This window comes from Xanthomonas sp. WHRI 1810A (assembly GCF_040202885.1).
Classification (GTDB): Bacteria; Pseudomonadota; Gammaproteobacteria; order Pseudomonadales; family Pseudomonadaceae; genus Aquipseudomonas.
The window spans coordinates 1-57671 of record NZ_JBEGED010000012.1 but is presented as its reverse complement, the minus strand read 5'-3'; the positions used below and the strand labels follow the sequence as shown (position 1 = coordinate 57671).

49 protein-coding genes (1 of these 49 running past the window's edge) are annotated in these 57671 nt (G+C 60.6%); 22 read left to right on the top strand and 27 right to left on the bottom strand.

The features are described 5' to 3' along the window. Both ABQX22_RS17885 and ABQX22_RS17880 read right to left on the bottom strand, forming a co-directional pair. Positions 1-1046: the 5' portion of a TIGR03862 family flavoprotein gene (locus ABQX22_RS17885; RefSeq protein ID WP_349801351.1), read on the bottom strand. 193 nt of this gene lie to the left of the window's left edge; 1046 of the gene's 1239 nt are visible here — the first part of the coding sequence; the start codon lies at positions 1044-1046; the stop codon falls past the left edge of the window. Between the two features lie 278 nt (positions 1047-1324). Further along, positions 1325-2269: a histone deacetylase family protein gene (locus ABQX22_RS17880; protein ID WP_349801201.1), complete on the bottom strand. Its 945-nt coding sequence runs from the start codon at positions 2267-2269 to the stop codon at positions 1325-1327. A gap of 95 nt (positions 2270-2364) precedes the next feature. Here ABQX22_RS17880 and ABQX22_RS17875 point away from each other — a divergent pair, with 95 nt between their 5' ends. From ABQX22_RS17875 to ABQX22_RS17865, 3 genes are all read left to right on the top strand, one after another. Further along, the gene (locus ABQX22_RS17875) at positions 2365-2955 is read left to right on the top strand and encodes a GNAT family N-acetyltransferase (RefSeq protein ID WP_349801200.1); all 591 of its coding nucleotides are present in this window, start codon (positions 2365-2367) and stop codon (positions 2953-2955) included. A gap of 143 nt (positions 2956-3098) precedes the next feature. Beyond that, the gene (tesB, locus tag ABQX22_RS17870) at positions 3099-3968 is read left to right on the top strand and encodes an acyl-CoA thioesterase II (RefSeq protein ID WP_349801199.1); all 870 of its coding nucleotides are present in this window, start codon (positions 3099-3101) and stop codon (positions 3966-3968) included. Next, positions 3965-4558 (top strand): HAD family hydrolase, encoded by a 594-nt coding sequence (locus ABQX22_RS17865; protein ID WP_349801198.1) that lies wholly within the window; start codon positions 3965-3967, stop codon positions 4556-4558. The genes tesB and ABQX22_RS17865 overlap by 4 nt, the downstream gene beginning before the upstream one ends. 125 nt (positions 4559-4683) lie before the next feature. Here the strand turns inward: ABQX22_RS17865 and ABQX22_RS17860 are convergent, their stop codons facing one another. From ABQX22_RS17860 to ABQX22_RS17840, 5 genes are all read right to left on the bottom strand, one after another. Beyond that, positions 4684-5670, bottom strand: a complete 987-nt coding sequence (locus ABQX22_RS17860; RefSeq protein WP_349801197.1) for a hypothetical protein — start codon at positions 5668-5670, stop codon at positions 4684-4686. 4 nt (positions 5671-5674) lie between these two features. Continuing rightward, the gene (gene ypfJ / locus ABQX22_RS17855; protein WP_349801196.1) at positions 5675-6559 is read right to left on the bottom strand and encodes a KPN_02809 family neutral zinc metallopeptidase; all 885 of its coding nucleotides are present in this window, start codon (positions 6557-6559) and stop codon (positions 5675-5677) included. Between the two features lie 179 nt (positions 6560-6738). Beyond that, the gene (locus ABQX22_RS17850) at positions 6739-8031 is read right to left on the bottom strand and encodes an MFS transporter (RefSeq protein WP_349801195.1); all 1293 of its coding nucleotides are present in this window, start codon (positions 8029-8031) and stop codon (positions 6739-6741) included. 208 nt (positions 8032-8239) lie between these two features. After that, positions 8240-9325: a tRNA (uridine(54)-C5)-methyltransferase TrmA gene (trmA, locus tag ABQX22_RS17845; protein WP_349801194.1), complete on the bottom strand. Its 1086-nt coding sequence runs from the start codon at positions 9323-9325 to the stop codon at positions 8240-8242. Continuing rightward, positions 9322-10614, bottom strand: a complete 1293-nt coding sequence (locus ABQX22_RS17840; RefSeq protein ID WP_349801193.1) for an NCS2 family permease — start codon at positions 10612-10614, stop codon at positions 9322-9324. The genes trmA and ABQX22_RS17840 overlap by 4 nt, the downstream gene beginning before the upstream one ends. A gap of 370 nt (positions 10615-10984) precedes the next feature. Between ABQX22_RS17840 and ABQX22_RS17835 the strand changes: the two genes are divergently transcribed. The 8 genes from ABQX22_RS17835 to ABQX22_RS17800 all read left to right on the top strand — a co-directional run bounded on the left by ABQX22_RS17835 (position 10985) and on the right by ABQX22_RS17800 (position 20064). Next, positions 10985-11509 carry a (2Fe-2S)-binding protein gene (locus tag ABQX22_RS17835; protein ID WP_349801192.1) on the top strand — a complete coding sequence of 175 codons (525 nt, stop codon included), beginning with the start codon at positions 10985-10987 and terminating at the stop codon, positions 11507-11509. Continuing rightward, positions 11506-12492: an FAD binding domain-containing protein gene (locus tag ABQX22_RS17830; RefSeq protein WP_349801191.1), complete on the top strand. Its 987-nt coding sequence runs from the start codon at positions 11506-11508 to the stop codon at positions 12490-12492. Before ABQX22_RS17835 ends, ABQX22_RS17830 begins: the two co-directional genes overlap by 4 nt. Beyond that, positions 12492-14693: a xanthine dehydrogenase family protein molybdopterin-binding subunit gene (locus ABQX22_RS17825; RefSeq protein WP_349801190.1), complete on the top strand. Its 2202-nt coding sequence runs from the start codon at positions 12492-12494 to the stop codon at positions 14691-14693. Before ABQX22_RS17830 ends, ABQX22_RS17825 begins: the two co-directional genes overlap by 1 nt. A gap of 302 nt (positions 14694-14995) precedes the next feature. After that, the gene (gene choX, locus ABQX22_RS17820; RefSeq protein WP_349801189.1) at positions 14996-15937 is read left to right on the top strand and encodes a choline ABC transporter substrate-binding protein; all 942 of its coding nucleotides are present in this window, start codon (positions 14996-14998) and stop codon (positions 15935-15937) included. A gap of 62 nt (positions 15938-15999) precedes the next feature. Further along, positions 16000-16941, top strand: a complete 942-nt coding sequence (locus ABQX22_RS17815; protein WP_349801188.1) for an alpha/beta hydrolase — start codon at positions 16000-16002, stop codon at positions 16939-16941. A 444-nt stretch (positions 16942-17385) separates the two neighbouring features. After that, positions 17386-18825, top strand: a complete 1440-nt coding sequence (locus ABQX22_RS17810; protein WP_349801187.1) for a cytochrome ubiquinol oxidase subunit I — start codon at positions 17386-17388, stop codon at positions 18823-18825. A 3-nt stretch (positions 18826-18828) separates the two neighbouring features. After that, positions 18829-19836 (top strand): cytochrome d ubiquinol oxidase subunit II, encoded by a 1008-nt coding sequence (cydB, locus tag ABQX22_RS17805; RefSeq protein WP_349801186.1) that lies wholly within the window; start codon positions 18829-18831, stop codon positions 19834-19836. 57 nt (positions 19837-19893) lie between these two features. Further along, entirely contained in the window at positions 19894-20064 is a 171-nt protein-coding gene (locus ABQX22_RS17800; protein WP_349801185.1) for a DUF2474 domain-containing protein, read from the top strand. Between the two features lie 172 nt (positions 20065-20236). Here ABQX22_RS17800 and ABQX22_RS17795 read toward each other — a convergent pair whose 3' ends face one another. Together ABQX22_RS17795 and ABQX22_RS17790 are read right to left on the bottom strand one after the other, a co-directional pair. Continuing rightward, positions 20237-21361, bottom strand: coding sequence for a methyltransferase (locus tag ABQX22_RS17795; protein WP_349801184.1), 1125 nt, complete (start codon positions 21359-21361; stop codon positions 20237-20239). Positions 21362-21538: 177 nt separating this feature from the next. Continuing rightward, entirely contained in the window at positions 21539-21787 is a 249-nt protein-coding gene (locus ABQX22_RS17790; protein ID WP_349801183.1) for a helix-turn-helix domain-containing protein, read from the bottom strand. A 323-nt stretch (positions 21788-22110) separates the two neighbouring features. Between ABQX22_RS17790 and ABQX22_RS17785 the strand changes: the two genes are divergently transcribed. Beyond that, positions 22111-22887 (top strand): ferredoxin--NADP reductase, encoded by a 777-nt coding sequence (locus ABQX22_RS17785; protein ID WP_349801182.1) that lies wholly within the window; start codon positions 22111-22113, stop codon positions 22885-22887. Between the two features lie 108 nt (positions 22888-22995). On the opposite strand, the gene mscL is transcribed toward ABQX22_RS17785, so the two are convergent. Then, positions 22996-23445 carry a large-conductance mechanosensitive channel protein MscL gene (gene mscL, locus ABQX22_RS17780; RefSeq protein ID WP_349801181.1) on the bottom strand — a complete coding sequence of 150 codons (450 nt, stop codon included), beginning with the start codon at positions 23443-23445 and terminating at the stop codon, positions 22996-22998. 199 nt (positions 23446-23644) lie between these two features. On the opposite strand from mscL, the gene radA reads away from it, so the two are divergent. Beyond that, positions 23645-25012, top strand: a complete 1368-nt coding sequence (gene radA, locus ABQX22_RS17775; protein WP_349801180.1) for a DNA repair protein RadA — start codon at positions 23645-23647, stop codon at positions 25010-25012. 112 nt (positions 25013-25124) lie between these two features. On the opposite strand, the gene ABQX22_RS17770 is transcribed toward radA, so the two are convergent. After that, positions 25125-25493 carry a PilZ domain-containing protein gene (locus ABQX22_RS17770; RefSeq protein WP_349801179.1) on the bottom strand — a complete coding sequence of 123 codons (369 nt, stop codon included), beginning with the start codon at positions 25491-25493 and terminating at the stop codon, positions 25125-25127. 136 nt (positions 25494-25629) lie between these two features. Here ABQX22_RS17770 and ABQX22_RS17765 point away from each other — a divergent pair, with 136 nt between their 5' ends. The 3 genes from ABQX22_RS17765 (at position 25630) to yjiA (ending at position 29020) form a co-directional block, all read left to right on the top strand. Continuing rightward, positions 25630-27699 (top strand): carbon starvation CstA family protein, encoded by a 2070-nt coding sequence (locus ABQX22_RS17765; protein WP_349801178.1) that lies wholly within the window; start codon positions 25630-25632, stop codon positions 27697-27699. Positions 27700-27717: 18 nt separating this feature from the next. Further along, positions 27718-27915, top strand: coding sequence for a YbdD/YjiX family protein (locus ABQX22_RS17760; RefSeq protein WP_037018459.1), 198 nt, complete (start codon positions 27718-27720; stop codon positions 27913-27915). Positions 27916-28048: 133 nt separating this feature from the next. After that, the gene (gene yjiA / locus ABQX22_RS17755) at positions 28049-29020 is read left to right on the top strand and encodes a GTPase (protein WP_349801177.1); all 972 of its coding nucleotides are present in this window, start codon (positions 28049-28051) and stop codon (positions 29018-29020) included. A 61-nt stretch (positions 29021-29081) separates the two neighbouring features. On the opposite strand, the gene ABQX22_RS17750 is transcribed toward yjiA, so the two are convergent. The 4 genes from ABQX22_RS17750 to ABQX22_RS17735 all read right to left on the bottom strand — a co-directional run bounded on the left by ABQX22_RS17750 (position 29082) and on the right by ABQX22_RS17735 (position 35430). Then, on the bottom strand, positions 29082-29399 hold the full coding sequence (locus ABQX22_RS17750) for a hypothetical protein (RefSeq protein WP_349801176.1): 318 nt from the start codon (positions 29397-29399) through the stop codon (positions 29082-29084). After that, a complete protein-coding gene (locus ABQX22_RS17745) occupies positions 29396-30400 on the bottom strand; it encodes an N-acetylmuramoyl-L-alanine amidase (protein WP_349801175.1) in 1005 nt (334 codons plus the stop codon). The genes ABQX22_RS17750 and ABQX22_RS17745 overlap by 4 nt, the downstream gene beginning before the upstream one ends. Before the next feature lie 209 nt (positions 30401-30609). Then, positions 30610-31863: a serine hydroxymethyltransferase gene (gene glyA, locus ABQX22_RS17740; protein WP_349801174.1), complete on the bottom strand. Its 1254-nt coding sequence runs from the start codon at positions 31861-31863 to the stop codon at positions 30610-30612. 195 nt (positions 31864-32058) lie between these two features. Beyond that, positions 32059-35430 (bottom strand): sensor domain-containing protein, encoded by a 3372-nt coding sequence (locus ABQX22_RS17735; RefSeq protein WP_349801173.1) that lies wholly within the window; start codon positions 35428-35430, stop codon positions 32059-32061. A 491-nt stretch (positions 35431-35921) separates the two neighbouring features. Between ABQX22_RS17735 and ettA the strand changes: the two genes are divergently transcribed. Then, a complete protein-coding gene (ettA, locus tag ABQX22_RS17730) occupies positions 35922-37586 on the top strand; it encodes an energy-dependent translational throttle protein EttA (protein WP_349801172.1) in 1665 nt (554 codons plus the stop codon). Positions 37587-37803: 217 nt separating this feature from the next. On the opposite strand, the gene ABQX22_RS17725 is transcribed toward ettA, so the two are convergent. Further along, positions 37804-38301 carry a GreA/GreB family elongation factor gene (locus tag ABQX22_RS17725; RefSeq protein ID WP_349801171.1) on the bottom strand — a complete coding sequence of 166 codons (498 nt, stop codon included), beginning with the start codon at positions 38299-38301 and terminating at the stop codon, positions 37804-37806. Between the two features lie 100 nt (positions 38302-38401). Then, on the bottom strand, positions 38402-38761 hold the full coding sequence (locus ABQX22_RS17720) for a hypothetical protein (protein WP_349801170.1): 360 nt from the start codon (positions 38759-38761) through the stop codon (positions 38402-38404). 228 nt (positions 38762-38989) lie between these two features. Between ABQX22_RS17720 and ABQX22_RS17715 the strand changes: the two genes are divergently transcribed. Both ABQX22_RS17715 and ABQX22_RS17710 read left to right on the top strand, forming a co-directional pair. Beyond that, positions 38990-40198, top strand: coding sequence for a Bcr/CflA family multidrug efflux MFS transporter (locus ABQX22_RS17715; RefSeq protein WP_349801169.1), 1209 nt, complete (start codon positions 38990-38992; stop codon positions 40196-40198). 717 nt (positions 40199-40915) lie between these two features. Beyond that, complete coding sequence (locus tag ABQX22_RS17710; protein ID WP_349801168.1) at positions 40916-41608, top strand: ArsR/SmtB family transcription factor; 693 nt, start codon at positions 40916-40918, stop codon at positions 41606-41608. 112 nt (positions 41609-41720) lie between these two features. Here ABQX22_RS17710 and ABQX22_RS17705 read toward each other — a convergent pair whose 3' ends face one another. Both ABQX22_RS17705 and ABQX22_RS17700 read right to left on the bottom strand, forming a co-directional pair. After that, positions 41721-42674 (bottom strand): adenosine deaminase, encoded by a 954-nt coding sequence (locus ABQX22_RS17705; RefSeq protein WP_349801167.1) that lies wholly within the window; start codon positions 42672-42674, stop codon positions 41721-41723. Between the two features lie 207 nt (positions 42675-42881). Further along, complete coding sequence (locus ABQX22_RS17700; protein ID WP_349801166.1) at positions 42882-43979, bottom strand: BMP family ABC transporter substrate-binding protein; 1098 nt, start codon at positions 43977-43979, stop codon at positions 42882-42884. A 303-nt stretch (positions 43980-44282) separates the two neighbouring features. Between ABQX22_RS17700 and ABQX22_RS17695 the strand changes: the two genes are divergently transcribed. Next, entirely contained in the window at positions 44283-45374 is a 1092-nt protein-coding gene (locus tag ABQX22_RS17695; RefSeq protein WP_349801165.1) for a calcium:proton antiporter, read from the top strand. A gap of 96 nt (positions 45375-45470) precedes the next feature. Here the strand turns inward: ABQX22_RS17695 and ABQX22_RS17690 are convergent, their stop codons facing one another. From ABQX22_RS17690 to ABQX22_RS17655, 8 genes are all read right to left on the bottom strand, one after another. After that, positions 45471-46826: an 8-oxoguanine deaminase gene (locus ABQX22_RS17690; protein WP_349801164.1), complete on the bottom strand. Its 1356-nt coding sequence runs from the start codon at positions 46824-46826 to the stop codon at positions 45471-45473. Positions 46827-47040: 214 nt separating this feature from the next. After that, positions 47041-47727 (bottom strand): SDR family oxidoreductase, encoded by a 687-nt coding sequence (locus tag ABQX22_RS17685; RefSeq protein WP_349801163.1) that lies wholly within the window; start codon positions 47725-47727, stop codon positions 47041-47043. 217 nt (positions 47728-47944) lie between these two features. Then, entirely contained in the window at positions 47945-48871 is a 927-nt protein-coding gene (locus ABQX22_RS17680; RefSeq protein ID WP_349801162.1) for an ABC transporter permease, read from the bottom strand. Next, a complete protein-coding gene (locus tag ABQX22_RS17675) occupies positions 48871-49971 on the bottom strand; it encodes an ABC transporter permease (protein ID WP_349801161.1) in 1101 nt (366 codons plus the stop codon). The genes ABQX22_RS17680 and ABQX22_RS17675 overlap by 1 nt, the downstream gene beginning before the upstream one ends. 11 nt (positions 49972-49982) lie before the next feature. Next, positions 49983-51551, bottom strand: coding sequence for an ABC transporter ATP-binding protein (locus ABQX22_RS17670; protein ID WP_349801160.1), 1569 nt, complete (start codon positions 51549-51551; stop codon positions 49983-49985). A 560-nt stretch (positions 51552-52111) separates the two neighbouring features. Continuing rightward, the gene (locus tag ABQX22_RS17665) at positions 52112-52705 is read right to left on the bottom strand and encodes an IMPACT family protein (RefSeq protein WP_349801159.1); all 594 of its coding nucleotides are present in this window, start codon (positions 52703-52705) and stop codon (positions 52112-52114) included. A gap of 36 nt (positions 52706-52741) precedes the next feature. Further along, positions 52742-53404, bottom strand: a complete 663-nt coding sequence (locus ABQX22_RS17660; protein ID WP_349801158.1) for a TetR/AcrR family transcriptional regulator — start codon at positions 53402-53404, stop codon at positions 52742-52744. Positions 53405-53570: 166 nt separating this feature from the next. Then, on the bottom strand, positions 53571-54491 hold the full coding sequence (locus ABQX22_RS17655; protein ID WP_349801157.1) for a LysR family transcriptional regulator: 921 nt from the start codon (positions 54489-54491) through the stop codon (positions 53571-53573). A gap of 140 nt (positions 54492-54631) precedes the next feature. Here ABQX22_RS17655 and ABQX22_RS17650 point away from each other — a divergent pair, with 140 nt between their 5' ends. Then, positions 54632-55978: an aspartate aminotransferase family protein gene (locus ABQX22_RS17650; RefSeq protein WP_349801156.1), complete on the top strand. Its 1347-nt coding sequence runs from the start codon at positions 54632-54634 to the stop codon at positions 55976-55978. A 66-nt stretch (positions 55979-56044) separates the two neighbouring features. Continuing rightward, positions 56045-57538: a CoA-acylating methylmalonate-semialdehyde dehydrogenase gene (locus tag ABQX22_RS17645; protein ID WP_349801155.1), complete on the top strand. Its 1494-nt coding sequence runs from the start codon at positions 56045-56047 to the stop codon at positions 57536-57538. The last annotated feature ends 133 nt before the right edge of the window (positions 57539-57671 follow it).

The following is a 57671-nucleotide window of genomic DNA, read 5'->3' as shown; positions in this document are numbered from 1 at the left end:
GCTTCATCCAGCGGGCGGGGTTTGATCAGCGTCAGCGGCAACGCTTTGAGCGCACGGGCCAACATGACCGGATCAGCGTAGGCCTCGGCCGGGGCCAATTCCCGCAGCAGCGCCGCTTTGACGCCGTCAATGTTGAGCTGGCTGTGAAGATGCTTGGACACAGAACGCGAGCCGCGCGGTTTGCTCAGGGCTTTTTGCACATCCGCCTGCGTCTTGCCCGGCAGCAGATCGATTTCCACGGTGGCGCAGCCCTGTTGATTGATCGTTTCACGGATCTGCGCTGACAACGCGTAGATCAGGCTGCCTTCCACGCCGGTTTCGGTGAGCACACATTCACCCAGTCGCGGGGCGTCACCCTGCACGCCGATGGCGATGTTTTTCAGCGGTGCGCCGGCAAACTTGCTGCGCAGCAGCGCGCTCCAGGCCCCGACCTCAAAGCCGCAGTTGGCCGCCTGCAAGGGCGCGATGGTCACGCCTCGCGTCTGGAGCCATTCAACCCACGCGCCGTCCGAGCCCAGTCGGGCCCAACTGGCGCCGCCCAGGGCCAGCAATGTGGCGTGGGGTTCAATGGCCAGTTCGCCGTCCGGGTGCGCGATCCGCAGGCTGCCGTCCGGGTTCCAGCCCAGCCAGCGATGCCGGGTGTGGATCACGACGCCGCCTTCGCGCAGGCGTTTGAGCCAGGCGCGCAGCAGCGGCGCGGCTTTCATGTCCGTGGGAAACACTCGCCCGGAGCTGCCAACGAAGGTGTCGATGCCCAGCTCATGGATCCATTGGCGCAGGGCCTCGGCCCCGAACTCGCGCAACAACGGCGCAATGACCGGGGAGCGTTCGCCGTAGCGGGCGACGAAGGCGGGCTGAGCTTCAGAGTGCGTGATGTTCATGCCACCCACGCCCGCCAGCAGGAACTTGCGTCCCACCGAGGGCATGGCGTCGTACACATCCACCCGGATGCCGGCCTGACTCAGCACGTGCGCCGCCATCAGCCCTGCGGGGCCGCCGCCGATGATGGCAACCGATGAAAGAGAGGAGGGGGCTTCTGACGTCATGGCACGCTGAGGATGGGCGAAAGGGGCGAGCATTCTACCCGCCTTCCGGAATAAACGAATGACCTGTGGACAACTATTGAGCAAAAAACGTACAGCTGCCGCAACGCTATGGGTAACAGGGGCCCTGAGGCCTTGCACTCAGGTTATCCACAGGTGGTTCCACAGCGGGTGTGGGTAAATAACGCATACCTTGTAGGAGCGCGCTTGCCCGCGAATGCTTCAGCACGATCAATACATTGCTGAAGTCTGCCAAATCCTTATCGCGGGCAAGCGCGCTCCTACAGGATCGGCATACAACGATGCAGCTTACAAACCCTCCGCCACCCATACCCGCTGCGCGCTGTGATGCAGGATCCCGTGTCGCCGCGCCAGGGCCTGTGGTCCTTGCTGTAGCCGCCGCCGATCACGCCCATCACCGGGATGTTCCGTCCCAGGCAATGGCGCAACACCGCTTCATCACGGCGGGCCACGCCTTCGTCCGTCAGCTGCAAATAACCCAGGGCGTCATCCTTGTGCACGTCCACGCCTGCGTCATACAGCACAAGATCCGGCTGATAAAACGGCAGCAGGTAGTTGAGCGTGTCATCGACGACCTTCAGGTACGCGTCATCACCCATGCCGATCGGCAGCGGGATATCCCAGTCGCTGCGGGCCTTGCGCGCGGGGAAGTTCTTTTCGCAGTGCAGCGACACGGTAATCGCATCGTCAGTGTCCGCGAGGATGCGCGCCGTGCCGTCGCCCTGGTGCACGTCGCAGTCGAAGATCAACACCCGGCCCACACGGCCGCTCTGCAGCAGGTAATGGCTGATCACCGCCAGGTCATTAAAAATGCAAAAGCCGGCCGGGTAGTCGTAATGCGCGTGGTGCGTGCCGCCGGCCAGATGACAGGCCATGCCGTGTTGCAGCGCCAATTCGGCAGTGAGCAACGAGCCGCCCACCGCGCGGACGGTTCTTCGCGCCAGATCCTCGCTCCAGGGCAGGCCGAGACGGCGCTGATCTTCCCGGGAAAGATCCCCTTCCATGTACCGCCGGATGTAAGCAGGGTCATGGGCGAGCGCCAGAATATCCGCCGGGCAAATCTCCGGGCGAAACAATTGAGCATCCGTCGTCACACCGCTGTCGATAAGGTGGTCGTGCAGCAAACGGAATTTGTCCATCGGGAAACGATGGTCCGCCGGGAACGCCGGGCTGTAGTCGTCATGGTAGATAAGCGGCAGGGGCATGTGGTTTACGCGTGCGGGCTGAAGAGGGGATCTTGCCAGTATTGCCCGGTGCCGCACAGCCTTGATGCCGCGGCCTGCACAACGGTGGAGAGTCAATGAAAGGCCGGAGAGGGGAGATGTCGATGGAGCCGATACTTGAGCTCAACAGCGCGCGCTTGTTGATGCGTCAATGGCGTGATGATGACTTGCCGGCGTTTGCGCAGATGTGCGCGGACCCGCAGGTCATGAAGTTTTTTCCGAAAACCATGAGCCGTCTCGAGAGCGCAAAGCTCATCGGCCGTATTCGCGGGCATTTTGCCGAGTACGGTTACGGGCTGTGGGCGCTGGAGCGCAAGGACACGGCTGAATTCATCGGCTTCACGGGCCTGTGCACGGTCGGCTTTGACGCACCGTTCACCCCGGCCGTGGAAATTGGCTGGCGCCTGGCGCGGGAGCATTGGGGTTTGGGCTTTGCCAGCGAAGCGGCGTGGACCACCATGGGCTGCGGTTTCGAACACCTGGACCTGGACGAGATCGTCTCGTTTGCTGCGACCATCAATCTGCCGTCGCAGAAAGTCATGCAGGCCATTGGCATGCACAACAACCCGACTGACGACTTTGGTCACCCCAACCTGCCCGAGGGTCACCCGCTCAAACCCCACGTCCTGTACCGGATCAGTCGCCCGCAATGGCTTGCCACGCTGTAGCCCGCTGGACGACTCAGCGAGAGAACCGGACCAAAATCCCCTGTATCATTTCTGCCAACCTGTCCGGCCAAGACCCGGACCGCCGCCACTCCATGTGCGCGGCTTTGTTTTGTGTGAGCTATTTTTTTGCGTGAGGAACCCCAATGAGCCAAGTGCTGGATGATCTGGTGTCGCTGTTGAGCCTGGAGCCGATTGAAGAAAACCTCTTTCGCGGGCGCAGCCAGGACCTTGGGTTTCGCCAGCTGTTCGGCGGTCAGGTATTGGGTCAGTCGCTGTCGGCGGCCAGTCAGACCGTCGAAGAAGCGCGGCACGTTCACTCATTGCACGGCTATTTTCTGCGTCCGGGCGATGCGCTGTTGCCGGTGGTGTATCAAGTGGACCGGGTCCGTGACGGCGGCAGCTTCAGCACGCGTCGCGTGACCGCGATCCAGAAGGGCCACCCGATATTCACTTGCAGCGCGTCGTTTCAATACGACGAAGAGGGCTTCGAGCATCAGCGCTCGATGCCTGACGTGGTGGGCCCGGAAAACCTGCCCTCGGAGCTTGAGCTGATGCGTCAGCGCGAACACCTGATCCCTGAGCACATGAAAGACAAGTTGCTCTGCCCCAAGCCGATCGAATTCCGTCCGGTGACCGAAAAAGACCCCTACAACCCGGTACCGGGCGATCCGGTGCAGTACATCTGGTTTCGCGCCGACGGCACCTTGCCGGATATTCCGGCGCTGCATAAATACCTGCTGGCCTACGCCTCGGATTTCAACCTGCTGACCACCTCGCTGGTGCCTCACGGCAAGACGGTCTGGCAGAAGGACATGCAGATCGCCAGCCTCGATCACTCGCTGTGGTTCCACGGCAATTTGCGTGCGGACGAGTGGCTGCTGTACGCGATGGACAGCCCGTGGGCGGGCAATTCCCGTGGCTTTTCGCGCGGCAGCGTGTACAACCGCGCCGGGCAACTGGTGGCGTCCACCAGTCAGGAAGGCCTGATCCGCCACCGCAAGGATTGGGCATGAGCCTGCGCCAGCTGCGCCACTGGGTGTTCGACATGGACGGCACCCTGACGCTCGCCGTGCATGATTTCCCGGCGATCAAACGGGCGTTGGACATACCGCTGGAAGACGACATCCTCACCCACCTCGCCGCCTTGCCCGCCGACATCCGCGCCGCAAAGCATGCCTGGTTGCTGGAGCACGAGCGTGAACTGGCGCTTGCCTCGCAGCCGGCCGTGGGCGCGGTGGAACTGGTGCGGGAGCTGGCCGCTCGCGGTGTCCGCCTGGGGATTCTGACGCGCAATGCCCGGGAGCTGGCGCACGTCACGCTGGAGGCCATCGGCCTGGCGGACTGCTTTGCGGTGGACGACGTTCTGGGTCGCGAAGATGCGCCGCCCAAGCCTGATCCCGGTGGTTTGCTGAAGCTGTCCAGTGCCTGGAGTGTCGAGCCTGCGCAGATGGTGATGGTGGGCGACTACCGATTCGACCTCGCCTGCGGACGCGCGGCGGGCACGCACACGGTGCTGGTCAATCTGCCCGACAACCCGTGGCCGGAGTTGACGGATTGGCATGCGCAGGATTGCGTAGCGTTGAGAGCGCTGATCGACGCATGATCTGAACGGCGGCGCGATTAACTGTAGGCGCGCTTGCCCGCGATAGCGGTGGGTCAGGCGACGATCTGTCTTGGACAGATCGAGTTCGCGGGCAAGCGCGCTCCTACAAAAACACGCGGGACGGGTTAAGGCCTGAACAACGCCGTCTGCCCTTCAGGCGAGGTGAAGATCTCGTCGCCGTTATGCCCGACCTTGGGCACCATCACCAGATGCTGGTTGAGGCCTTCGGGGTGGCGCTTGGTCAGGTAATCGAAGTAACTCTTGCCCCTCGCCACGCGGAACGGGCCTTGCGCCTCGGCGCCGCAGTCCTTGTCCAGCGCCGGATGATTGGGGTCCGTGTCCAGTTCGCCCAGCAGGTACGTGATGTCGCGCTTCACATACGCCGCTTCCAGTTCAGCTGGGGTTTCCTTGCCCGCATAGGCCGGCAGCTTGTTCAGGCCGTACTTCCAGGTATCGAACGTCGGGCAGCTCGCTGCATCCACGGGCTGGGGACGTTCGGCGTCAAAATAGGCGTAGGACGAGGGGTTGGCGATCACGTAGCGCAGCTTGATGCCTTCCTTCTTGAGCAACGCATCTTCCTTGCCGCCGATCATGGCGTAACGCTGAACCACCTGCGCGCCACCGGAATGCCCGGCAATCACGATCTCTTTGAGGTTGGGGAACAGCTTGCTGTCGCTCAGGCGCTTGAGAATATGGTCAATGACCACGAACGAGCTGACCGGCTTGGGCCCTTCGGACTTGTCGCCCGCCATCCACGTGTTGGCGTGCCAGCGCAGCACGGTCTCCGGCAGATGGTGGGCGGTGATGTCCTTCTCATCGAGAAACTGCGGCGCGATCAGCAAGGTCTTGGACCGTTGCCGGGATTGATTCGCCGCACGCTCGACGCTGCGCAGGTAGGTCTGGGCGTTGCGCAGCCGGCCATGAAACACAATGACCACACGCTGGATCTGCGGGCTGGGGCGCACCCAGCTCTGACTCAAACCCAGCGTGGCCTGACTGGTGCCGTTGATCAACAGCCTGTCCGGGCTGATGGATTTGACCGCCTGATCCGCTGCATGAGCCGTCACGCTCAGCAGGGTGCCCAACAACAGGATCGAAAGCGGTTTCATCATGTGATCAGAGGCTCTTCGCAGCGAATGTATCGCATTGGTTGATTTGGCCCTGGGCGAAGCCGGTCTTGAACCAGCGAACGCGTTGGGCGGACGACCCGTGGGTAAATGAGTCCGGTACGACACGGCCCTGGCTTTGTTGCTGCAAACGGTCGTCGCCAATGGCGTTGGCCGCGTTCAGCGCCTCTTCGATATCACCGGGTTCGAGCCAGTTCAGACGCTTCTGCGCATTGAACGCCCAGACACCGGCAAGGCAGTCGGCCTGCAACTCCTGGCGCACCAGCAGACCGTTATCGCCTTCCATGCGTTGGCCGCGCTGACGTGCTGCCTGCACTTTATCCGAAACACCCAGTAACGTCTGTACATGGTGACCGACTTCATGCGCGATCACATACGCCTGGGCAAAATCGCCGGCGGCCTTGAAGCGCTGGGACATTTCCCGGAAGAACTCCATGTCCAGATACACCTTCTGATCGGCCGGGCAATAGAACGGCCCGCTGGCCGACGACGCAAAGCCGCACGCCGATTGCACCTGGCCACGGAACAGAATCAGGGTCGGGTTCTTGTACTGGCGTCCGGCCTGCTGGAAGACCTGGCCCCACGTGTCCTCGGTGTCGCCGAGGATGGCCCGCACGAAATCGGCCTGTTCGTCATTGGCCGGTGGCGCTTGTCGGGTTTGAGGGCTGACGGCGGTGGTCTGGTCCATCTGGCCGGTGAGCTGACCGAGAATCTGCATGGGGTCCTGACCGGTCAATAAGCCGATGGCCACAACGATGACGATCCCGCCGATACCGAGGCCTTTGCCCCCGATGCGCATCCCACCGCCGCCGCCACCTGAGTCGTCGCGGGCATCAACGACGTTGTCACTGCGACGTCCTTTTTTCCATAGCATGTGGGAATCCTCTTCTTCGGTGTAGGGAGTGTCGCTGTAGAGCGCAGGCGCCGCCAGACCGGTCGTCTGGCCGGGCACTGGGACGTAAGAGGCGGGTATGGCGGGTTGGTTCGTTTTTTTGTCGTCTTCCGGGCCAGATGCTCGAACCTCGACACATTTTCCGGGTGCCGGGCGAGCCTTTACACCCGCGCCGTTTGCTTCTCGGTCACGTCCGTGGGGGAAGCATCGGCGAAGTGATTGACCTGGCGCAGCGCCTTGAAGCCGACCATCCACGCACCCACCACGCTCAACGTGCACACCCCGCCGATGATGGCCGCAGGCACGGCGCCCCACAGCGCAGCGCTGCTGCCGGCGCGGAATTCGCCGAGCTCGTTGGATGAGCCGATGAACAGCATGTTCACGGCGTTGACTCGGCCGCGCATGTTGTCGGGCGTGGAGAACTGCACCAGCGTCGAGCGAATGTAGACGCTGACCATGTCCGCTGCGCCGGCGATCATCAGCGCCAACAGTGACAGCCAGAACAGCGTCGACAGCGCAAACACCAGGTTGGCCACACCAAACACTGCCACGGCGATGAACATGGTCATGCCGACATTGCGATCCAGCGGCCGCATGCTCAGGTACAGGCCGGTGCTGACTTCGCCCAGGCTCATGGCGCTGCGCAGTGCCCCCAGACCTTGCGGCCCCAGGTGCAGCACTTCATGGGCATAGACCGGCAGCAATGCAACGACGCCACCCAGCAACACGGCGAACAGGTCCAGGGAAATGGTGCCGAGAATGATGGGCCGCGAACGGATGAACAGGATGCCGGCGGTAAAGCGTTTCCAGGCCGTGGACTCCAGCGCCATCTTCTTTTCGGCGAAGATCACCGGCACGCGGGTCAGCAGAAAGGCGCCGGTGACGAAGCTTGCCAGGCACACGCTGTAGGTCAGACTGCCACCGCCCAACGCGTACAACCCACCGCCCACCAACGGCCCGGCGATGGTGGCGATGCGCATGATCATGCTGTTGGTGGCAATCGCCGAGGCCAGCTGCTCGCGTGGCACCACTTGCGGCAACAGGCTTTGCAGCGCCGGGCCGGTGAACGCCCGCGCGCAGCCGAACACCGCCAGGGCAGCGTAGATCAGGCGGGTGTCGTGGTGCTCGGTGACGGAAAACAGCATCAGCGCCAGGCTGCAGCAACCCTGCACCAGCCAACTGCAGGTCAGGATCAGTTTGCGGTCGTAGCGATCGATCAAATCCCCGGCGGGCATCAGCAACAGCAGCATCGGGATGAACTGCGCCAGCCCCACGTACGCCAGCGACATCGGGTCGCGGGTCATGTCGTACACCTGCCAGGCGACCACCACGGCTTGAATCTGCATGGCGAAAACGGCGGCGAGGCGAGCACTCAGAAATGCCAGAAAACCCGGCTGACGCAGCGCACTGCCAGTGGAGGGGCTGGCAGCGGCGGGGGAGGATTCGGAACTCAAGACAAGGCTTCCATCGAGCGAAAGACGGCGCAGGTTATACCCCATCACTGCGTCCAAATGTCGCAACTGTCAGAAATTTAATGATCAGCGGTGGGAAGAAACGCAGATAACTGTAGGAGCGCGCTTGCCCGCGAATTCGATCTGTCTAAAACACATCTATTGCCTGAGCCACCGCCATCGCGGGCAAGCGCGCTCCTAAAATTGCGTCTTACCGCCTCACCAACAACACCCCCGACTCCATGTGATGCGTGTACGGAAACTGATCAAACAATGCACAACGCTCCACCCGATGGGTGTCATATAGCTGCGCGATGTTGGCGGCCAGGGTTTCCGGGTTGCAGGAGATATAAAGGATGCGCTCGAAACGCCGGGTCAGTTCGCAGGTGTCCGGATCCATACCCGCGCGCGGCGGATCGACGAACACGCTGCCGAAGTCGTAGCTCTTGAGGTCTACGCCTGCCAGACGCCGGAATGGACGCACCTCATTCAGCGCCTCGGTCAACTCTTCGGCCGACAGCCGCACCAGCTGCACGTTGTCCACCGCGTTGTCCGCGAGGTTGCTCAACGCAGCGTTCACCGAAGTCTTGCTGATCTCAGTGGCCAGCACTTTGCGCACCCGGGTCGCCAGCGGCAGGGTGAAATTGCCGTTGCCGCAATACAGCTCCAGCAAGTCATCATCCCGCTGGCCAAGCGATTCATACGCCCAGCTCAGCATCTTCTGGTTCACGCTGCCGTTGGGCTGGGTGAACGCGCCTTCCGGCTGGCGATAGGTGAAGGTCCGTCCGGCCACGTCCAGCGCTTCGGTCACGTAATCACGGCCGATGACCAGACGCTGGCCTTTGGAGCGACCGATCACGCTGACGTTCAGGTCCGCCGCCAACTGCTTGGCTTCCAGTGTCCACGCCTCGTCCAACGGGCGGTGATAACACAGGGTGATCATGCCGTCGCCCGACAGCGTGGTCAGGAAATCCACCTGGAACAGCTTGTTGTTCAGGGTTTTGCTGGCTTCCCACCGCTCGCGCAACACCGGCATCAGCGTGTTGATCTGCTGGCTGGCGATGGGGAACTCGTTGATCAGGATCGGCGTGTGCTTGTCGCCCGGCGTGAACATCGCGTAATGGCGCTTGCCGTCGTCGCGCCACAGGCGAAATTCGGCGCGCAGGCGATAGTGAGACGTCGGCGAATCGAAGACCTGTGGCTCCGGTGCGTCGAAGGGCGCGAGCAGTTCGCGCAGGCGGTCAGCTTTTTCAGCGAGCTGAAGCCCATAGCTCGCGGGGTCGAAAACAGAACTCATGGATAAAAGCCCAACTTGATCACGAACAGGATCGACAAGATCACCAACGCCGAATTCAACTCGCGGGCGCGACCCGACAACAGCTTGATTGCCGTCCAGGCAATAAAGCCAAACGCGATGCCGTTGGCGATGGAGTAGGTGAACGGCATGGCCAGCGCGGTAATGACCACCGGAGCCGCTTCAGTGATGTCGTCCCAATTGATTTCCGCAAGCCCTGAGGTCATCAGCACGGCGACGAACAACAACGCAGGGGCTGTAGCGAACGCCGGCACGCTGCCCGCCAACGGTGCGAAAAACAGCGCCAGCAAGAACAGCACCGCGACAACGATTGCTGTCAGACCGGTGCGACCACCGGCGCTGACGCCTGCTGCCGACTCGATGTAGCTGGTGGTGGTCGACGTACCCAGCAGCGAACCGGCCATGGCGGCGGTGCTGTCGGCGATCAGGGCGCGGCCCATTTTCGGCATGTGGCCGTCCTTGCCCATTAGACCGGCACGCTTGGCCACGCCGATCAGCGTCCCCGAGTTATCGAACAGGTCAACGAACAGAAACGAAAAGATCACGCTCACCAGGCCGATGTTCAGCGCGCCGGCAATGTCCAGCTGCATGAAGGTCGGCGCCAGCGAGGGCGGCATCGACATCACGCCGCCGAACGGGGTGAAGCCGAACAGGATCGAGACAATCGTGACCGCCAGGATGCCGATCAGTACGGCGCCGCGCACTTTCAGTGCTTCGAGCGCCACGATCAGGAAAAACCCGAGAGTAGCCAGGATCGGTGCCGGTTTGGCCAGATCACCCAGGCCGACCATTGTCGCCGGATTGCTGACCACGATTTGCGCGTTGTGCAGGGCGATCAACGCCAGGAACAGGCCGATACCGGCGGCAATCGCCGAGCGCAGGGGCAGGGGAATGCTGTTGATGATCCATTCCCGGATGCGAAAGATCGACAGCACGAAAAACATCACGGCTGAGATGAACACCGCACCCAGCGCCACCTGCCAGGTATGGCCCATGTGCAGCACGACGGTGTAGGTGAAGAAGGCGTTCAGGCCCATGCCGGGGGCGAGGGCGATCGGGTAGTTGGCAATCAGGCCCATGACCGTGGAGCCAATGGCGGCGGCCAGGCAGGTGGCGACGAAGATCGCGCCCTTGTCCATGCCGGTCTCGCCGAGAATGCTCGGGTTGACGAACAGGATGTAGGCCATGGCCAGAAAGGTCGTGACCCCGGCCAGGATTTCGGTGCGCACGTTGGTGTTGTGCGCCTTGAGTTGAAACAGCCGCTCCAGCATGTGAGGCTCCCCGGTGGCGCAATCGCGCCATGAATGAAATCGACTCAAAACAGCAAAGCACAGCCAGCCCAAACAGCCTGCACAAATTCTGCCAGTCGCAAAAAGCCGCGCATCATACCAGCAGCGTTGGGGGATGGCTGCTGATGTTGCGACGGCCGAGATTGTAGGAGCGCGCTTGCCCGCGATTGCGATCTGTCAGTGACGGGGTCATCAGCCGACGTACCGCAATCGCGGGCAAGCGCGCTCCTACAGCGGACGAAGCTGGGACCGACGTCCATCAAAAAACCCTGAACGTTTCCGAAAACCCACAAGTCGTACCCCTTAAGACGCAGATTAACTGCGCTATTTGAGTACCTACCGTGAGGCTTTCATGAGCGCGACCACACAACCGGAATTCGCTGGCCACGCGATTTCCATGACGCTGAATGGCGTAAACCGGCAAATCACTGTGCAGCCCTGGACGACCTTGCTCGACCTGCTGCGCGAACAACTGGATCTGGTCGGCACCAAAAAGGGTTGCGACCACGGCCAGTGCGGCGCCTGCACGGTGCTGCGCGATGGCAAGCGGATCAACGCCTGCCTGACCCTGGCGATCATGTGTGACGGCGCCGAGCTGACCACGATCGAAGGGCTGGCCCAGGGCGAGCAGTTGCACCCGATGCAGCAAGCGTTCATTAAGCACGACGCCTTCCAGTGCGGCTATTGCACGCCGGGGCAGATTTGCTCGGCCATTGGCCTGGCCAACGAGGGTCGCGCGCAGTCCGACGATGAAATCAAAGAACTGATGAGCGGCAACCTGTGCCGCTGCGGCGCCTACAGCAATATCCGCGCAGCGGTGCAGGAAGTGATTCCGATGCTAGATGCCGCCCCTGACCAGGGAGGGCGCCGCTCATGAATCCCTTCAGCTATAGCAAGCCCACCGACGTCAGCCAGGCAATCAACCTGTCGGGGCCGGCGACACGCTTCATCGCAGGCGGCACCAACCTGCTGGACTTGATGAAAGAAAACATCGCGCGGCCTGAGCACCTGATCGACATCACCGGGTTGCCCCTGAGCGATGTCCAGGAGACCGCCACTGGCGGCCTGATGATCGGGGCGCTGGTGAGCAACGCCGACCTGGCGTGGCACCCGCTGATCGAACAGCGTTATCCGTTGTTGTCCCAGGCCGTATTGGCCGGCGCGTCCCCGCAGCTGCGCAACATGGCGAGCACCGGCGGCAATCTGCTGCAGCGCACGCGTTGCTACTACTTTTACGATTCCACCGTCCCGTGCAACAAGCGCGAGCCCGGCACTGGCTGCCCGGCGAAGGATGGCCTCAACCGGATTCACGCGATCCTCGGCGCCAGCAATGACTGCGTCGCGACCCATCCGTCCGACATGTGCGTCGCCCTCGCAGCGCTTGAAGCGGTGGTGCACGTCGAAGGCCGAGCGGGCAAACGTCAGATCGAATTTGCCGATTTCCATCGCCTGCCGGGGGATACGCCTGAGCGCGATAACCAATTGGCCGATGACGAACTGATCACGGCGGTGGAATTGCCGCCTGCCGGTTTCGTCCAGCACAGTCATTACCTGAAGATCCGCGACCGGGCGTCCTATGCCTTCGCGCTGATCTCGGTGGCCGCTGCGCTGGAGCTGGATGGCGACGTGATTCGTGACGTGCGCCTGACCCTGGGCGGCGTGGCGCACAAACCATGGCGTGACAAAGCGGTGGAAGCGTCGATGAAGGGGCAGACGGTTTCCCGTGAAACCTTCGTCGCCGCGGCCGATGCCATGCTGCGAGACGCTCAGCCGCTGGAACACAACGCTTTCAAAATCAAGCTGGCCCGCCGCGCGATTGTGCGCGCGCTGAGCGATGCTGCTACCGGGGGGACTGTCTGATGACCGCGACCAATTCACCACTGGGCAAGCCGCTGGATCGCGTCGACGGCATGCTCAAAGTCACCGGCCAGGCCCGTTATGCCGGGGAATTTCCAGAGCAGGGGTTGCTGCACGGCAGTGTCGTGACCAGCACCATCGCGCGCGGCCGTGTGCTGAGCATTGACACCTCCAAAGCCCTGGCCGTGCCCGGCGTGGTGGCGGTGATCGATCACACTAACCGTCCGCCGATTGCCAGCTACGACGAGAAATACGAAGACGCCGATTCGGCCGAGGGCTCGCCCTTCCGTCCGTTTTACAACGACCGCGTGCTGTACAGCGGTCAGCCGCTGGCGCTGGTGGTGGCCGATACCCTGGAACTTGCGCGCCATGCCGGGTCGCTGGTGCATATCGAGTACGAAGTCGAAAGCCATCAGACCAACCTTGATGTGGTCACCGGCGACGCTCACCCGGCGCCGGCCGAGACCCCCAAGCCGCGCGGCAATTTTTCGGGTGAATTCGCGAACGCTGCCGTCAGCGTCGACGCGCACTACACGACCCCGAATGAGCACCACAACCCGATGGAGCCTCATGCGTCGACCGTGATGTATCAACCGGACGGCAGCCTGGAAATCCACGACAAAACCCAAGGTCCGCAGAACTGTCAGGATTACCTGCACAACGTTTTCGGTCTGGAGAAGGACAAGATTCGCGTGCTGGCCGCTTTCGTGGGCGGCGCGTTCGGCTCGGGCCTGCGGCCGCAGTACCAACTGCCGCTGGCGGTCATGGCGGCACTCAAGCTCAAGCGCTCAGTGCGCCTGACCCTGACCCGTCAGCAGATGTTCACCTTCGGCTACCGTCCGCGCACGCAGCAGCGCCTGCGACTGGGCGCTGCGGCCGACGGCAAGCTGTCGGCCATTGCCCATGATGTGATCGGGCAGACGTCGCGGTTCGAGGACTTCACTGAGCACGTCGTTGAGTGGAGCGGCATGCTCTACAAGTGCGACAACGTACAGCTGGGCTACAAGCTGGCGCCGCTGGACGTCTACACCCCGCTGGACATGCGCGCTCCGGGCGCGACATCGGGCATGGTGGGGCTTGAGTGCGCCATGGACGAACTGGCGGTAGAACTGGGCATGGACCCGGTGCAACTGCGGATCGTCAACTTTGCCGAGCGCAACGGCAACGAAGACAAACCGTATTCCAGTAAAGAGTTGAAAGCCTGTTACCAGCAGGGCGCCGAGCGCTTCGGCTGGGATAGCCGTAACCCGGAACCGCGCAGCATGCGTGCCGGTCGGCAACTGGTCGGTTGGGGCATGGCAGGCGGCGTATGGGAAGCCATGCAGATGCCCGCCAGCGCCAAGGCCAGCATGGACGCCAGCGGTAAGCTGACCGTCAGCAGCGCCACCACCGACATCGGCACTGGCACTTACACCGTCATGACCCAGATTGCGGCGGATGCCGCTGGCGTGTCGGCCGATGACGTGACCTTCGTCCTCGGTGATTCCTCGTTGCCCACCGCACCGCTGCAGGGCGGGTCTTTCACCGTTTCTTCAGTAGGCACCGCTGTGCAGCAGGCCTGCCGGGCGCTGCGGGCGAAGTTGCTGGATGCCGTGCGCATGGCTCACCCGGAATACGCCGTGGTAGACATGGAAGAAGTGGAGTTTGGGGAGGGCTATCTGCAGGTTCGCGGTCAACGCTTTGCCTTGGGCGACATCGTGCGCGATTCCTCCCACGAGGTGCTGGAGGTGCAGATCGACGCCCAGCCGGACGAGAAGCGCGAGGCTTATGCCACCGCAACGCATTCGGCGGTGTTCGTCGAGGTGCACGTGGACGAAGACCTGGGCACCATTCGGGTCACCCGTGTGGTCAGCGCCATCGCCGGTGGACGCGTGGTCAACCCGAAAACCGCCGGCAGCCAGATTCTGGGCGGTGTGGTCTGGGGTATCAGCCAGGCGTTACAGGAAGAATCACAGACCGACCATAACCTGGGCCGGGTGATGAACCACAGCCTGGCGGAGTACCACATTCCGGTGAACGCGGACATTGGCGCGATCGACGTGATCTTCGTTGAAGAGAACGACAGCATCGTCAACGACCTGGGGTCCAAGGGCGTGGGTGAGATCGGTATCGTGGGCGTCGCGTCGGCAATTGCCAATGCTGTCTATCACGCGACCGGAAAGCGCGTTCGGGAATTCCCGATTACCCTCGATAAGGTTCTGTAAAAAGCAAAACTTGTTGGAGCGAGGCTTGCCTGCGATTGCGACTTGTCAGTCACGCCGTTATCAACTGACACACCGCAATCGCGGGCAAGCGCGCTCCTACAAAGGGCATTCGTGAAATCGCTCTTCCTTCCCCTCTCAATGTCGCATCAGTGCAACCACAGGTCGCGCTGGTGCGTTTCATGCACGGTGTTGCTGCGTAATTTGCATCGACGCGGCAGCACTCGTATTGCCGTGGGTCTTGAAGCCTTAGAAAGCTGCCGAAAAAGCGCTAAAAAAATAACGAGCCGACCCGAGGAGCACGCATGAAGAGATTTATCCGCCCCATCACCTGCGGTGTGTTGATGCTGGCCAGCACCGCATTGCTGGCCGCCGAGCCCGCCAAGTGTCAAAACGTGCGCATGGGCGTGGTCAGCTGGACTGACGTGGTCGCCACCAGCGCGGTCGCCGAGGTGCTCCTGAAAAACATGGGCTACGACGTCAAACAGACCACCGCGGCTCAGCAAATCATCTTCGGCGGTTTGCGTGATGACCGCCTGGACGTGTTTCTGGGCTACTGGAAACCGGCGATGGACAAGAACATTGCGCCGTTCATTGCGGCCAATCAGGTCAAGGTTCTCGACAAACCGAGCATGAACGACGCCCAGGCGACCCTCGCGGTGCCTGATTACGTGGCTTCCGGCGGCCTGAAAACCTTCGGTGATATTGCCAAATTCAAGGACAAGCTCGGCGGCAAAATCTACGGCATCGAGCCGGGCACCGGCGCCAACGCCAATATCAAGGGCATGATCGAGAAGAATCAGTTCGGCCTCGGTGGCTTCCAACTGGTGGAGTCCGGCGAAGCGGGCATGCTGGCCGCCGGCCAGCGCGCGGTCAAACGCAACGAATGGGTGGTGTTCGTGGGGTGGACCCCGCACCCGATGAACATCAACATGAAACTGACTTACCTGACGGGCAGCGAAGATGTGTTCGGTCCTGAAGAAGGGGCGGCGACCGTCTCGGTGGTGACGGCGCCGGATTACGCGACCCGCTGTCCGAACGTCAACAAGCTGATGACCAACCTGCAGTTCACGGCGGCGCAGGAGTCGCAGATGATGGTCCCGATCATGGACCGCAAAGCCCCGACCGACGTGGCCAAGGCGTGGCTTAAAGACCATCCCGAGGACGTGCAACGCTGGCTGGCGGGCGTGACCACGTTCGACGGCAAGGATGCGACTGCGGCCGTGCAGGTTGCGGTCAACAAGTAAGCGTTATCCCTCAAGTCTCGACGCCCGGCCCCTCCGCGTTCGTGGGGCGGGCTGGAGTCACCATGAGCGCGTCCTACCCTCTATCGCCTGACATGGCCCGCTTTGTGGCCAGAACCAACAGTTTCAATGCCGATTCTTCTGACATTACCGTTCAACGCGCGGCCTATTCCCGTATGTGCAGGGCTTTCACGCCTGCACGGCCGCCGGGGCTTGAAGTGCAGGACTTCAAACTGGTCAACGTCCCGGTGCGCAGTTACCGCCCCCATCGATTGTCGCTGGAACACCCCGCGCCCTGCGTGATGTATTTGCACGGCGGCGGTTGGGTGGTTGGCGATCTGGATTCCCATGACTTCCTGACCGCAGCGCTGGCGGTGGACCTCAACGTGGTAGTGCTCGCCGTGGACTACCGGCTGGCACCCGAAGCAGGCTTTCCGGCCGGGTTCGATGATTGCCTGGCGGTCTGGCACGGACTGCAGGTCCAGGCGTCACGGTTGGACATCGACCCCCGCCGCATCGCGATTGCTGGCGACAGCGCGGGCGGCAATCTCGCCGCAGCGGTGTGCCTGGCGTTGCGCGATGCCGGCGAGCCGCAGCCGGTGGGGCAGGTGCTGATTTATCCGGGGCTCGGTGGCGCCGAGGAATTGCCGTCACGCAGCGAGTGCCGCGACGCGCCCTTGCTGACCCGCGAAGACCTCTACTATTACCGGGACTTGTACCTGACTGAACCTGCCCATGAGCGCTCGCCGTACGCGATGCCGCTCAACGCCACTGATTTCAGCGGGCTGGCGCCTGCGTTCGTGGCGGTGGCGCAGTTCGATCCGCTGCGCGACGACGGCCTCTGTTATGAGCGGCTATTAAGAGAGGCGGGCGTCGCAACCCAACTGCACCCGGGGCTTGGTCTGGTTCACGGCTGCCTGAGGGCCAAAGGCTGCGTGGCGGAGGTGGACGAGTTGTACGCCCGGTTGGTCGAGGCGCTGCTGGGGTTCATTCGCGGGCCGTTGTAGCGCAACCAACGTTATCGCACGCCTGTAGGAGCCAACTTGTTGGCGAAGCGCGTTAGATACATTGCCAGGTCAAATGCTTCGCCTGTAGGAGCCAACTTGTTGGCGAAGCGCGTTAGATGCGTTGCCAGGTCAAATGCTTCGCCAACAAGTTGGCTCCTACAGAGTCCGTAGGAGGGCGCGCATCCAATACGCCATCCAATGGGGTGAGGCATCTCGCCACGCGACAAAAGACCACGGCGGCCAAGTGCTGAAATGGGACTACTCTTTCATCGTCGGTTGATCTGGATCAATGCCCCTTGCGGTGTTGTTAGACAGGACAACAGGACAGATCCCCCGCATTGAGAACTAAAAAGAACGAATCGCCCAGCGTCGTACTCAATTACCGTGGGGGCAGTCGCTGCAGGCCCTGGTCTGAAGCCGGTATCACCTGATAGAGGAAAACCCATGTTCGGTTTAGAGGCGCTCGATCTCGCCCGAATGCAGTTCGCATTTACTGTCTCGTTCCATATCCTGTTTCCCGCCATCACCATCGGCCTGGCGAGCTTTCTCGCCGTGCTCGAAGGCTTGTGGCTCAAGACCAAGGACAACACCTACCGCGACCTCTACCACTTCTGGTCGAAGATATTTGCCGTCAACTTCGGCATGGGCGTGGTGTCCGGATTGGTCATGGCGTACGAGTTCGGCACCAACTGGAGTCGGTTTTCAGACTTCGCCGGCGCCGTTACCGGGCCGCTACTGACCTATGAGGTACTGACCGCATTCTTCCTCGAAGCCGGCTTCCTGGGTGTCATGCTGTTCGGCTGGAACCGCGTGGGCCGTGGCTTGCACTTTTTCGCCACCGCCATGGTCGCCGTCGGCACGCTGATTTCGACATTCTGGATTCTGGCGTCCAACAGCTGGATGCAGACGCCTCAAGGTTTTGAGATCGTCGACGGTCGGGTGATCCCGGTCGACTGGTTTGCAGTGATCTTCAACCCGTCGTTTCCCTACCGCTTGACCCACATGGCGATCGCCGCGTTTGTTGCCACCGCGTTCTTCGTGGGCGCCTCGGCGGCCTGGCACTTGCTGCGCGGTCGCGACAATCCGGCCATCCGCCGCATGCTGTCGATGGCCATGTGGATGGCGTTGATCGTTGCGCCTATTCAAGCCGTCGTCGGCGATGCCCACGGTTTAAATACGCTGGAGCACCAGCCGGCCAAGATCGCTGCGATTGAAGGTCACTGGGAAAACATCGGTGACGAGCCGACCCCGCTGATTCTGTTCGGTATCCCGGACATGAAGGAAGAGCGCACCAAGTACGCAGTGGAAATCCCGTACCTGGGCAGCCTGATCCTGACCCACAGCCTGGACAAGCAGATCCCGGCCCTCAAATCTTTCCCGCCTGAAGACCGCCCGAATTCGCTCATCGTGTTCTGGTCGTTCCGCGTCATGGTCATGCTCGGCATGCTGATGATCGCCGTCGGTCTGTGGAGCGCCTGGCTGCGCTGGCGTGGCGGGCTGTACACCAACCGTCTGTTCCTGAGGCTGGTAATGTGCATGGGGCCGGCAGGCCTGATCGCCATGCTGGCGGGCTGGTTTACCACTGAAATCGGGCGTCAGCCATGGGTCGTCTACGGCCTGATGCGCACCGCCAATGCCAACTCGAACCACAGCGTAGAGCAAATGACGCTGACGCTGGTCCTGTTCGTCGTGGTGTATTTCACGCTGTTCGGTGCAGGTTTCGGCTACATGATGCGCCTGGTGCGCAAAGGTCCGAAGACCCACGAAGGCGACGACGTACCGCACGGTGGTCCAGGGCAGAAACGTACACCGGCACGTCCGCTATCTGCTGCCCAGGAAGGCAGTGGAGAAACTCCAAACGACCGCCTGACCGAGGGGAACTGAGTCATGGGTATTGATCTTCCACTGATCTGGGCCGTGATCATCATCTTCGGCGTCATGATGTACGTCATCATGGACGGTTTTGACCTTGGCATCGGCATCCTCTTCCCGTTCATGAAGGAAGAGCACGATCGCGACGTGATGATGAACACCGTCGCCCCCGTCTGGGACGGCAATGAAACCTGGCTGGTGCTGGGAGGTGCCGGTCTGTTTGGCGCGTTCCCGCTGGCCTATTCGGTGGTGCTGGAAGCGCTGTACCTGCCGCTGATCTTCATGCTCTTCGGGCTGATTTTCCGGGGTGTGGCCTTCGAGTTCCGTTTCAAGGCCACTGCCGTGAAGCGTCACTTGTGGGACAAGGCGTTCATCGGCGGTTCGCTGGTGGCAACCTTCTTCCAGGGCGTGGCGCTGGGTGCTTACATCGACGGCATTCCGGTAGTCAATCGTGCCTACGCCGGTGGCGGACTGGATTGGCTGACGCCGTTTACGGTCTTCTGCGGGCTGGCGCTGATCGTGGCGTACGCGCTGCTGGGCTGTACCTGGTTGATCATGAAAACCGAAGGCCCGTTGCAGAAGGCGATGCACGACCTGGCACGTCCGCTGGCCATCGCGACCCTGGTGGTCATGGCCATCGTCAGCCTGTGGACGCCACTGGCCCATCAGGACATCGCAGATCGCTGGTTCAGTCTGCCGAACCTGTTCTACTTCATGCCGGTGCCGGCTTTGGTATTGGTAACGATGTACGGGCTGTTCAAGGCCGTGGCGCGCAACGCCAACTACACACCGTTCCTGCTGACGCTGGTGCTGATTTTCCTCGGCTACAGCGGGCTGGGCATCAGCTTGTGGCCAAACATCGTGCCGCCGGCGATCTCGATCTGGGACGCCGCTTCGCCGCCGCAGAGCCAGGGGTTCATGCTGGTGGGTACGCTGTTCATCATTCCGTTGATCCTGGGCTACACGTTCTGGAGCTACTACGTGTTCCGCGGCAAGGTCACGACAGAAGACGGCTACCACTAGTGGAATCGGCCTCCGACTGCGGTCGGGGGCCGGCTTTGAAGCGAGGAGGGTTTAGCGATGTCCGGCAAAGAATCTATTCAGCACGAAGAAGACCCCGCACTGAAACAACCACTCTGGAAACGGGTGGGCTGGTTGGTGGTGATCTGGGCAGGCAGCGTGTTTGCGCTGTTCATCGTCGCCATGCTGCTGCGCATGTTCATGACCGCCGCAGGCATGAAGTCGCACTGATACTGTTCCCGTTCCGCGTCACACACGCGGATGCTCATGCCCTCTTCGGAGGGTATTTTTTTGAGCAGGATTTGTAGGAGCGCGCTTGCCCGCGAAGGCGGTATGTCAGTGACCTCATGGGGTACAGGCACACCGCAATCGCGGGCAAGCGCGCTCCTACAGGTGGCTCTGTTTACTTGCGGGCCTTCAAAATCACGAACTTCGGCGTCGCTCCCACCTGCTCGACGCCCCGAAACAGCCGCGCCAGTTTGCTGTGATAGCCCAGATGGCGGTTGCCGACGATGTACAGCGCACCACCGGTGACCAGCGCGGCCCGGGCTTGCTGGAACATGCGCCAGGCAAGGAAATCGCCCACCACCTGTTGCTGGTGGAACGGCGGATTGCACAGCACCACGTCCAGGGAGTCAGGGGCCTGTTCAGCCAGGCCGTCGCCAGCAACGATCACCGCTTCCCTGTCCGGTAACGCGGCGCGCCAGTTTTCCCGGGCCGATTGCACGGCCATGTACGACTCGTCCACCAGCGTGTACTGCGCATCGGGATTGGCCAGGGCGCTGGCGATGGCCAGCACACCGTTGCCACAGCCCAGGTCCCCCACCCGTGCGCTGCCCAGGTTTTGGGGCAGAAACGGCAAAAAAGCCCGGGTGCCGATGTCCAGCCCGTCCCGGCAGAAGACATTGGCGTGATTAAGCAACTCGATCCTGGGATCGTCCAGCCAGTACCGAGTGGGGTAGGGCGAGGGCTGGACGGGTTTGTCCTCGGGCGTTGCGAACAACAAACGGGCTTTCTTCACCGCCAGTGACGCCTGCACCGGTCCGACGTATTCCTCCAGCAACTCGCCGGCGGAGCGTGGCAGATGCTTGATCATGGCTGCGGCGATCACGCGGGCCCCGGGCGCCAGTTTGCCTTGCAGGCGGATGAGTTGTTCTTCCAGCAGCGCCAGGGTCTTCGGCACGCGGATCAACACCCAATCGAACAGGCCGGTGAGCGGTTCGCTGGCGGGAATCACCGGCACCGCATCAAAGGCTTGGTTATTGCGCACCAGGTTTTTACTCAGTGCCTGCACGCCCAGAAACGAGTCGGTGCTGCTGACGACGGTGGCATGGGGCGCAAGGCTCACGGCCAGCGCGCCAAAGCTGTCGTTGAGGATCAGCACCCGGTCCTGCAGGTTCAGGCCGTGCTCGGCGAGATGGTTGAGCAGATACTCATCTGCCGCGTCAAACGCCTGTAACGGGTCGTCCGACTGTTCGGGCTGGCGAATCAGATCGAGCTGGGCAAAGCGGCTGTCTAGCAGGGGCATGAGCGGGAAAATCCATTCGTTGGCGACGCACGCGAGCCGTCGGCGGATGTCAGGCAAGCACCGGTTTGCGCAGGACTCACAGAGAAGCGGGCGATTTTACGTGCTTTTCAAACTTTGGCACCTGACGTTTATTCTCCGGTGACCGTTGACCTGCTCGCTCATGAGGAGGATAGGTCCTCAGAAAATACCGCTCAGTGCCGCTTGAACAGCGGCTGCGGTCTTGTTGCTGACGCCCATTTTGTGAACGGCCCGGCCCACATGAAAATTGACCGTGCGGCATTTCAGATTAAGGATGGTGCCGATCTCTGCTGCGGTCTTGCCCGCTGCGCACCACTTCAGGATTTCAACTTCACGGTGGGTCAGACCGAGGACCTCGCCGTCGATAACGTGGGTGTTCTGCAGCCGTTCCAGTCTCTCGCCTTCCATGGCAAGCCTCCGTGCTTGAGTATTTTCAGTGGTGTCTGGCTTGAGTCTAGGGAACAAATGTTTTGACGGTTTACGGTACGCGCTCGGTTCTGACGAGTGGGGAAATCGGCAAGGGATCGAGTCGTTGAGCGCCCGATACCGGAGCAAGGATTTTCAATGATTTACCGTTATCGACTGCCAGCAACCAAACTGACGGCTATAACGTCAATCGCCAAAGACTCTAAGGCCGCCGGATGGGATATCACTACAAACCCTCGGTGTTTCTTGCGCCTGCTTTGCGGGACACTGTCGGTCTTATCCCGTAACCGGAGCGCACAACGCCCATGACCGCCAGTGCCGAAAAATTCACCCGGCAAACCCTGCTCGGCGTTACACCGCTGACGCCCAGCCTGTTCACCCTGCGCACGACGCGTGATCCGGGTTTTCGCTTTGTGGCCGGACAATTTGCGCGGCTGGGGGTCACCAAGGCGGATGGCAGCACCGTGTGGCGTGCCTATTCGATGGTGTCCTCGCCCCATGACGAGTTCCTGGAGTTCTTCTCCATTGTCGTGCCGGAGGGCGAATTCACCAGCGAGCTCAGCCGGCTGCGCGAGGGTGACACGTTGATGGTGGAGAAGCAGGCCGTCGGCTACCTGACGGCGGATCGCTTCACCGATGGCCGCGACCTGTGGATGCTGGCGACGGGCACAGGTGTAGCGCCCTTTCTGTCGATTCTTCAGGATTTCGAGGTCTGGGAAAAATTCGAACGGATCATTCTGGTATACAGCGCGCGGGAGGGCAGGGAGCTGGCGTATCAGACGCTGATCGCTGAACTGACCCAACGTGATTACCTGGCCGAATACGCCGACAAGTTCCAGTTCATCGCCACAGTGACACGGGAACAGTATCCCGGCGCGTTGAACGGACGCATCACGACGTTGATCGAGAATGGCGGGTTGGAACAGGCGGCGGGCGTTCAACTCACCCCGGAGCATTCCCGGGTGATGATCTGCGGTAACCCGCAAATGATCGAAGACACGCGCGCTGCGCTGAAACTGCGCGGCATGCGCCTGAACCTGAGCCGCAAGCCGGGACAGATTGCGGTGGAGAATTATTGGTAACGGATGTCGTTGGAACTGTAGGAGCGCGCTTGCCCGCGAATGCGGTATGTCTGCGATGCATTAACCGGTTGACCCACCACCATCGCGGGCAAGCGCGCTCATGTACGGTTAAATCGGGCGTGCAGGATCCACCGTGATTGGCGCCGAAGGCCGGGTGTTCTGCTCTTTCAACAGATCGCGGATCTCGCCCAGCAGCACTTCTTCTTTGCTTGGGGTCGGTGGCAGCGTCGGGGCCTTGGCCTCTTCGCGCTTCAGGCGATTGATCGCCTTGACGCCCATGAAGATCGCGAAAGCCACGATGATGAAGTCGATAACCGTCTGAATAAACTTGCCATACGCCAGCACTACCGCAGGCGCCGTGCCCTCGGCCGGTCGCAGCATGACCGCCAGATCACTGAAATCCACGCCGCCGATCAGCAGCCCCAGGGGCGGCATGATGACATCGCCGACGAACGACGAAACGATCTTGCCGAATGCCGCACCAATGATGATACCGACGGCCATATCGACCACGTTACCTTTGACGGCAAAGGCTTTGAACTCGCTTAGTACGCCCATAGGTTTTCTTCCTTTGTTACACATGAATGGTTGTATTGCAGTGTAAGACAGCTCCGCGCATTGTGCCCGGACCCTGCAATCGACCGGGTCAGGTGCGGGAAGTTTTATCGAAACACCCAAAAACATCCCTTGGTCTCCGGGCAAACCCGGTCGCTTGAGCGTTGCGCTATGATTGGCCCCTTTTCAAATCGGGGGTGTCATGGCCAAGGCCAAACGCATGTACGGCTGCACCGAATGCGGCGCGACGTTTCCTAAATGGGCCGGCCAGTGCGGCGAATGTGGCGCCTGGAACACCCTGGTCGAAACGGTCATCGAGAGCGGCGGCGCTGCAGCGCCCACCGGTCGTTCGGGGTGGACCGGGCAACAGGCTCAGGTCAGGACCCTGGCAGAGGTCAGCGTCGAAGAAGTCCCGCGCTTCTCCACCAACTCGACGGAACTGGACCGCGTGCTGGGCGGCGGTCTGGTCGACGGCTCGGTGGTCCTGATCGGCGGCGACCCCGGCATCGGCAAATCCACCATCCTCCTGCAAACCCTGTGCGCCATTGCCGAGCGCATGCCCGCGTTGTACGTCACCGGCGAGGAGTCCCAGCAGCAGGTGGCAATGCGCGCCCGGCGTCTGGGGCTGCCGCAGGACAAGCTCAAGGTGATGACCGAAACCAATATCGAAACCATCATCGCCACTGCCCGGGTCGAGCAGCCCAAGGTGATGGTGATCGACTCGATCCAGACCATCTTCACCGAGCAGCTGCAATCGGCGCCGGGCGGGGTGTCCCAGGTGCGGGAAAGCGCGGCGCTGCTGGTGCGTTACGCCAAAGTCAGCGGCACGGCGATCTTCCTCGTGGGCCATGTCACCAAAGAAGGCGCGCTGGCCGGCCCTCGAGTGCTTGAGCACATGGTCGACACAGTGCTGTATTTCGAGGGCGAGTCAGACGGCCGCCTGCGTCTGTTGCGCGCGGTGAAGAACCGCTTCGGCGCGGTCAACGAGCTCGGCGTGTTTGGCATGACCGACAAGGGCTTGAAAGAAGTCTCCAACCCGTCGGCGATCTTTCTCACCCGAGCCCAGGAAGAAGTCGCGGGCAGTGTGGTAATGGCGACGTGGGAAGGCACGCGACCCATGCTGGTCGAGGTGCAGGCGCTGGTGGATGACAGCCATCTGTCCAATCCGCGACGGGTGACGCTCGGGCTGGACCAGAACCGGCTGGCGATGCTGTTGGCGGTGTTGCACCGGCACGGCGGCATTCCCACTCACGATCAGGACGTGTTTCTCAACGTGGTCGGCGGGGTCAAGGTGCTGGAAACCGCCTCCGATCTGGCGTTGATGGCGGCGGTGATGTCCAGCCTGCGCAATCGTCCGCTGCCCAATGATTTGCTAGTGTTCGGTGAAGTCGGGCTGTCGGGCGAGGTGCGTCCGGTGCCCAGCGGGCAGGAGCGCCTGAAGGAAGCCGCCAAGCATGGCTTCAAACGCGCCATCGTGCCTAAAGGCAACGCGCCGAAAGAATCCCCGCCGGGGCTCACGGTCATCGGCGTAACACGGCTGGATCAGGCGCTCGATGCGTTGTTTGAATGACTGACCGACTTTGTTGGAGCGAGGCTTGCCCGCGAAAGCGTCAATTCGGGCGATACATTAGTGCCTGACAGACTGGGTTCGCGGGCAAGCCTCGCTCCAACAGGTCCTGGTTTCACACTTCAAGCAACGCCGCCAATTCCCGCTCCAGCTCATCATGGTCGGCAAGGTTGAGTTCGATCAGCCGTCTCAGGTGCGTCACCGACTCCAGCCCGATGTGCTCGCAGACAAATCCTAGGTGGTTGTGATCGTCGTGGGCCAGGCGCACTTCCATCTGCACGTCGGTGTCGACGTTCAGGTGGATGTCCACAATGAACACCTCATCCGGGTTGCCCAACCAGGGCGAGGGTTTTTCGATCAACAGGCCTTTGAGCGACAGGTCGAGCAAGGTAACCGGCCAGGTTTTCGGGCCTTGGGTGAGTTCAGTCCGGGCATCAAACTTGATGCGTTTAAAACGTCGGCGTTCTTCGTGGGAATCTGTCATGAGCGCACTTCTCCTCTGGGTGCGTTGACTATAGGCCAAAACGCGCTCTAGACCATGGTGGGGGTGGTCTTTCCTGTTGGCAGCGCTAGACTCTGGTGGCTGCTCATCCAAGTCCACTCAGTTGGAAAAATAAAAAATGAAAAACAATAATAGTCTGCTGCGCCATGTGCCCTGGCTGATTGTTGCGATTGTCGGGGCCTGTTCCCTGGGGGTTGTTGCACTGCGTCGCGGGGAGGCGATCAATGCGCTCTGGATCGTCGTTGCGGCGGTCGCCATTTATCTGGTCGCGTACCGTTACTACAGTCTGTTTATCGCCAATCACGTCATGCAACTCGATGCGACCCGGGCCACGCCTGCGGTGATCAACAACGACGGTCTGGATTACGTCCCGACCAACAAACACATTCTTTTCGGTCACCACTTCGCCGCCATTGCCGGGGCCGGACCACTGGTCGGTCCCGTGCTGGCGGCGCAAATGGGTTACCTGCCCGGCACGCTCTGGCTGATTGCCGGTGTGGTGCTGGCCGGTGCGGTGCAGGATTTCATGATCCTGTTCCTCTCGACCCGCCGTAACGGTCGCTCGCTGGGCGACATGGTGCGCGAGGAAATGGGCCGTATCCCCGGCACCATCGCCTTGTTCGGCTGCTTTTTGATCATGATCATCATCCTCGCGGTGCTGGCGCTGATCGTGGTCAAGGCGCTGGCTGAAAGCCCGTGGGGCATGTTCACCGTGATCGCGACCATCCCGATTGCGATGTTCATGGGCGTGTACATGCGCTACATCCGCCCGGGCCGCATCGGCGAGATCTCCGTGGTCGGCGTGGTGCTGTTGCTGCTGTCTATCTGGCTGGGTGGTCAAGTGGCCGCGAGCCCTGAATGGGCGCCGATGTTCACCTTCCCCGGCGTGCAAATCACCTGGATGCTGGTGTGCTACGGATTCGTGGCTGCCATGCTGCCGGTCTGGCTGCTGCTGGCGCCTCGGGATTACCTGTCCACTTTCCTGAAGATCGGCACCATCATCGCCCTGGCGATTGGCATCCTGATCCTCGCGCCTGAGCTGAAAATGCCAGCGCTGACGCAATTCACCGACGGCACCGGGCCGGTCTGGAAAGGCACGCTGTTCCCGTTCCTGTTTATCACCATCGCCTGTGGCGCGGTCTCGGGTTTCCATGCGCTGATCTCGTCGGGCACGACGCCCAAGCTGCTGGATAACGAAGTCAACGCGCGCTACATCGGTTACGGCGGCATGCTCATGGAGTCGTTCGTGGCGATCATGGCCATGGTCGCGGCCTCGGTCATCGAGCCTGGCGTGTACTTCGCGATGAACAGCCCGGCGGCGATTGTCGGTTCAGACGTCACGTCGGTAGCGGCAATGGTCTCCAGCTGGGGCTTTCTGATTACGCCGGATCAATTGGTCGCAGTCGCGAAGGACATCGGTGAAAACACCGTCCTGGCCCGTGCTGGCGGTGCGCCGACATTGGCGGTGGGTATCGCGCAGATCCTGCACCAGGCGTTCCCGGGCCAGAACACCATGGCGTTCTGGTACCACTTCGCGATCCTGTTCGAAGCCCTGTTCATCCTGACGGCCGTCGACGCCGGCACGCGTGCCGGGCGTTTCATGCTCCAGGACTTGCTCGGCAGTTTCGTGCCTTCGCTCAAACGCACTGAATCTTGGACCGCCAACGCGATTGGCACCGGCGGTTGCGTCGCGCTGTGGGGTTACTTGCTGTACCAGGGCGTGATCGACCCACTGGGCGGCATTAACACCTTGTGGCCGCTGTTCGGTATTTCCAACCAGATGCTGGCCGGGATTGCTCTGATGCTGGCGACGGTGGTGCTGATCAAGATGAAGCGTCAGCGCTACATATGGGTAACCATGCTGCCGGCAACCTGGCTGTTGATCTGCACCGTGACCGCTGGCCTGATCAAGCTGTTCGACCCGAGCCCGGCGGTGGGCTTCCTGGCACTGGCCAAGAAGTACAGCGCGGCGGCCGACGCCGGGCAGATTCTGGCCCCGGCCAAGACCATGGACCAGATGCAGCATGTGATCTTCAACGCATACACCAACGCCACGTTGACCGTCCTGTTCCTGTTCGTGGTCCTGAGCATTCTGTTCTACGCGGTCAAGGTCGGTCGTGCCGCGTGGACCAAGAAAGAGCGTACGGACAAGGAATCGCCTTTCCAGGCATTCCCTGAAACCCATTGATCCACTGGAGCACTGCGTATGTTCAATGACCTGAGCAAGCTCGGTAAGTACCTCGGTCAGGCCGCACGCCTGATGGTGGGCATGCCCGACTACGACAACTACGTTGAACATATGCAGAAGACCCACCCGGACAAGCCGGTGATGAGCTACGAGATGTTCTTCCGGGAGCGTCAGGATGCGCGTTACGGCGGAAAGGGCGGCCCCAAGTGCTGCTGATTTCCTAATCCACTTGTACATGTACTTGTAGGAGTGAGCTTGCTCGCGATTCTGTCAGGCGCCCGAATGGTGTCAGGAATGACAAAATCGCGAGCAAGCTCACTCCTACAGTTTTTTTCCATGGGAGATTTCTTTGTTCACACCCATCCCGGTCACCATTCTCAGCGGCTTTCTCGGCGCGGGCAAAACCACCTTGCTGCGTCACCTGCTCAAGGAAGAGCACGGCCTGAAAATCGCCGTGATCGAAAACGAATTCAGCGACGCCGGCATCGACACCCAACTGCTCGGTGATGAGCCGGTGCAGGTAATGACGCTGTCCAACGGCTGCGTGTGCTGCACCATTCACACCGACCTGACCAAGGCGCTGTACCTGCTGCTCGAACGTCTGGACAGCGGCGAAATTGCCTTTGATCGCCTGGTCATCGAATGCACCGGCCTGGCTGATCCGGCACCCGTTGCGCAGACCTTCTTCATCGACGAAGACCTGCGCGAGCGCTACATCCTCGACGGCATCATCACCCTGGTGGACGCCGCTCACGCCGACACCCATCTGCAGCAGACCATCGCTCAGGCGCAGATTGGCTTCGCCGATCGCTTACTGGTGAGCAAGCGCGATCTGGTGGACGACGCGACGTTCACTGCCTTGAGCGAACGGCTGACCCGCATCAATCGCCGGGCGCCGATCCGTGTCGTCGACCATGGAAAGATCGACCTGGCCGAACTGCTCGACGTGCGCGGCTTCAACCTCAATGCCGACCTGGGCGGCGGCATGAGCCTGCGTCCAGTTACGCCCGCTGCAGGTTCCATCGACCGCATCAGCAGCCTGGTCCTGCGCAGCGACACGCCACTGGATATCGAAAAGCTCAGTACGTTCATGAACGAGCTGCTGGAGGAACACGGCAAACAATTGCTGCGTTACAAAGGCGTGCTCAGCATCATCGATGAACCGCGGCGGATGGTGTTTCAAGGCGTGCTGAAGCTGTATGGCTTTGACTGGGACACGGACTGGGAAGAGGGCGAGAAGCGCGAAAGCGTCATCGTGTTCATTGCTGATGATTTGCCGGAAGAGAAGATTCGGGCGGGGTTTGAGAGGGTCGTGGGATGAAGAGTTGATGGCGCTTGTAAGGGCCTGTTAGTGGATACGTCGGCTTCCACGGAACTGACGTTCAGGAAGCTGTTTTCAAGGTGTAAAACGCTCGCGCACAAGCATCAAGAGCTTCCTGCGTTTTGATTTCCGTTTCGATTCCTAGATGGTATTTGCAATATCTCGCCACCCTTTGGCGCAGGCTGTCATCTAGACGTCGGAGCTGTCTGACGTCCGCATCCGTGGCGAAGATGTTCACAAACTCCATTTGAAGGGTAGGGCTCTTTTTTATGAACCATACCGTCGTATTGTCTTCTGCCCACATCGTCTCGTAATAACCAATAAACAATGGTGCGGTGAGCACAGAAAGGAAACTCAAATGCAGCAGAAGTCTCTTCATTTTAATGGCGGCATCAACAGCTGATTTTTCTTCCGAATTCTCTGGACCAATTTCATGCCGATATTGCCGGGACATGTTTTGCCATCGTCGTCCTGGCCGGGATATTCCTTGTGACCTCCAAGGTGTTTGATTGCGAAAACGCTCTTCAGGGCCGTAACGAGATCGAGGGTGGCGTTAGCCTGTGGTGCGGGTATTTTGTTGGTCGTACTAATTCCGACAGAGTTTAAGATTTTGCGGGTCAATGCGACAACGCCGCCACCTTCACCAACAGTTGTCAGGTTGTTGAGCAGCACGATACCAATGACGCCAGTGTTGAATAATCGGACGTTAGACCCTTTGAGCCGAATGTCTGTCCCTTCATACACCGTCCCTTTGCAGTCGATCGCGTAGTGATATCCGATATCGCTAAAGTTTCTCGACTGATGCTCCACTTGTATCTCCACCATCTGCCTCGGGCCAAATCCACACGAGCTACCTCTGCCAGCGTGATGAAGAGCGATCATGCTGTAATTCCAGTCCGGTTCCAGCTCACTTTTCGGCTCCTTGGCATGCCACCCGGAGCGATCAATGAAGTGATGACCAAGGAAACGCACTTTGCTGATGATCGCCTCACGGGCGGCGGCGCGGTCGTTAACAGTGTTTTCAACGGGCGCCAGATTGAAAACGGTCAGGGCGGCGGCAGTGGCACGGCCCATTTTAAGTATGGCGGGGTCGGAGCTTTCAAGCGGAGCACTCAAACGATTAGTGCCGGGAGGGCAGCCGCATTGCACTTCAGCTCCGTCCAGCACGGTGGGAATTCCGTCCCATGTCATAGCAGGCAAGCTGTCGACGATGACACCGGGTTTGCCACATATCGGACATGGCGTTGTTTTATCTCCAAGCCGCAAAACGGCTCTCTGTCCATGGGTGGCGCAGGGCAAGCTGGTGATACACACCGCCCCGCTCGTGGTCCGGTCTCCGTTGAGTCCCTGTCCTGTGCCGTTTACAGAACCGCGTCCCATGTCTTAGTCCTCACCCAAAGACGTGAACGTAACGACCGTTGGGTCGGATGCCTCGCCGGTAAGGTATAAAAGTCAGTAGGAGCTTTCTGATTTGTGCTCAGGGACAGTCGCACAAGGCTTAGCGGATAGCGCCGGATCCAACACGCATAAAAAAGCCCCGGCTCATCACTGAACCGGGGCTTTTATTGCTGCGGGCTGGCGGGCGTTGATTACTCGCCGTACACCGGCAACTTGGCGCAGATGGCTTTGACTTTCTCACGAACGGCGTCGATCACCGCTTCGTTGTTCAGGTCAGCCAGGATGTCGCAGATCCAGCCGGCCAACTCTTTGCACTCTGCTTCCTTGAAGCCGCGAGTGGTGACAGCCGGTGTGCCGAAGCGCAGGCCGGAGGTCACGAACGGGGAGCGTGGGTCGTTCGGCACCGAGTTCTTGTTGACGGTGATGAAGGCTTTGCCCAGCGCGGCATCAGCGTCTTTGCCGGAGATGTCCTGCTTGATCAGCGACAGCAGGAACAGGTGGTTTTCAGTCCCGCCCGATACCACGTCGAAACCACGGTCGATGAAGACTTCGGCCATGGCCTTGGCGTTTTTCACCACTTGCTGCTGGTAGGTCTTGAACTCAGGCTGCAATGCTTCTTTGAAGCAGATGGCCTTGGCGGCGATGACGTGTTCCAGAGGGCCGCCCTGGCCGCCCGGGAAGACCGCAGAGTTGAGCTTCTTTTCGATCTCGGCATTGGCGCGCGCCAGGATCAGGCCGCCACGTGGGCCGCGCAGGGTCTTGTGCGTGGTGGTGGTGACCACGTCGGCGAACGGAATCGGGTTCGGATAGACGCCCGCAGCGACCAGACCGGCAACGTGGGCCATGTCGACGAACAAATAGGCGCCGACTTTGTCAGCAATGGCGCGGAAACGCGGAAAGTCGAGGATCTGTGAGTAGGCCGAGAAGCCTGCCACGATCATCTTCGGCTTGTGCTCGACCGCCAGGCGCTCGACTTCGTCGTAGTCGATCAGGCCGTTGCCGTCGATGCCGTATTGAACGGCGTTATAGAGCTTGCCCGAAGAGCTGACGCTGGCGCCGTGGGTCAGGTGACCGCCGTGGGCCAGGCTCATGCCCAGAATGGTGTCGCCGGCGTTGAGCAGCGCGAGGTACACAGCGCTGTTGGCCTGGGAACCGGCGTGGGGCTGGACGTTGGCGTAATCGGCGCCGAACAGCTCTTTGGCGCGGTCGATCGCCAGTTGCTCAACGATGTCGACGAATTCGCAACCGCCGTAGTAACGCTTGCCTGGATAGCCTTCCGCGTATTTGTTGGTCAGTACCGAGCCTTGCGCTTCCATCACGGCAGGGCTGGTGTAGTTCTCCGAGGCGATCAGCTCGATGTGATCTTCCTGACGCTTGGCTTCCTGTTCCATTGCGGCATACAGGTCGGAGTCGTACTTGGCGATAGTCAAATTACGGCTGAACATGGCAGTCCTCGGGGCGTGGGGCAGTAAAAAAGGAGAGCATTCTACCCCATCGGGTTTTATCTGGCATATGAAAGCCCGTCATGCGCAGGACAAGCGGTTTTCACTTACCTGTAGGAGCGAACCTGTTCGCGAGGCGTACTGACTGACACACCGCGTAGGCCGCTTCGCCAACAAGTTGGCTCCTACAGGCGTTCATCAGTCCAGCATAAACAGGGCGTCATTGCTGAACTGTGCCTCAAAACGTTCCGGCGTCATGGGGCGGCCGAACAGGTAGCCCTGAACCTCATCGCATCCGTGCTCGCGGAGAAACTCGAGCTGCTCGTGAGTCTCGACGCCCTCGGCGATCACCGACAGGTTCAGGCTGTGGGCCATGGCAATGATCGCGCGGGCGATCTGCGCATCCTGTTCCCCTGACGGCAGGCCATCGACGAAGGTACGGTCGATCTTCAGCACGTCGATGGGGAACTGCTTCAAGTAGTTGAGCGAGGAATAACCGGTGCCGAAGTCGTCAACCGCAATGCTCAACCCCAACCGTTTGAGCCCGGCGAGAATCAGCATCGCCACGTTGACTTCGCTCATCAGGATGCTTTCGGTGAGCTCCAGCTCCAGGCACGCCGGCGGCAGCTCGGTTTCGTTGAGAATGGTGGCGATGCGGGTGCCCAGTGTCCCGTCGGCGAACTGGCGGGCAGAAATGTTGACCGACATTTTAGGCACTCGCACCTTGGCCTTGTGCCACGCCTTGAGCTGGCGGCAGGCTTCGGTGATCACCCAATCGCCGACTTCCACCACCAGGCCCAACTCCTCGAGCACCGGAATGAAATCCGACGGCGGCACCAGGCCGCGACGGGGGTGGCGCCAGCGCAGCAGGGCTTCCGCGCCGGTCAGGCGCTTGCCATCGCCGCTGAATTGCGGCTGGTAATACAGCGTGAATTCCTCTTGCTCAAGGGCATGCCGCAAGTCGCTTTCCAGTTCCAGGCGTTCCAGGGCGCTGGCGTTCATGTCCGCTTGGTAGAACTGGAAGTTGTTCTTGCCGCGCTCCTTGGCGTGGTACATCGCGGTATCAGCGTTTTTCATCAACTGGCTTAGCTCGTTACCGTCCTGCGGGCTCAGGGCGATGCCGATACTGGCGGTGACGAAAAACTCGCGCCCCTCAAGCACAAACGGTCTGACCAGGCTGGCGAGGATCTGCTCAGCCACATGGATCGCGCGATTGAGTGCCACTTGCTGGGTCGCCCCCGGCTGCAGCAGCAGGGTGAATTCGTCGCCGCCCATCCGCGCCACGGTGTCATCGTCGGCCACGCATTCGAGCAGGCGCCCGGCCATGTCCTTGAGCATGCGGTCGCCGGCGGCATGGCCAAGGGAGTCGTTGATCGGCTTGAAGCGGTCAAGGTCCAGAAACATCAGCACCACCCAGGCGTTCTGGCGCTCGGCCTGTTGCAGGGCGGTGTGCAGACGGTCCTGAAACAGCGTGCGGTTGGGCAGGTGCGTCAGGGCGTCGTAGTAAGCCAGCCGGTGAATACGCTGCTCGCTGGCCTTGCGCTCGCTGATGTCGGTGAAGAAACACACATAGCTGGCCAGGTCGCCTTCGTCGTCGAGCACTGCCGTAATGCCCACCCACGCCGGGTAGTGCTCCCCGTTACGGCGCTTGAGCCAGACTTCGCCTTCCCAGCTGCCGCGTTGATTCAACTGATTGAGGATGTAGCTCAGATGGGCTTCCTGCTGATCATCCACTGCCAGCATCATCGGCAGTTGATCCAGCACCTGCGCCAGGGTGTAACCGCTGACCCGGCTGAACGCGTCGTTGGCCTGAACGATGTAGCCGGCAGGGTCGGTGATCAGGATTGCGGAGGTCGAGTGCTCGAACACCGTTGCCGCCATGCGCAGGTCTTTTTCCGCGCGGCGTTGCTGGCTGACGTCGCGGCCGACGCCGAGAATGCCTTCGAACGCGCCGTCATTGCCCCACACCAGCACCAGGCGCAACTCGACGGGAATCTTGCGGCCATCGGCGCGCAGGCAGTCGAAGAGAAACAACTGGGTCGGTATTTGCGCTTGCAGCGCCGCAAGCGCCTGGGGGTCGGGCAGTGCTTTGGCAACGCGGCTCACCAGGCCGTACAAGCGTGCCAGCTGCTGGGGGTTGGCCACGGTCGACGTCCAGCCGTTCTTAAGGATCCACTCGGCGCTGTAGCCCAGCGCCGCGTTGACCGAAGGGCTGACGTAGTTGGGTTTCAGGGCCCGGTCGGTGGAGAAAATGACGTCGCTGATGCTTTCGGCGAGCATCCGGTAGCGCTGCTCGCTGTCGCGCAGTGATTCACTGGCTCTCAACTGCGCAAGGTCCAGCTGCTTGCGCCGGGTGATGTCATTGATGCTCAGGATGACTGCGTTGAAATCGTCGGATCGCTCGGGCAGCGTGACCGACAGCCACAGGTATCGGTCATTGCCCAGTGCGTCGGGCAGGCGTAACTCCATTTCCAGCTGGCGGCTGCCCTCGACCACCGCCTGCAACAGCAGCAAGCCGATACCTTCGCCCGTGCGGGGGCAGCCTTCGATCAATTGCCGCCAGACCTGCTCGGCGGTCTCACTCTCCAGCAGGCTCGCCGCGACCTGATTGACCTCGGTGATGCGCAACCGCTGCAGCAGGCCATGAAGCTGAGCGGGGTGGCGCTCAAGCCGGTCGCTCAACGCTTGGCGGGTCTGCAACTGAAGGCGACTGAGGTATTCCGGGAGGTCGGACAGATCCAGTACACACAGCGCAACGCCGGTGCCCTCGAAAATATCCTTGTAGCGGCGGCGGCTTTCATGCAACTGACGCTGACGACGGCGCAGGCTGAACAGCGCGAGCAGCGGGACGATGGAGCACGCCAGCGCGATCAGGCACTTGCCGATCAGCGGAGCAATCAGGCCCTGGCGCGCCTGCTCGGCGTCGTACAGGCCGCGCAACTGCCAATGGCTGTTGGTCAGCGGGGCCACTATCACTGTTTCAATGTTGGCACTGTTCTTTTGCGGCGCTGCCTCGTCTATCCCGTTACGGTAGATGACCCGTTGGCTGGCGGCGTTTTCCAGCTGCCAGAGAGGATGGACATCCTGGGTACTGCTCGGGGTCAAGGCCTTGAACAGCTGCGGGCTCAGGCGCAGCACCCAATAGGAGTGGCTGTCGCCGACAGGCTGGCGGATAAACAGGTAAAGCGGAATGCCGTCAGGGGCGTCCGCATAAAAGTAAGGAAGGTTTTCGTTCTCGACCAGGGCTTGCGCCAGATAGGTGGCGTCCGGGGTCGTCTCGGCGCTGTCCCCTTGCACTGCACCGTTGGCGTCGGTCCAGGCGATGCTGTTCAACGCAGGCAACGCCTTGCGCAGCGTGGCCAGCAGGCTGGCTTTTTGTTCGGCGGTCTGTGGGTGGGCGTCTGATTCATCCAGCAGGTTCAAGGCAATCTGGGCACTGAGCGCCATGTTGAGGCTCAGGCGGTCGGCCAGTTGGACGCTGTAGTCAATGCTGCGCTGGCGCTGCCGTTCCTGGGTCTGCTGAAACTGTTCAACCAGTTGCCACAGTAAAAGGGCCAACATCAGCAGCATGACGACTGCCAGTGAGCCTTTGAGCGAGCCTCGTAACGGCGAGGACGCGGCGTTCTTCGATGAGCGCAATGAGGAAACAGACGGTGTCGTGGGCAAACTGTAATCCTGACTACTGTGTAAATTCAGCGGGTGCGAGGGGCACTATAAACTTGACGCCAAAAGGACGGCTAGCATGACGTGCCTTGTGGCGAACTGCCAGCCCCAATCGGAGCGCCCGGTTTGCCCTGATGACCGCATTCGGGTAGCTTTGCCCGACGCGCGAGGTGCCCGATTTCTGCAAGCGTGATTCCATGCCTGCACGCACAGCTCCAGCTTGATTCTCTGCACCTGACTGATCGCGCAGCTATCGTAGATGAGCCTGTTTGATTCAAGGCCCGGAATAGCCGGACGGCAAGTGTGGGTCGAGAAATAAACGCTATTTGCGACAAAGCTGCGACGCAGCACTCCGCTCGCGCCTTTATTCACAGTTACAGACGCTAGGTTTTCATTTCATGGCTCAATACGTCTTCACCATGCATCGGCTGAGCAAGGTCGTTCCGCCGAAGCGGGAAATCCTGAAAAACATCTCCCTGTCGTTTTTCCCGGGCGCCAAGATCGGCGTCCTCGGCCTTAACGGCTCGGGTAAATCCACACTGTTGAAAATCATGGCCGGTGTCGACACCGAGTTCGACGGCGAAGCGCGACCGATGCCGGAACTGAACATCGGCTACCTGCCGCAGGAACCGCAGCTGGACCCGACCAAGACTGTGCGTGACGTCGTCGAAGAAGCCGTCAGCGTGATCAAGGACGCCCAGGCGCGTCTGGACGAGGTCTACGCCGCTTACGCTGAGCCCGACGCCGACTTTGACAAGCTGGCCGCCGAGCAGGCCAAGCTGGAATCGATCCTGCAGGCCAGCGACGGCCACAACCTTGAGCGCCAACTGGAAGTCGCCGCCGATGCGCTGCGTCTACCAGCGTGGGACGCCAAGATCGAACACCTCTCCGGTGGTGAAAAGCGCCGCGTCGCGCTGTGCCGCCTGCTGCTGTCGGCGCCCGACATGCTGCTGCTCGACGAACCGACCAACCACCTGGACGCCGATTCTGTCGCCTGGCTTGAGCATTTCCTTCACGATTTCCCGGGCACCGTGGTCGCTATCACGCACGACCGGTACTTCCTGGACAACGTGGCAGGCTGGATCCTGGAACTGGACCGCGGCGCGGGCATTCCTTATGAAGGCAACTATTCGGGTTGGCTGGAGGCCAAGTCCGACCGTCTGGCGGCCGAGTCCAAGCAGCAGTCGGCCCATGAAAAGGCCATGAAAGAAGAGCTGGAGTGGGTGCGCAAAGGCGCCAAGGCGCGCCAGTCCAAATCCAAGGCCCGTCTGCAACGCTTCGAAGAACTGCAATCGCAGGAATTCCAGAAGCGCAGCGAGACCAACGAAATCTACATCCCGGCCGGCCCGCGTCTGGGCGACAAGGTCATCGAATTCAAGAACGTCTCCAAGGGCTACGGCGACCGCGTGTTGATCGACAACCTGTCGTTCTCCATGCCCAAGGGCGCGATCGTGGGTGTCATCGGTGGTAACGGTGCCGGTAAGTCGACGTTGTTCCGCATGCTGATGGGCAAGGAAACGCCGGATTCGGGCAGCATCGAGATCGGTGAAACCGTGCAACTGGCCTGCGTTGACCAGAGCCGCGATGACCTGGATGGCAGCAAGACCGTGTTCGCGCAGATCTCAGACGGTTCGGACCAGATCAAGATCGGCAACTACGAGATTCCGTCGCGCACTTACGTGGGCCGCTTCAACTTCAAGGGCGGCGACCAGCAGAAGTTCGTCAAGGACCTGTCCGGCGGTGAGCGCGGCCGTCTGCACCTGGCGTTGACGCTCAAAGAGGGCGGCAACGTGTTGCTGCTCGACGAACCGTCCAACGACCTGGACGTTGAAACCCTGCGTTCGCTGGAAGAAGCGCTGCTGGACTTCCCGGGCGCCGCCATTGTGATCTCTCACGATCGGTGGTTCCTTGACCGCGTGGCGACGCACATCCTGGCGTACGAAGACGATTCGCAAGCGATCTTCTTCGAAGGCAACTACACCGAGTACGAAGCTGACCGTAAAAAGCGTCTGGGCGAAGCCGCAGCCCAACCGCACCGTGTGCGACACAAGAAACTGGCGTGATCACGCCAGCGTCATGAAAAAACGGAGCCTTCGGGCTCCGTTTTTTGTGGGCAACATCAGGGTTTACTCACGATGACGCCGGACGCGAAACCTGTGGGAGCGGACTTGTCCGCGAAGGCGTCGGCGCTGGCAATAAAGATTTCCGATCCATACTGGGTTAAATGCACCGGCCTCTTCGCGGACAGGTCCGCTCCGACGAGGACGACGCCGTCAATCGTCAGGCATCCGCCTCGATCTCCAGGATTTCGATCACCTGATCACCCACCGGGCGCTTCCAGTGCACTTCATCACCGGTTTGCGCGCCGAGTAGCGCCCGGCCCAGGGGCGAGGCCCAGTTGATCAGGCCGCTGGCGGCATCCGCCTGGTCTTCGCCGACCAGTTGCACCCGCTGTTGCTGGTCCTGCTCATCGGCAAAGGTGACCCAACTGCCGATCTGGATCTTGTCGGTGGAAAGGGCGGGGGTGACCACCTGAGCGCTTTGCAGCCGCTGATTGAAGTAGCGCAGATCGCGTTCCAGATCGGCTTGGCGCTGCTTGTCTGCCTGATCGCCACGTGCCGATTGCTCACTGTATTGCGCTTGCAGCAACGCTACATGCGCCTGCAACTGGGCCAGCCCGCTGGCCGTGACGTAATTGGGTTGATTACTGACTTGCCGCTCGACCGGTTGATCGGCCTGCGCGGCGGCGTTGTCTTCGTTGACAAAAGCCCTGCTCATGACGTTCTCCCTTTTGATAGTCATGAACGTTGGGCCACCCCGACGCTGCAATAGTTCGCGCCTGGATCCATCTGCGGCATTTCATGCCTCGGTCGCGAACTCAGTGAGAGCGATAAGCCTTGGCCGCGTCCTGAGTGGTTTGACGGTTCCAGTCCCGGTCGCGGTCGTTCCAGATACTGTCGCGCCCCTGATCCTGATGGGTCTGGTTTTCCAGCATCGCCTGGCATTGTCGAAATCCGTCACTCCAGCCTTGCGCATAGAGCGTGTCCTTCAAATAACGCGGCACGTTTTTTTTGAATTGCCCCTTCATCACATCGACAGCCTGTCGACCGCTGCCGCAACCGTCCTGAAAACCATCGGCAAAGGCGGGTGGATAACCTTCGGCCAATAACTGGTCATGAGTCGACTGACAACCGGCGATGACCACCAGACACCACAGCACAACCCAGCGCGTATTCATTTCTAGTTCCTCACTGTATGTGGGAAGTCTAGAAGCGGATAAGTAAGTTTTTCGTGAAGTGGCCGTGAGAAATGCATTAGCCGATGCCCGGTTCTGCTGATTTAGTTCAACGCCTGCGCCGAGTGGCGCGCATTCTGAAAAAACTTTTAGTAATTTTTCTCCAGACGGCCTGCGAACATTCAAGGCGGTTAGACTAGCCGGTCTGCTTGAAACAGTTTTGGATGCCGGATGAACCTTAGAACGATTTTGATTCTTGGCGCGCTCAGCGCTTTCGGGCCGCTGGCCATCGACTTTTACCTTCCCGGATTCCCGGCCATTGCCTTGGCGTTCGGGACCGACGCGCAACACGTACAGCTGACGCTGGCGTCTTACTTTTTGGGCCTGAGCATCGGTCAACTGGCGTACGGGCCCGTGGCCGACCGGTTCGGTCGACGCATTCCGTTGTTGTTTGGCGTCGGCTTGTTCACCCTGGCTTCCCTGGCGTGTGCGTTCGCCCCCAGCCTTGAGTGGCTGATCGGTGCGCGCTTCGTGCAGGCGCTGGGCGGGTGTGCCGGCATGGTGTTGTCCCGCGCGATTGTCAGCGACACATGTAATCCGGTGGACTCAGCGAAGGTCTTTTCCCAGTTGATGCTGGTCATGGGCCTGGCGCCGATCCTCGCGCCGATGCTCGGTGGGCTGCTGGTGAATGCCTATGGCTGGCAGTCAATCTTCCTGGTGCTGACGGTCTTCAGTGCGTTGAGCTCGATGGCCGTGGCGTTCGGTCTGCCGGAGAGCATGCCAGCCGATCATCCGCGTCAGCCGCTGTCCGGCGCATTCGCGCAATACCGCCGGCTGCTGGGGGATCGCGTCTTTCTGGGTCATGCGTTGACCGGCGGCATTGCCATCGCCGGGATGTTTGCCTACATCGCCGGATCGCCCTTCGTGTTTATCAAACTCTACGGCGTACCCGCCGAGCACTATGGCTGGCTGTTCGGCATCAACGCGGCAGGTTTTATCCTGACCGCGCAAGTGAACGCTCGGATGGTGGGCCGGTTCGGGCCTGCGTGGCTGTTGTCACGAGCCGTGTGGGTTTACCTCGCCGCAGCGGTGGTATTGCTGGTGGTCGCCAGCCTGCACACCGAAAAACTCTGGCCGTTGCTGGTGCCGCTGTTCGTGTATATCGCAAGCCTGGGCTACATCATTCCCAACTCCTCAGCCTGCGCGATGACCGGGCAAGGCAAGCGCGCAGGCAGTGCATCGGCATTGCTGGGCTGTCTGCAATTCAGCGTGGCCGCAGGGGCGGCGGCGTTGGTGGGCGTGCTGCACGACGGGACGGCGGTGCCGATGGCCATCGTGATCACACTGTGTGGCGTCTTCGCGGTCACTTTGGCGATGTTGACCCGTCGTCTGCAAAAAACACGCGACGCGGTTACCGTACATACAGATGTCAGGATCTGAATGAAACGCCCCGGCAGCGCACAGGCGCTGTCGGGCCTCAGCGTCTGGTTTAAACACTAAGGCCGAAGTGATCACACGATGTAAAGATCCGTACTACTTGGTTAAAGGATTTGCCTTACAAGTAAGCCAGCCTGCACTTCCAGTGAAAACGCAGGTAACCCATTCCTTGTCTAACGCCGTTATCACCAAAGCTTTTTTTCGTGAAGGGAAACGGTGTAACCGTTGTAGGCATTTGCGTTGCTCTGAATCAATTTTCAATGCTCAATAGCCCTTAACGCTTGAGGCAGAGCGGGTTTCGCCAATAAGCCCGTTAAATGCTGTGTGCACAGCTTTGCCACCTTTGTGTAGAGGGTGGGTTAACCCTGCCCACGTTTCAGGCCGCGTTGCCGTTGTTCCAATTTCCATGCCGGACACAGCGCTTATACTGACGGCCCAGGCGTGCAGCGTACTCATCGGTACTGGAACTGTAATGCCCAGGCCCTGCGATCTGTCACTCAGGTCTCAGGTTGAAAGTTAAACGCGCCTGGCTTACATGAGTTCACGGTTCAGTCAGATAACTGTATTGACCGATCTCGCGTCATACAATTTTGTAATAAGCCTATAACGGCTGGCAGGTTAATTACGGCTTTGCTTTTGGCGGCTTAGCGTCTTGGTCGCAGCCAAATAGATGGCACTATGTCACCGCTATAGACGAACGTTTCAACAGGGAGTTAACACATGGAAAACGCACCTTGCATAAGCCACATTGCCGCGTTGCTGGCTGACCCCAAGCGCAGCGCAATGATGTGGGCGATGATGGACGGGACTTCTCGTGCGGCCGATGAATTGGCGCTGCTGGTCGGACTTTCAACATCCTCGGCGGGTGCGCATCTGGCGCGACTGGCCTCAGGCGGTTTGCTCAAGCAGGAGGCACGAGGTCGAAAGCGCTTTTTCAGACTCGCCGCGCCGCAAGTGGGGGCGGCGGTTGAAGCGCTGGCCAGCGCGTCCATGGTCAGCGCCGAAGTGGTGAATCGCAGCGCTGCCCAGCCGCTGCCTTCGCTACCCCTGCGTCGCGCACGCATTTGCTCCGACCATCTGGGCGGTGAGCTGGCCACGGATTTGTATCAACGCATGCTGGGGGCGGGGTGGATCGAGCAGTCGGAGCAGCGGCTAGAGGTCACCAGCGTGGGGATTTCGAAATTCGCCGAACGCGGCATTTTCGTGCCGGCGCTGGCGCACAGCCAGCGTGAAACCATTTGCGCCTGCCCCGATTGCAATGAGCAGAGCCCTCACCTGGGCGGCGCGCTGGGCGCAGGTCTCCTGCAACTGTTCATGCAATTGGGCTGGTTGCGTCCGACCGAGGAGGCCACCACGTTGCAGATGTCTTCGGACGGTCAGCGAGAGATCAACAAGATCGCCTCGGCGGCTTGATCCCGCAAAAACGCCGAGGCAGGGGCCGCACGTGGGCTGCCCCTTTTTTATGCGCCGAACCAAGCCTTGCCAGCCAGCCCTCCAGAGCATCCCGACGCCGGGATCTCTACGATCAGGGCTTGATCAGCCTCGCGTCCAGGCTGTTCTGCGCCAGGCGTTTCGCCTGGTCCTGAGTCATGCCCAAATGGGTATACAGCGCGTGGAAGTTCTCGGTCACATACCCCCCGAAGTACGCCGGGTCATCGGAATTGACCGTGACCTTCACGCCACGCTCGAGCATGTCGAGAATGTTGTGCTGTGCCATGTCGTCGAACACGCAGAGCTTGGTGTTGGATAACGGGCAGACGGTCAGCGGGATCTGCTCATCGATGATGCGCTGCATCAGGCGCTCATCTTCGATGGCACGAACGCCGTGGTCGATGCGCTCGATTTTCAGTAGATCCAGCGCTTCCCAGATGTATTCGGGCGGGCCTTCTTCGCCGGCGTGGGCAACGGTCAGGAAACCTTCGTGACGGGCACGATCGAACACGCGCTTGAATTTGCTCGGTGGGTGGCCCATTTCCGAGCTGTCCAGACCGACCGCGACAAAGGCATCACGGAACGGCAGCGCCAGGTCGAGGGTCTTTTCGGCTTCTTCCTGGCTCAGGTGGCGCAGGAAGCTCAAGATAAGGCCGCTGCTGATACCGAGCTTTTGCTGACCGTCTTTCAACGCACCGGCAATGCCGTTCAGCACGACTTCAAAGGGGATGCCGCGATCGGTGTGGGTCTGTGGGTCGAAGAAGGGTTCGGTGTGGATAACGTTCTGCGCCTTGCAGCGCTCAAGGTAAGCCCAGGTCAGGTCGTAGAAATCCTGCTCGGTGCGCAGCACGTCCGCGCCCCGGTAATAGAGGTCGAGAAACTCCTGCAGGTTGTTGAACGCATAAGCGCCGCGCAGGGCTTCTACATCATTCCAGGGCAAGGCGATCTTGTTGCGTTCGGCCAGGGCGAACAGCAATTCAGGTTCCAGCGAACCCTCCAGATGCAAGTGCAATTCTGCCTTGGGCAGGGCATTCAACCAGTCGTACATGTGCTTTTCTCATCAGGTGCAATGGCCGGCATTCTACAGAGTCACGGGGGCGGGCTGGGCAAAACCTGACCAGACGGTTCATTTGGTGGCTGGTGTCGAACTGTAGGAGCGCGCTTGCCCGCGATCGGGGTGATCCAGAAACATTGATGTCGTCTGACTCACCGCAATCGCGGGCAAGCGCGCTCCTACAGTCCTGATGCGCGGTTGTTACTTCGGCAAATCCGCCTTGATCCCTTCAACGTAATAATTCATCGACGCCAATTCGGCGTGGGTCGCGACGGCGCCGGCCGGGATTTTCACCGCGCCGCTCTGGTCCTTGATCGGGCCGGTGAACGGTTCCAGTGCGCCGCTTTCGATGTTCGCGATAATCTGCTCGGCTTCGGTTTTCACCTCGGCGGGCACCACATCACTGATCGGCAATTGCACGGTGCCTTCCTTCAGGCCGCCCCAGTAATCCTGGGATTTCCAGTTGCCATCCAGCACGGCCTGGGTCGCTTGAATGTAATGCGGCCCCCAGTTATTGACGATGGAGGTCAGTACGGCTTTGGGACCGAAATGTGCCATGTCCGAGGCATAACCCACGGCGTAGACGCCACGCCGCTCCGCTGCCTGGATCGGGGCCGGGCTGTCGGTGTGCTGGAAGATCACATCCACGCCTTGGTCGATCAGGGCGTTGGCGGCGTCGGCTTCCTTGCCCGGATCGAACCAGGAATTGACCCACACCACTTTGATCTCGGTGCCGGGGTTGTATTTGTTCAGCGCCAACTGGATCGCGTTGATGTCGCGCAGCACTTCAGGGATCGGGAACGAGGCGACATAGCCAATCTTCTTGGTCTTGGTCATCTTCGCCGCCAGGAAGCCGCTCACGTATCGGCCTTCGTAGGTGCGGGCCATGTAGGTGCCCATGTTCTTGTCCTGCTTGTAGCCGGTGGCGTGTTCGAACGTGACTTTCGGGAATTGCTTGGCGACCTTCAGCGTCGGGTTCATGTAACCGAATGAGGTGGTGAAGATCAGGTCGTAACCGCCTTTGGCCATGTTGCGGATGACCCGCTCGGCGTCGGCGCCCTCGGGCACGTTTTCAACGATGCTGGTGGTGACTTTATCGCCCAGCGCCTCGGCCATCGCTTTGCGGCCTTGCTCATGCTGGTAGGTCCAGCCGTGATCGCCAATCGGGCCGATGTAAACAAAACCGACTTTGAGCGGGTCGGCCGCCACCGCCATCAGGCTCGAACTCAGTCCCACGACAGCGGCCATGGCGCAAAGCAGTTTTTTCAGCGGGCGACGCGAGTGAAGGGTGGAAGGCATGCGGGTCGAACTCCTTGGGTCTTGTAGGCCAGGCCGTTGGGGCGGGCCTGCCAATCAATGCAAAAAGCTGACCAATAGGACAAGTTAGCGACGGAGAAGGGGTTGCACAGGCAGACGCGGCAGGTGATGCCGGTCAGTTCGGCTCGGGACGGTGCGCCCCTGCGGCATATCGCCGCGAACTGGTGCAGATCGGCACTCATTGCCTTTTGCCTTGAAACCTTTGGACACAAACCACACTCTCAAGCGCTCGGACCTCGATCAACTCATGGACGCCGCGGCTTTTGTGGCAAAGGTAAAGCAACAATGGGCGCGATTCTCAAGCAAGAAGGTTTTCTCCTGTTGGCCCTCATCGCGACCGTGTTCGCGTATGCCTTCGAACATCAATTCCTCAGCCACGGGCACACCGTCGCGCTGATTTCCGGCATCGTGCTGGTCGGGTTCATCATCTGTGCCTCGATGCGCGTTGCGCACCACGCCGAGATGCTGGCCGAGAAGGTCGGTGATCCTTACGGCACGATGATCCTCACGCTGTCAGCGGTGCTGGTTGAAGTCGTGATCCTGGCGATCATGATGAACAACGAGCCATCGCCGACGCTGGTGCGTGACACGATCTATTCAGCGGTGATGCTCGACATCAACGGCATCCTCGGGCTTGCCGCGCTGATGGGCGGCATCAAGCATGGGGAACAGTCCTACAACGATGACTCGGCGCGCACCTACAGCGTGATGATCCTGACCGCCATGGGCGTGTCGATGGTGGTGCCGGAATTCATTCCCGAAGGCGACTGGAAAATCTATTCAGCGTTCACCATCGGTGCGATGGTCGTGTTGTATACGCTGTTCCTGCGCATGCAGGTCGGGCCGCACAGCTACTTCTTCAGCTACAGCTACCCGGACAAAAAACGCCGCAAGGACCAGCCGGCGCAGGAAGCCAAGCCAGTCAACCTGGCACTGTCCATCGGCATTCTAGTGTTCGGCGTGGTCGTGATTGGCGCGCTGGCCGAGGTGATGTCCAAAACCGTCGATCTGGGCCTCGAAGGAAGCGGCGCGCCGCCGGTGATGACGGCGATTCTGGTAGCAGCGATTTCAGCGGCGCCCGAGATCCTGACAGCGTTGCGCGCGGCGCTGGCCAACCGCATGCAGTCGGTGGTCAACATCGCCCTGGGTGCTTCGCTGTCGACCGTGATTCTCACCGTTCCGGTGATGGAAGCGATGGCGTTGTATTCCGGCCAACCGTTTCAAATGGCGATGACCCCGGTGCAGACGGTGATGATCTTCATCACCTTGCTGGTCAGCGCGATCAATCTGAACGACGGCGAAACCAACGCGATCGAGGGCATGACCCACTTCGTGCTGTTTGCGACGTTCATCATGTTGTCGTGTCTGGGGCTGTGACCCAGCCCCTGTAGGAGCGAACTTGTTCGCGAGGCAGCCTGACTGGCACTCTGCTGGACACTGCTTCGCCAACAAGTTGGCTCCTACAGATTTGATTCATCCGTTGACCAACTCCCTCGCCGCCTGCCGATGATCGGCAATCAGTCCCTGCACATCCAGCCCCTCGACCTGCCCATCGATCACCCGCCACTGACCGCGGATCATCACTCGGTCCGCCCGGTCCGCACCGCACAGCAGCAACGCCGACAGCGGGTCATGGCTGCCTGAAAAGCGCAGTTCATCAAGCTTGAACAGCGCCAGATCCGCCTGTTTGCCCACCGCCAGTTCGCCAATGTCGCTACGGCCCAGCAGTTGCGCCGAGCCCTGGGTGGCCCAGCCAAGGACAAGCTCGGGGGTGATCTTTTCGGCGCCATAGCGCAGCCGTTGCAGATACAGCGCCTGTTTGGCTTCCAGCATCATATTCGACGCATCGTTCGACGCCGAGCCGTCGACGCCCAGGCCCACCGGCGCCCCGGCTGCGATCAGGTCCAGCGTCGGGCAAATCCCGGAGGCCAGGCGCATGTTGGAGCTGGGGCAGTGACAGACGCCGGTCCCCGCCTGACCGAGGCGGACAATTTCATCCGGGTTGAAATGGATGCCGTGGGCCAGCCAGGTGCGCGGTCCAAGCCAACCGACGCTGTCCAGATAATCCACCGTGCGAAGGCCGAAGCGCTGGAGGCAGAACTGTTCTTCGTCCAGGGTTTCCGCCAGGTGCGTATGCAGGCGCACGTCGAGTTGCTCAGCCAGCGCGGCGCTCTCTTTCATGATCTGAGGCGTCACTGAAAACGGCGAGCAGGGTGCCAGCGCAATCTGGATCTGCGCGCCGTCACCGCGCTCGTGGTACGTGCGAATCAGGCGCTGGCTGTCTTCCAGAATCACCTCACCCTGTTGCACCGTTTGCTGTGGCGGCAGACCCCCATCGTCCTCGCCCAGACTCATCGAACCCCGGGTCAGCATGGCGCGCATGCCAAGCTCGCGCACGCTTTGCACTTGCACGTCGATGGCGTTTTCCAGGCCTTGGGGGAACAGATAGTGATGATCGGCCGCGGTGGTGCAGCCCGACATCAGCAATTCGGTCAGCGCGACCTTGCTGGCGAGCGCGAGCTTTTCCGGTGTCAGACGAGCCCATACCGGGTAAAGCGTCTTGAGCCACGGGAACAAGGGCTGGTTCACCACCGGTGCCCAGGCCCTGGTCAGGGTTTGATAAAAGTGATGGTGCGTGTTGATCAGCCCCGGCAGCAGGACATGCTCGCGGGCGTCGAATACCTGATCGCAGCGTTGTGAGGGTTGCTCGCCGGCCGCAAGCAGCTCGGTGATAACGCCGCCCTCGATGACGATTCCGCCTCGGGCGTTTAGGTCGTTGGCGGTAAAGACGGCAAGCGGGGTTTTCAACCAGATACGGATCGCAGGCATTGGCCGGCTCCTCTGAAAAGTGGGTTCAGGTTCGCCAGCTCAGTGTTGCCCTGTCTGCTGATCCAGGGTCGCTCGGCTTCGGGTGAAGTCGGGCGAGGGTGCTCAAATTAACTGTAGGAGCGAATTTATTCGCGATGGCGTCGTATCCGATACGTCGTCGGTGACGGATATACCGTCGTCCCGGGCAAGTGCGCTCCTACAGGATCGCTGTGTGTTACCAGGCAATTGTCTCGCCACGGTAGTTGATGAAGTGGTGCCCGCCTTTTCCGGCGTAGGCACCCAATTGTTCCACCAGACCGCTGGTACTGGTCTGCACGTCAATGTCCGCGCCTTCGCCGCCCATGGCTGTTTTGACCCAGCCGGGGTGCATCGACAGCACGGTGATGTTGCTGTCACCCAGCTGCGTGAAGAAGGTATGGGTCATAGAATTGAGGGCCGCTTTGCTGGCTTTATACAGTGCCATCTGCGGGCCATCAGGACAGGCGACGCTGCCCAGCACCGAACTCATGAACGCGATGGTGCCGGTGTCCGGGCGGATCTGCCCGACGAAACGCTCGGCCAGGCGGATCGGCGCCACGGCATTGGTCAGAAACAGTTGGCCCAGCTCCGCTGCGGTGGATTTGGCCGCACTCTGGTGGGCAGGGCCCATGACCCCTGCGTTGACGAACAGCAGGTCGAACGCCTGGTCTTTCAGATTCAGGTTCAGGACTTCGAGCGACGATTGCTCGTCGATGTCCAGCGTCTCGATGCGCACGCCGGGGATCTTCTTCAGGTCGTCGGCTTTGTGTTGATCGCGGACAGTGGCAATGACATTCCAGCCCTGTTCGGTCAGGCGTTGCACCAACCCAAGTCCCAGGCCTCGGGACGCGCCAATGATCAGGGCAGTTTTGTTGGCAGGCATGAAGGGTGACTCCTGTGCAGAAAACGAAATGCAGCTTCTGGACTGTGGACCGCTGGCGCCAGCAGAAATTTAGTCTGCCCGCGAAACGGTCGTCGCCATGAAGAAGCTGGGGGAGGGAGCTTGCTCGCGATGGCGTCAATACAGGCGACGCAATGTACCGAATCCGACGCCCCTTCGCGAGCAAGCCCCCTCCCACCTCACGGCAATAGCGCTGCAATCAATGCCCCGACTGCCAAGGCTGCCCCAATGACACCGGGGCGAACAAGCGGGTGCGCAGGGCGTTACGTGACAGCATCACCAGCACCACAATCGTCGCGACATACGGCAGCATCGCCAGCAGGTTGGACGGGATCGCCAAACCGATGCCCTGCGCCACCAGATACAAAATGCTCGCGAAGCCAAACAGGTACGCCCCCAGCAGCAACCGCCCGACCCGCCAACTGGCGAACACCACCAATGCCAACGCAATCCAGCCACGCCCGGCACTCATGTTCTCGGCCCACATCGGTGTGTAGGCCAGCGACAGGTACGCCCCCGCCAGCCCTGCCATCGCGCCGCCGAACAGCACCGACAGCGTTCGCACGCGCAGCACCGGCAACCCCATGGCGCTGGCTGCATCAGGGTTTTCGCCTACGGCCTGAATGATCAAACCGGCACGCGTTTTCAGAAGTGTCCACGCCACCAGGGCGAACAAGGCGAAGGACAGGTACACGAGAATGTCCTGGGCAAACAGCATCCGCCCGATCAACGGGATATCGCTCAGGTAAGGAATCGTCAGCGGCTCGAAGCCTTGCAGCGGCTTGCCGACCCAGGCCGCGCCGATGAAGCTCGATAACCCGACACCGAAGATGGTCAGCGCCAGACCGGTGGCCACCTGATTGGCGTTGAACACCAGCGCCACCAGGGCAAACAGTGACGACAACAGCATCCCTGCCAGCATCGCTAGCACAACCCCCAGCCACAAATTGCCGGTGCTCAGCGCAACGATGAAGCCGATCACTGCGCCGAACAGCATCATCCCTTCCTGACCGAGGTTGAGCACACCGCTCTTCTCGCACACCAACTCACCCAGCGCGACCAACAGCAACGGCGTCCCGCAGCGCACCGTGGCGAAGAAAATATTGCTCAGCAGATCAATGTCCATCACGCGGCTCCTGCGATTGGGGTCGGTTGGCGACGGGCCCAGCGCGCATTGAGGCGTGGGCGATAAAGGATCAGCACATCGCAGGCCAGCAGGAAGAACAGCATCATTCCCTGAAACAACTGCGTGATGGCCTGGGGGAGGTTGAGTGTCATTTGTGCGCTTTCACCCCCCAGATACAGCAGTGCCATCAACAGGCTGGAGAACAAGATGCCGATGGGGTTGAGGCGACCGAGGAACGCGACGGTGATCGCCGCATAGCCGTAACCGGGCGACACCTGTGGCACCAATTGACCAAGAGGCCCGGTCACTTCGCATACGCCGGCCAGTCCCGCCAGTGCGCCACTGATCAGCAACGCCAGCCAGACCAGCCGCTTCTCGCGAAACCCGACGAAGCCCGCCGCGCGTTTGTCGAGACCGAGCACCTTGATCTGAAAACCGATGAAACTGCGTTGCAGCAAGACCCAGACGGCGACCAACGCCAGCAGCGCGAAATACACGCCGGCATGGGCGCGGCCGTCCTCCATCAACAACGGCAAACGGCTTGCATCGCCGAACATGGCCGACTCGGGGAAGTTCATGCCGGCAGGATCCTTCAGCGGGCCGTGTACGAAATACAGCAGCAGGTTCAACGCGATGTAATTGAGCATGATGCTGGTGAGGATTTCGTTGGCATTGAAGTGGGTGCGCAGCCACGCCGTAACTCCCGCCCAGGCCGCGCCCGCGAAAACGCCTGCCAGCAGAATCAGGACGAGTGCCCAGCGACTGTCCATGTCGATGATATTCACGGCGACGGCACTGCCCGCCAGTGCGCCCATCAGCAGTTGCCCTTCGGCGCCGATGTTCCAGATACGCGCCTGATACACCACGGCAAGCCCCAGCGCACACAGCAGAATCGGCAGGGTTTTGACCAGCAACTCGGACACGCCGTACAGGTCGCTGACCGGGGCGATCAACAGCGTGTGCAGCGTCAATATCGGGTCCAGGCCCAGCAGCAAAAACAGCAGCGAGCCGCAGATCAGCGTCAGCCCGGCGGCCAGCACAGGGGAAAACCACAACATGGGGCGCGATTGTTGCCCGCGCGGTTCCAGGGAAAGCAGCATCGGAATCTCCGTCAGTGGTGCAGCGACGCGTCAGGTTGAAAGGGGTGGGCACCGGCGCCCGTAAATTGGCCGGCCATCCAGCCGCCAACTTGCGCCGGCGTGACGCAAGCCGTGGGTGCCAACGGCGAAAGCTCGCCGCTGCACAGCGCGCCCAGGCGGTCACTGATCTGGAACAGTTCGTCGAGGTCCTCGGAAATCACCAGAATCGCTGCGCCCGCATCGCGCAAGGCGATGAGGGCCCGATGGATCGCCGCCGCCGCGCCCACATCCACGCCCCAAGTGGGGTGCGCCGCGACCAACAGTTTCGGCGCCTGCAAAATTTCGCGGCCCAGAATGAATTTCTGCAGATTGCCGCCCGACAGGCTGCGCGCCGCAGTCTGGGCGTCGGGCGTCTTTACTGCGAAGCGCTGGATGATGGTCTCGGCCAGCGCCTGCACTTTGCTGCGCTGGATCAGGCCTTTGCTGACCAGCCCTTGCTGAAAGGCGGTCAGCAGGGCGTTATCAGCCAGGCTCATGTCAGGCACGGCGCCATGACCGAGCCGTTCAGCGGGGACGAACGCCAGGCCATGTGTGCGCCGCGCATCCGGGCGCAGGTGGCCGACATTCAGATCACCGAAACGAATGCGCGCTGCGTCGGCTTTACTAAGCGGTTGCTCGCCGCTCAGCAAGGCCAGCAGTTCATCCTGGCCATTGCCCGCAACACCGGCGATGCCGACGATCTCGCCGCTGCGTACGTTTAGATTGATGTTGTTCAGTGAGCTGCCAAAGGGATCGGGGTTGCGCCAGGCCACGCCCTCCACTTGCAGAAACGGGGTGCCGCCCTCGGCTTTCGGGTAATGCGCCACCAGGCCTTCGGCGTCGCCCACCATCAGCTGTGCTATTTCCAGGTCGCTGCACTGCGCGGGGACGCAATGCCCGGAGACTTTGCCCGCCCGCAACACCGTGGCGGTGTGACACAGCGCGCGCACCTCGCCCAGTTTGTGGCTGATGAACAGAATGCTGCAGCCTTCCGCCGCGAGCCGCCTCAAGGTGACGAACAGATCGTCTGCTTCCTGGGGTGTCAAAACCGAGGTCGGTTCGTCGAGGATCAGCAGGCGGATGTCTTGCATCAGGCAACGGATGATCTCGACTTTCTGCCGTTCGCCAATGGACAGGCTGTGCACCAGACGCTGCGGTTCCACGGCCATGCCGTAGCGTTGGGAAACTTCCCGGATTTTCGGCTCCAGCTGCCTGGGCGTGCCCGCCGATGCGCCCAGCGCCAGGGCGATATTCTGGGCGACAGTCAGGGTTTCGAAGAGCGAAAAATGCTGGAACACCATGCCGATGCCCAACGCGCGCGCCTGGGCCGGGTTGCGCATGGTCAGCGGCTCGCCCTGCCAGACAATCTGACCCGCATCGGGCTGGACGACCCCGTAGATGATCTTCATCAGCGTGCTTTTGCCTGCACCGTTCTCGCCCAGCAGCGCATGAATTTCGCCGGGTTCAATGCTCAGGTTGATGGCATCGTTGGCCAGACAACCGGGGTAGCGCTTGGTGATCTGGCGCAGATACAGGCGCGCGGTGCGGGTCGGATTGGACATGACTGTCTCGCAGTGAAAGAAGATCGCGTGATCAGTTAGCAATTTCCTGGCCAGTCGGTCAGGTTTATGTCGCTTTAACCCTTGCAACCGGTCTGTAGGCGCGCGTTCATGCGCGAAGCGTCGTTTTATCCAACTATCCCTCGGCGGCTGTTGGTGCCCCCTTCGCGCATGAATTCGCTCCTACAGAGGGAATACGTTTTGGGGAAGCACCAGTTCGGGGCAGAGTTTGGGTGTGATCAACCATCAGCTGTACAAAAAATAGCCAGCACGAGCCGCACGAGATATCCCAAGCCCCCCGGGGAGGCTTGCACGGCTTATCCACAGGTTGGTCCACAGTTAATGTGCGCAAGCCAATTGAATGGGCATAACCACAGAACCGTTAGGACGATGCGGCGATAAGGCGGGTTAACCGACTGTTTTTTCGAAGATTTAAGCGACCTGCGTGCGATGTGCTCGAAAAGTGATCAGGTGCCGCCAGCGCACGTGAATCAAGGGCCGCAGCGGTATGTGCTCAGCTTGTCCACAGGCGGATGCACAGTAGATGTGGGCAAGTCTGGTGTTCAGTCACTGGGAGAGTGATGCAAGACGATCCTGCCGCGACTGATGTCCGCCAGTTGTCTTTGCAGCGTGTCGATGTGGTCAGGGCCGACGGCTATGGACAGTTCTACGCCATTGGCCGTGAAGGACTCTTCCTGAATCAGGCCGTTGATGTCGGCCAGTCTGATCTTCACCAGCGCCAATTCGCTGAAGCTGCAGTCCAGATGCAGCGTGACCCGATTGATCAGCGGCAAGCGATCGGCCTGTTGCAGGCATTTGTTGGCACCGCCGCCGTAGGCACGCGCCAACCCACCGGTCCCCAGTTGAATGCCGCCGTACCAGCGGATGACCAGCACCACCACTTGGTCGAAATCCTGAGCCTCAATGGCGGCCAGGATCGGTCGACCGGCTGTGCCACCCGGCTCGCCGTCGTCGGTGCTGCGGTATTGATCGCCCAGTTTCCAGGCCCAGCAATTGTGGGTAGCACTGAGGTCGCTGTTTTGCTCGATGAAGGCTTGGGCCTCCGCCGCCGTGGCAATCGGCGCGGCGAGAGTGACAAAGCGGCTCTTGCGAATGTCTTCACGCCATTCACAGGGGCCGACGAGGGTAAAAGGCATCAGGAAATTCCGGCTGGCGGCACAGGTTTGGCGCACTCACATCGCAGGAGGTGTGAGGCCGCACCCTTTGAGGATGATACGGATAAGATTGTCGCCTGCCGCTTGAATGTCTTGCTTGGTCAAGCGTGTGCGGCCGGTGACCTGGCAAATCTGAGTCGCGAAGTCGGCGTAATGCTGGGTGCTGCCCCATAGCAGAAAGATCAGGTGCACCGGATCTACCGGGTCCATCTTTCCGGCGTCGATCCAGGCCTGGAACACGCTGGCTCGGCCCTCAAACCAGGTGCGGTAATCCTGACTGAAATACTGATTCAGGCATTCCCCGCCGCTGATGATCTCCATCGCGAAAATACGCGACGCTTGCGGTTGCCGACGGGAAAACTCCATCTTGGCGCGGATGTATTGAGTCAGCGCGGTGGCAGGATCGTCCTCGACCTTCAGGTGATTGAAGGTGCTGTCCCACAACTCGAGGATATTGCTGAGCACCGCGATATACAGACCCAGCTTGTTGGTGAAGTAATAATGCAGGTTCGCCTTCGGCAGCCCGGCGTTCTGCGCGATGGTGTTCATGCTGGTGCCTTTGAAGCCGTGACGTGCGAATTCGTCTTCCGCCGCTTTCATGATCGCTTCTTCATTTTTCTGACGAATGCGGCTCGCAGGCTTCGTGGCGCCGGGATTATGTGCAGGGACTTCGAGGGTCATGTGCGATTCCAGGATCATGGGATACGACGGTGTGAACAGATAACGCACCCGCGACGATCCGACAAGCGTTGGCGAGGGAAATCAACGTTTGACGGTTTCTGTGATGGGCTTTTACCGGGAGGGCTTATTGATATTGTGGCTGGTATGCAGCGGTGGGTGATCGGCCTTAGCGCGTCGCAGCCAGCGTCTCCAGAAAACTCTCCAGCACCAGGTGAGGACGACGGCCTTTGCGGGTGACTGTCACCAGGCTCAAGTCGTGAAACCGGTCCTTGGGTCTGAGCACGCGCAGTCGGCCCTGCTGAACCCAGGTGGCAGCGTAGTGATCGGGCAAATAGCCGATGTAGCGTCCGGTCAGGATGAGGAAGGCCATCCCTTCACGATCCGAGGCGCTGGCGGTGCAGTTCAGCGCCTGGTAATGGGCCTGAATTTCAGCCGGCAAGCGAAAGGTCGGCGCAATGGCCTCCTGTTCGGCCAGGCGCTGGTCGTCCAGCCGTGCGTCATCCACGTAAAAAAGCGCATGCCCGACCGCGCAATACAGCAACGACCGCTCGCTGTAGAGCGGCTGATACGTCAGACCTGACAAGGCGCTGGCCTGTGGTACCACGCCGACGTGCAGTCGCCCGTCCAGCACGCCTTGCTCCACTTCATTGGGCGCGATCATGCGGATATTGATGTGCACGTCCGGCCCCCGTTCTTTCAATTGCGAGAGCGCATGGGTAATGCGCATGTGGGGGAGGGTGACCAGATTGTCGGTGAGACCGATGTTCAGTTCGCCCCGCAGGTGCTGGTGCAGGCCGTTGACCTCTGTACGAAAGCTCTCTAATGCACTGAGCAATTGCAACGCTGACTGGTAAACCTCACGGCCTTCTTCCGTCAGGGAAAACCCCGCACGGCCGCGCTGACACAGGCGCAGGCCCAGCCGCTGTTCCAGGTCGCTCATTTGCTGACTGATGGCGGAGCGTCCGATTCCGAGCGCACTTTCAGCCGCCGAGAAGCCTCCGGCTTCAACTACGCTTCGAAAGATCCGCAGCAGGCGGATATCGAAATCACTGACTTGTGCCAACGGATCAGAACGGCGAGTGCTCATAGTTTAGTAGTCACGCAACTGAAGATCGTAAAAGTCGGATTTTCCAGACTTTATGCCCGTGGCAAGTTAGCTGCAACCCGGCCCCTGTTGTTATTGTTTTCGAAGTCAGGCGGCCCACGTCCCTAGTGAGGTTCACTCCGATGAATATGCTCGAATCGTCTGACATGTCGCTGGCCAGCCAGTTGAAGCTTGATGCTCACTGGATGCCCTACACCGCGAACCGCAATTTCCATCGCGACCCACGACTGATCGTTGCGGCATCGGGCAGCTATCTGACAGACGACAAGGGACGGCAAATCTACGACGGCTTGTCTGGGCTGTGGACCTGCGGCGCCGGCCACACCCGCAAGGAAATTCAGGAAGCCGTCTCGCGTCAGTTGGGGACGCTGGACTACTCGCCGGGGTTTCAATTCGGTCATCCGCTGTCGTTTCAGCTGGCTGAGAAAATCACCGATCTCACACCGGGCAACCTGAACCATGTCTTTTTCACTGACTCGGGTTCCGAGTGCGCCGATACCGCCGTCAAGATGGTACGCGCCTACTGGCGCCTGAAGGGTCAGGCCACCAAGACCAAAATGATCGGCCGTGCACGGGGTTATCACGGCGTGAACGTTGCGGGCACCAGCCTGGGTGGCGTCAATGGCAACCGTAAAATGTTTGGTCAGCTGATGGATGTGGATCATTTGCCCCACACGCTGCTGGCCAGCAATGCCTACTCACGTGGCATGCCGGAACAGGGCGGTATCGCCTTGGCGGATGAGATGCTCAAGCTGATTGAGCTGCACGATGCGTCCAACATCGCGGCGGTGATCGTCGAGCCCATGGCGGGCTCTGCCGGGGTGATCGTTCCGCCCCAGGGTTACCTGAAGCGTCTGCGCGAGATTTGCGATCAGCACAATATCTTGCTGATCTTCGACGAAGTCATCACTGGATTTGGCCGTACCGGCTCGATGTTTGGCGCGGACAGTTTCGGCGTGACGCCGGATCTCATGTGCATCGCCAAGCAAGTCACCAATGGCGCGATACCCATGGGTGCAGTGATTGCCAGCAGCGAGATCTACAACACGTTCATGAACCAGGCGACGCCTGAATACGCCGTTGAGTTTCCCCACGGATATACCTATTCGGCGCACCCAGTGGCCTGTGCTGCCGGCCTTGCCGCGCTGGACTTGCTGCAGCGTGAGAATCTGGTGCAGCAAGTGGCGGAAACCTCGCCGCATTTTGAACGCTCATTGCATGGGCTCAAAGGCACCAAGCACATCGTCGATATCCGAAACTACGGTTTGGCGGGCGCCATCCAGATCGCTCCGCGGGACGGCGATGCCATTGTCCGTCCCTTCGAAGCGGGGATGAAACTCTGGAAAGCCGGTTTCTACGTGCGCTTTGGCGGCGACACCTTGCAGTTCGGGCCTACTTTCAACAGCAAGCCACAAGATCTGGACCGCATGTTCGACGCGGTGGGCGAAGCGCTAAGTCAGGTCGACTGATCCCCTTCTTTCACACAACAGACGCGGCGTTGGTCGCGTCTGCCGGCACCCTTTTGGAGTTGATTCATGAGCAGCATCCCGCATTTGATCCATGGTGAATTGGTAAGTGACAACGGTCGTACCGCCGATGTGTTCAATCCGTCTACCGGACAGGTTATTCGCCAGGTCCCGCTCGCCAGCCGAGAAACCATCCAGCAAGCCATCGACTCAGCCAAGGCCGCCTTCCCGGCGTGGCGCAACACGCCTCCCGCCAAGCGTGCGCAGGTGATGTTCCGCTTCAAGCAACTGCTGGAGCAGAACGAATCGCGCATCGCCCAACTGATCAGCGAAGAGCACGGTAAAACCCTGGAAGACGCCGCAGGCGAATTGAAGCGTGGGATTGAGAACGTCGAGTACGCCAGTGCCGCGCCGGAAATTCTGAAGGGCGAATACAGCCGTAACGTAGGGCCCAACATCGATGCGTGGTCGGATTTCCAGCCGTTGGGCGTAGTGGCTGGTATCACGCCGTTCAACTTCCCGGCGATGGTGCCGCTGTGGATGTACCCGCTGGCCATAGCCTGTGGGAACTGCTTCATCCTCAAGCCTTCTGAACGTGACCCTAGCTCGACGCTGCTGATTGCTCAGTTGCTGCTCGAAGCGGGCTTGCCCAAGGGCGTGCTGAACGTGGTGCATGGTGATAAGGCTGCGGTGGATGCATTGATTGAAGCGCCGGAGGTCAAAGCGCTGAGTTTCGTCGGCTCTACCCCGATCGCTGAATACATCTATAAAGAAGCCACCTCACGCGGCAAGCGTGTGCAGGCATTGGGCGGGGCGAAAAATCATGCCGTGCTGATGCCCGACGCTGATCTGGACAATGCGGTCAGTGCGCTGATGGGCGCGGCATACGGGTCTTGCGGAGAGCGCTGCATGGCGATCTCGGTGGCAGTGTGCGTGGGTGATCAGGTCGCCGATGCACTGGTGGCGAAGATGATCCCGCAGATCAAGGCGCTGAAGATCGGGGCGGGCACAACGTGCGGGCTCGATATGGGGCCGCTGGTCACCGGGCAGCATCGCGACAAGGTCAGTGGCTATATAGAAGACGGCGTGGGCGCGGGTGCAACGCTGGTCGTTGATGGTAGAGGGCTTAGCGTTTCTGGCAACGAAGACGGTTTCTTCCTGGGCGGTTGCCTGTTCGATCACGTCACCTCTGAGATGCGCATCTATAAAGAAGAGATTTTTGGCCCGGTGCTGTGCATCGTTCGCGTCAACAGCCTGGAGCAGGCGATGCAGTTGATCAACGATCACGAGTATGGCAACGGCACCTGCATCTTCACGCGTGACGGCGAAGCGGCGCGTCTGTTCTGCGACGAAATTGAAGTCGGGATGGTCGGCGTCAATGTCCCATTGCCAGTTCCCGTGGCTTATCACAGCTTTGGTGGGTGGAAGCGCTCGCTGTTTGGCGACCTGCACGCGTATGGCCCGGATGGGGTGCGGTTCTATACTCGGCGTAAAGCAATCACGCAGCGCTGGCCTCAACGTGCCAGCCATGAGGCTTCGCAGTTTGCGTTTCCCAGCTTATAACATGCAATTGCGGGGTGTTCTGGAAGAGTTCCGAAGAATATGACAACTTTGTGAATTAAAGGGTTGACGGCCCTCAGTATCTGTCTATAATTCGCCCCACTTCCGGCGCAGACGAAACGGAAAACTTCTTGTT

Coding starts and splice junctions, on each gene's coding strand:
- ettA (WP_349801172.1), top strand. CDS start 35,922: ATGGCTCAATACGTCTTCACCATGCATCGGCTGAGCAAGGTCGTTCCG.
- ABQX22_RS17725 (WP_349801171.1), bottom strand. CDS start 38,301: ATGAGCAGGGCTTTTGTCAACGAAGACAACGCCGCCGCGCAGGCCGAT.
- ABQX22_RS17785 (WP_349801182.1), top strand. CDS start 22,111: ATGACCGCCAGTGCCGAAAAATTCACCCGGCAAACCCTGCTCGGCGTT.
- ABQX22_RS17710 (WP_349801168.1), top strand. CDS start 40,916: ATGGAAAACGCACCTTGCATAAGCCACATTGCCGCGTTGCTGGCTGAC.
- ABQX22_RS17830 (WP_349801191.1), top strand. CDS start 11,506: ATGAATCCCTTCAGCTATAGCAAGCCCACCGACGTCAGCCAGGCAATC.
- ABQX22_RS17655 (WP_349801157.1), bottom strand. CDS start 54,491: ATGAGCACTCGCCGTTCTGATCCGTTGGCACAAGTCAGTGATTTCGAT.
- ABQX22_RS17840 (WP_349801193.1), bottom strand. CDS start 10,614: ATGCTGGAGCGGCTGTTTCAACTCAAGGCGCACAACACCAACGTGCGC.
- ABQX22_RS17800 (WP_349801185.1), top strand. CDS start 19,894: ATGTCCGGCAAAGAATCTATTCAGCACGAAGAAGACCCCGCACTGAAA.
- ABQX22_RS17680 (WP_349801162.1), bottom strand. CDS start 48,871: ATGGACATTGATCTGCTGAGCAATATTTTCTTCGCCACGGTGCGCTGC.
- ABQX22_RS17690 (WP_349801164.1), bottom strand. CDS start 46,826: ATGCCTGCGATCCGTATCTGGTTGAAAACCCCGCTTGCCGTCTTTACC.
- ABQX22_RS17715 (WP_349801169.1), top strand. CDS start 38,990: ATGAACCTTAGAACGATTTTGATTCTTGGCGCGCTCAGCGCTTTCGGG.
- ABQX22_RS17875 (WP_349801200.1), top strand. CDS start 2,365: ATGAAAGGCCGGAGAGGGGAGATGTCGATGGAGCCGATACTTGAGCTC.
- ABQX22_RS17705 (WP_349801167.1), bottom strand. CDS start 42,674: ATGTACGACTGGTTGAATGCCCTGCCCAAGGCAGAATTGCACTTGCAT.
- ABQX22_RS17665 (WP_349801159.1), bottom strand. CDS start 52,705: ATGCCTTTTACCCTCGTCGGCCCCTGTGAATGGCGTGAAGACATTCGC.
- ABQX22_RS17670 (WP_349801160.1), bottom strand. CDS start 51,551: ATGTCCAATCCGACCCGCACCGCGCGCCTGTATCTGCGCCAGATCACC.
- cydB (WP_349801186.1), top strand. CDS start 18,829: ATGGGTATTGATCTTCCACTGATCTGGGCCGTGATCATCATCTTCGGC.
- tesB (WP_349801199.1), top strand. CDS start 3,099: ATGAGCCAAGTGCTGGATGATCTGGTGTCGCTGTTGAGCCTGGAGCCG.
- radA (WP_349801180.1), top strand. CDS start 23,645: ATGGCCAAGGCCAAACGCATGTACGGCTGCACCGAATGCGGCGCGACG.
- ABQX22_RS17735 (WP_349801173.1), bottom strand. CDS start 35,430: ATGCTGCTGATGTTGGCCCTTTTACTGTGGCAACTGGTTGAACAGTTT.
- ABQX22_RS17645 (WP_349801155.1), top strand. CDS start 56,045: ATGAGCAGCATCCCGCATTTGATCCATGGTGAATTGGTAAGTGACAAC.
- ABQX22_RS17865 (WP_349801198.1), top strand. CDS start 3,965: ATGAGCCTGCGCCAGCTGCGCCACTGGGTGTTCGACATGGACGGCACC.
- ABQX22_RS17695 (WP_349801165.1), top strand. CDS start 44,283: ATGGGCGCGATTCTCAAGCAAGAAGGTTTTCTCCTGTTGGCCCTCATC.
- ABQX22_RS17745 (WP_349801175.1), bottom strand. CDS start 30,400: ATGGGACGCGGTTCTGTAAACGGCACAGGACAGGGACTCAACGGAGAC.
- glyA (WP_349801174.1), bottom strand. CDS start 31,863: ATGTTCAGCCGTAATTTGACTATCGCCAAGTACGACTCCGACCTGTAT.
- ABQX22_RS17650 (WP_349801156.1), top strand. CDS start 54,632: ATGAATATGCTCGAATCGTCTGACATGTCGCTGGCCAGCCAGTTGAAG.
- ABQX22_RS17880 (WP_349801201.1), bottom strand. CDS start 2,269: ATGCCCCTGCCGCTTATCTACCATGACGACTACAGCCCGGCGTTCCCG.
- ABQX22_RS17810 (WP_349801187.1), top strand. CDS start 17,386: ATGTTCGGTTTAGAGGCGCTCGATCTCGCCCGAATGCAGTTCGCATTT.
- mscL (WP_349801181.1), bottom strand. CDS start 23,445: ATGGGCGTACTAAGCGAGTTCAAAGCCTTTGCCGTCAAAGGTAACGTG.
- ABQX22_RS17795 (WP_349801184.1), bottom strand. CDS start 21,361: ATGCCCCTGCTAGACAGCCGCTTTGCCCAGCTCGATCTGATTCGCCAG.
- choX (WP_349801189.1), top strand. CDS start 14,996: ATGAAGAGATTTATCCGCCCCATCACCTGCGGTGTGTTGATGCTGGCC.
- ABQX22_RS17765 (WP_349801178.1), top strand. CDS start 25,630: ATGAAAAACAATAATAGTCTGCTGCGCCATGTGCCCTGGCTGATTGTT.
- trmA (WP_349801194.1), bottom strand. CDS start 9,325: ATGAGTTCTGTTTTCGACCCCGCGAGCTATGGGCTTCAGCTCGCTGAA.
- ABQX22_RS17750 (WP_349801176.1), bottom strand. CDS start 29,399: ATGAAGAGACTTCTGCTGCATTTGAGTTTCCTTTCTGTGCTCACCGCA.
- ABQX22_RS17720 (WP_349801170.1), bottom strand. CDS start 38,761: ATGAATACGCGCTGGGTTGTGCTGTGGTGTCTGGTGGTCATCGCCGGT.
- ypfJ (WP_349801196.1), bottom strand. CDS start 6,559: ATGCTATGGAAAAAAGGACGTCGCAGTGACAACGTCGTTGATGCCCGC.
- ABQX22_RS17700 (WP_349801166.1), bottom strand. CDS start 43,979: ATGCCTTCCACCCTTCACTCGCGTCGCCCGCTGAAAAAACTGCTTTGC.
- ABQX22_RS17675 (WP_349801161.1), bottom strand. CDS start 49,971: ATGCTGCTTTCCCTGGAACCGCGCGGGCAACAATCGCGCCCCATGTTG.
- ABQX22_RS17770 (WP_349801179.1), bottom strand. CDS start 25,493: ATGACAGATTCCCACGAAGAACGCCGACGTTTTAAACGCATCAAGTTT.
- ABQX22_RS17685 (WP_349801163.1), bottom strand. CDS start 47,727: ATGCCTGCCAACAAAACTGCCCTGATCATTGGCGCGTCCCGAGGCCTG.
- ABQX22_RS17760 (WP_037018459.1), top strand. CDS start 27,718: ATGTTCAATGACCTGAGCAAGCTCGGTAAGTACCTCGGTCAGGCCGCA.
- ABQX22_RS17660 (WP_349801158.1), bottom strand. CDS start 53,404: ATGACCCTCGAAGTCCCTGCACATAATCCCGGCGCCACGAAGCCTGCG.
- ABQX22_RS17790 (WP_349801183.1), bottom strand. CDS start 21,787: ATGGAAGGCGAGAGACTGGAACGGCTGCAGAACACCCACGTTATCGAC.
- ABQX22_RS17825 (WP_349801190.1), top strand. CDS start 12,492: ATGACCGCGACCAATTCACCACTGGGCAAGCCGCTGGATCGCGTCGAC.
- ABQX22_RS17815 (WP_349801188.1), top strand. CDS start 16,000: ATGAGCGCGTCCTACCCTCTATCGCCTGACATGGCCCGCTTTGTGGCC.
- ABQX22_RS17835 (WP_349801192.1), top strand. CDS start 10,985: ATGAGCGCGACCACACAACCGGAATTCGCTGGCCACGCGATTTCCATG.
- ABQX22_RS17860 (WP_349801197.1), bottom strand. CDS start 5,670: ATGATGAAACCGCTTTCGATCCTGTTGTTGGGCACCCTGCTGAGCGTG.